This is a genomic window from Frigoribacterium sp. PhB116 (assembly GCF_004364285.1).
Classification (GTDB): domain Bacteria; phylum Actinomycetota; class Actinomycetes; order Actinomycetales; family Microbacteriaceae; genus Frigoribacterium.
The window spans coordinates 394,713-449,324 of the sequence record NZ_SOBE01000002.1 but is presented as its reverse complement, the minus strand read 5'-3'; the positions used below and the strand labels follow the sequence as shown (position 1 = coordinate 449,324).

The following is a 54,612-nucleotide window of genomic DNA, read 5'->3' as shown; positions in this document are numbered from 1 at the left end:
GAACGGGAACGTGGTCGGCATGGGCGGGTCTCCTCGAGATCGGGGCCGGGGTCACCACGACCCTGTCACGCGCGACGCCGCCGGCGCAGGCCCCCGACCGGGCCGTGGGGATCACGGGCAGGGAAGTCAGCCCTGGGGAGGGGTCCCCCGCAGCACCGTCGCTGTCTTGGCCCCGGGAGGTGCCGACCGGGTCCCGGCGACCCGGCCCGCACCTCCTCGGTGCCCTGCTAGTCGCCCTTCACGTTGACGATCTGCCGCAGCGTGTGGCGGATCGTGACGAGCTCGGCCGCGTCCGCCATCACCTGGTCGATCGGCTTGTACGCCGCGGGGATCTCGTCGAGGAACGCGTCGGTGTCGCGGTACTCGATCCCCTCCATCGCGGTGCGGAGCTCGTCGTGCGTGAACGCCTTGCGGGCCGCGCTCCGCGAGTACGCCCGGCCGGCGCCGTGCGGCGACGACTCGAGGGCGACGGGGTTCCCCTTGCCCTCGACCACGTAGGAGGCGGTGCCCATGCTGCCGGGGACCAGCCCGGCCTGCCCCGCCCTCGCCGAGATGGCGCCCTTGCGGCTGAGCCACACGTCCTTGCCGAAGTGTCGCTCGCGCTGCGTGAAGTTGTGGTGGCAGTTGATCCGCTCCTGCTCCTCCACCGGCACGCCGACCCAGTCGGCGAACTGGCGGACCACCCTGTCCATCATCTCCTCGCGGTTGAGCAGGGCGAAGCGCTGTGCCCAGCCGAGCTCGGCGATGTACCGGTCGAACTCGGCCGTGCCCTCGACGAGGTAGGCGAGGTCAGGGTCGGGCAGCGTGATCCACCAGCGCTTCATGGCCGCCTGGGCGACCTTGATGTGCGCCTGGGCGATCTTGTTGCCGACGCCCCGGCTGCCCGAGTGCAGGAACAGCCAGACGGCGTCCGTCTCGTCGAGGCTGACCTCGATGAAGTGGTTGCCGCTGCCCAGCGTGCCGAGCTGCAGCTGCCAGGTGCGGGCGTACGAGGCCGGGTCGAAGCCGGCCTCGGCCGCCAGTGCCTCGAGCTCGGCTATGCGCGGCTCGGCGGTCGCGACGACCTTCCGGTTGTAGGCGCCCGCCGAGGTCGGCACGGCCCGCTCGATCTGCTCGCGCAGCGGCTTGCGGTCGGTCGGCAGGTCGGCCGCCGTGAACTGCGTGCGCACGGCGATCATGCCGCAGCCGATGTCGACGCCGACGGCGGCCGGCATCACGGCGCCGAGCGTCGGGATCACCGACCCGACGGTGGCGCCGAGGCCCAGGTGGGCGTCGGGCATCAGCGCGAGGTGCGGGTAGATGAACGGCATCGTCGACGTCGTCCTGGCCTGCTGCTCGGTCTTCTCCTCGAGCAGGCTGGCCCAGCTGAACAGCCGGGCAGTGATCTTCTCCATGGTCCTCTCGGTCCTCTGTGGGGTGGGGTGTCGTCGTCCGGGGCGGACGGACGCACGCCGACCCTGCAGTGTCGGTGGATGCGAGAGATGCGCCCCGGCCCTCGTGGGCGCGGGGCGTCGGGTGACGCGGGCGGCCTACGAGAGGGTGTCGAGTTCGAGCAGGGTGGTCTGCTGCTGCTCGGGCAGTGCGTGCTGCGCGAGATACCAGGCAGGGCCACGGCCGTCGAGGAGGCGCGGTGCACGGCTGTCGGTCATGGTGCGGTTCGACACGGTGCGGTCCTCCCTCTCGGGGTGCTCGACGTCGACGAGGCGACGGGCGTGCCGACTGTCGGCACGAGAGGCGACAGTACAGCCCGGGCGTGTCGCTGTCTACATCCCGGGCGTGTCGCGGACCAGACGAGCGCCCCTGTCAGGCCCGGAGACGACCGGCGTGCGCTCGGGCCTTCATCCTGTTGCCGCAGGTCGCCATGGAGCACCACTTCGCGGTGCCGGGGCGACTGTGGTCGACGAGGAACAGGTTGCACTCGTCGTTCGCGCAGGCGCGGACGCGACCCGGGAACTGCTCGGCGACGTGTGACCACGCCAGGACGGCCGTGGTCGCGAGGCGGTCGTCGTCCGCCGCGGCGAGGTCCCAGACCACGCCCTCGGACGTGACGCGAGGCGTGCGCACCGCCCCCTCGACCACGCGCGCGAGCTCGTCGACCGCCTCGGGCCCTGCCCCGCGGATCACGGCCTGGAGGGCCGCGCGAGCCCGGCGGAGCTGAGCGACCTCGTCGACCGAGCCGACGCCTCCCCAGCTCCGGGCCAGTTCGCGACCCTGGTCGCCCTCGAGGTCGTCCGTCGGGTGCCCGTCCACCACCGGGGCGCTGTTGAGCACGGCCAGCAGCAGCTCTTCGTCCGTCAGCATCGGTCCTCGTCTCCTCGCACCCGTCCGGCGCGACCTGACCCATGCTACCGTCGCCTAACCGGTAAAACAATTTAAAGGGGTTACTCATGGTCGCCGTCCACCACCGCACCGTCTCCGTCGACGGGCACGACGTGTTCTACCGGGAGGCCGGGCCCGCCGACGCCCCCGTGCTGCTCCTCCTGCACGGGTACCCGTCGAGCTCCCACATGTTCCGGCACCTCATCCCGGCGCTGGCCGACCGGTACCGCGTGGTGGCACCCGACCACCTCGGCTTCGGTCGCTCGTCGGCCCCGTCGACCGACGAGTTCGACTACACCTTCGAGGCCCTCGCCGCCGTGACCGGACGGTTCCTCTCCACGCTCGGGATCGAGCGGTACACGGCCTACGTCCAGGACTACGGCGCCCCGATCGGCTGGCGTCTCGCCCTCGCAGACCCCGCGGCCGTCACGGGCGTCATCACCCAGAACGGCAACGCCTACGAGGACGGCTTTGTGCCGAGCTTCTGGGACGGGATCTGGGCCGACGGCGCCGAGCGGACCGACGAGACCCGCGACGCGCTCCGCCCCGCGCTCGGGCGGGAGGCCGTCGAGTGGCAGTACACCCACGGCGTGCCCGACCCCACGACCGTCGACCCCGACGCCTGGGAGCACGACCTCGCGCTCCTCGCCCGCCCCGGGCAGGACGACGTCCAGCTCGACCTCTTCCGCGACTACGCGACCAACCGCGCCCTGTACCCGGCGGTCCACGACTGGCTCCGCACCTCCGGCGTCCCCGTCCTGGCCATCTGGGGACGCAACGACGAGATCTTCGCCGCCGCGGGCGCGAGCGCGTTCCTCGAGGACTCCCCCGAGGCTCGGGTGGAGCTCGTCGACGGCGGGCACTTCCTCCTCGAGTCGCACCTGGACGAGGTCGCCGGCACGATCAGGGACTGGCTCGCGGACCAGGCCTGAGCGCACCGCACCTGAGCGCTCCGCACCCCCCTTCCGCCGCGGACGCGTGCAGAGAGAATGGACCATGATCAGCGACCTGAGGCTCCCCGTCGTCGTCTCGGCCCGTGGCGCCGACGTGCTCGTCCGACGAGCGGTGCCGGACGACCTCCACGCCGTCATGCGGCTGCTGGCCGACGACCCGGTCAGCGCAGGCCGAGGCGACGTCGCCGACGAGGAGGACGTGGACGCGTACGCGTCGGCGCTCGGTCGCATCGTCGATGACCCGAGCAACGACCTCGTCGTCGCCGAGGACCGGGACGGGGTGGTCGTCGGGACGCTGCAGCTGACGGTCGTCCCCGGCATGACCCGACGGGGCAGCACCCGGTTGCTCGTCGAGGCGGTCCGTGTCGCGAGCACGGAGCGCTCGTCCGGCATCGGCAGCGCGCTGATGCGATGGGTGGTCGACGGGGCCGCCGTCGAGCTCCGCACGCCCCTGGTGCAGCTGACGTCGGACGCCGCGCGCACCGATGCTCACCGCTTCTACCTGAGGCTCGGCTTCGTCGACTCGCACGTCGGCTTCAAGTACGCGGTGGCGCTGCCGGGCTCGCCGAGCCGGTAGCCGCCCGTCGACCGCAGGTTCACGCACCCGCGAGGGAGTGCCCCTGGACGGGGATGACGCGCAGGGTCATGGGGCCGCGGGGGTTCGAGGTCCGGAAGGGGCGCCGCGAGCGTCAGCGAGGGAGTGCCCCTGGACGGGGATGACGCGCAGCGTCATCGGGCCGCGGGGGTTCGAGTCCCGGAAGGGGCGCCGCGAGCGTCAGCGAGGGAGTGCCCCTGGACGGGGATGACGCGCAGGGTCATCGGGCCGCGGGGGTTCGAGTCCCGGAAGGGGCGCCGCGAGCGTCAGCGAGGGAGTGCCCCTGGAGGGACTCGAACCCCCAACCCTTTCCTTAGGACGGAACTGCTCTTCCATTGAGCTACAGAGGCTGACCGGGCGAGTCTACCGAACCCGCACCTCCTGCTGCCCGCCCCTCCTCGGGACGCCGAAGAACCGCGTTCCGTTCAAGGAACCGCGTTGCAACGCGGTTCTTTGAACGGAACGAGGTTCGCAAGGGCAACCCCGCAGCTGCGGTGCGGCTCACGCCGCCGCGAGGTACTCGTCCCACTCCGCCTGCGGCCGGTCGGTGCCGCGCACGACCCAGCCGACGCCGTGCGGCGCCTTCGGCTGCCAACGCAGGGTCCAGCCCATCTCGGTCGGAGTCCGGTCGCTCTTGACGTTGTTGCAGCGGAGGCAGCACGCGACCAGGTTCTCCCAGCTGTCGGCGCCTCCTCGTGACCGCGGCTGCACGTGGTCGATCGTCGACGCCGACCGGCCGCAGTAGGCGCAGTGGTGCGCGTCGCGGCGCAGCACCCCGCGACGCGAGACGGGCACGGTGCGCCCGTGCGGGATGCGGACGTAGCGCGTCAGCACGATCACCGACGGCCGGTCGAAGGCGAACCCGGCGCCGAGCACGGGATGGTCGGCGTCGGCCGAGACGACCGTCGCCTTCTGGGTCATCACGAGCACGAGGGCCCGACGGAACGACACGACGGCGAGGGGCTCGAAGCCGGCGTTGAGGACGAGAGTGCGCATGCTTTCCCTTTCGAAGCACCCTGGACGGCTTCCAGGGATTCGACTGCTCTCGGGGCAGCGGGGGCCAGCAGGCCGACGGGACGAGAAAAGCACCGTCACGGATGACGGTGCTCTATCGAACGGCGGTGTGTCGTATGTGCTCGTGCGACAGCGCACCCATGGTGCGGGTGGCTGTCGTACGGCTCATGTGACGCTCCTGGTCTCAGCGGAACTCCGAGATCGCCAGGTTAACCCGCGAGAGCCGCCCTGCCTAGGGGCGGGGCGGCTCTTCACTGCTCGTTCACTGCTGCCCGACCGACAGCCGAGCCGAGGAGGCGGGCGACCGTCCCCTAGACGGCGTAGCGCACGTAGTGCACCGCGCTGCTCCAGAGCGGGCGCACGCTCACGTACCCGCCGGGCTTCGGCGCATCGAGGATCATCCCGTTGCCCGCGTAGAAGCCGTCGTGCGAGCCGTCGTTGAAGACGACGACGTCGCCGGGGCGCGCCTCGGACGCCGAGATCGTCGTGCCGAGGGCGGCCTGGCTGCCGACCGAGTGCGGCAGCGAGACGCCGAACTTCGCGTAGACGTACATGACGAAGCCGGAGCAGTCGAAGCCGGCGGGCGTGGCGCCGCCGAAGACGTAGGGCGTGCCGACGTACTGCAGGGCCGCCTGGTACACGGCGGCCTGTCCGGTCGACCCGGAGGAGGCGATGGCCTCGGTGGCCATCGAGCGCGACGACCCGGAGCCGGTGCCCGCCGAGCTGGCGGACGACGAGGCCGACGAGGACGCGGCGGCTGCCGCGCTGGCCTGCGCCGCCTGCTGCTGGGCGGCGAGCGCCTGGGCGGCCGCTGCCGCGGCGGCGTCGAGCGTGGCCTGCGACGTGGCCGACCAGTCGGCGCGGGTGGCGTCGACCCCGGTCACGGCGGCGTCGACGGCGAGCGTCTGCCCGCCGGCGACCCGGGCATCGGTGACGGCGGCTGCTGCCGCTGCCTCGCTCGTGGCCGGGTCGTCCTGGTCGAGGGCGAAGGCGGGCAGCGCCACCGTGCCGAAGAGCCCCGCGGTGACGGTCATGACCGTGACGCTGACGACGCTGCGACGGACGGACAGGCGCGACCGGGTCGCGGGCACCGCGGCGGCGGTCGTCGAGGCGTGGTGCTCGGCGGCACGGCGCGCGACGAGCTCGGAGCGCAGCACACGTCGCGCGGCGGGGACGGACGACACCGAGCCGCGACGCCCGGAGGCGGCCGCCGCGGCGGCGGCCTCGGCACGGCGCACGGAAGAGCGGGTGGGGAACTCGGCGGAGTCGGCGCGCTGGGCTGCGCTGCCGCCTCCTTCGGGGGGAAGAACGGGAGTGGTCAAGAGGTCGGGTCTCCTGCGCCTCGTCACCCTAGGGAGGTGCTCCGTCCGACGTCAGATCGCCTTCTCACGGCAGGAGACGGATGCACGAGACGTCCTGCCACGGGCCCCGCGGCCGGATTCCTGGCTCGGGGACCCTGCGACGCTACGTCATCGCCGCCGGGAAATCATCCTGGAGAGGGATATTCGTCTCGAATTGGTAACGGCCATTGCGTCAGCAATCAGAAACCTATACGTCACCTGGGAACCCCCGGTACGAGGGAGGCGTCAGGCCGAGACGTAGATGTGCTGCGCGACCTCGGTCGGCAGCTCGAGGCCGTCGTCGTGCCCCTCGACCTTCACGAGCACGTAGGCGCCGGCCGACGTGACCGTCGCGACGCCACCGGGGGTCACACCCGCGTCCTGCAGCTGCTGGAGCAGCTCGGGCTCGAACTGCACGGGCTCGGCGAGGCGACGCACGGGGCGCGTGACGCCCTCGGGGTTCTCGGCGAGCACCTGCACGAGGTTGACGACACCGTCGAGGAACCGGCCGGCAGGCGAGTCGCCCAGCTCGTCGAGACCCGGGATCGGGTTGCCGTAGGGCGACTCGGTCGGGTGGTCGAGCATCTCGAGCAGACGGCGTTCGACCTGCTCGCTCATCACGTGCTCCCACCGGCAGGCCTCGTCGTGCACGTAGGCCCAGTCGAGCCCGATCACGTCGGCGAGCAGGCGCTCGGCCAGGCGGTGCTTGCGCATGACGTGGGTCGCCTTCGACCGGCCGTCGTGCGTGAGCTCGAGGTGGCGGTCGCCGGAGACGACGACGAGCCCGTCGCGCTCCATGCGCGCGATCGTCTGCGACACCGTCGGGCCGGAGTGGCCGAGTCGCTCGGAGATGCGGGCCCGCAGGGGCACGATGTTCTCTTCTTCGAGATCGAGGATCGTGCGCAGGTACATCTCAGTGGTGTCGACGAGATCGGTCAACAGGGGCCTCCCGGTGGAACGCGTGGACTACCTCGTCAGCTTACCGGCTGCGCGGGGCCGCCCGTGCCGCGTCACTAGGATCGTGCCATGGCGGACCTCTCGATTCCCACTGACCTCCTCCCCCGCGACGGGCGCTTCGGCTGCGGCCCGTCCAAGATCCGGGGCGCCCAGCTCGAGCACCTCGTCACCGCCGGCGCCACGATCCTCGGCACCTCGCACCGCCAGCCCCCCGTGAAGCAGCTCGTCGGCCGCGTCCGCGCCGACCTGGCCGACCTCTTCCGCCTGCCCGACGGCTACGAGGTCGTGCTCGGCAACGGCGGGTCGACGGCGTTCTGGGACGCCGCGGCGTTCGGGCTCGTCGAGAAGCGCGCCGAGAACCTGTCGTTCGGCGAGTTCGGCTCCAAGTTCGCGAAGGCGGTCGCCGCCCCCTGGCTCGAGGCTCCCGTCGTCCGCACCGCGGAGGGCGGCTCGCTCAGCCAGATCGAGGTCGTCGAGGGGGTCGACGTCTACGCCTGGCCGCACAACGAGACCTCGACCGGCGTCATGGCCCCGGTCACCCGCGTCGTGGGCGACCCGGGCGCCCTCACCGTCGTCGACGCCACGAGCGCCGCGGGCGGCATCGACTTCGACGCCTCGCAGGCCGACGTCTACTACTTCGCGCCGCAGAAGAACTTCGCCTCCGACGGCGGCCTCTGGTTCGCCCTCATGTCGCCCGCGGCGATCGAGCGGATCGAGCGGATCGCCGCGAGCGGTCGGTACATCCCCGAGTTCCTCAGCCTCAAGAACGCCGTCGACAACTCCCGGCTCGACCAGACGCTCAACACCCCAGCCCTCACGACGCTGCTGCTGCTCGAGGACCAGACCCGCTGGATGCTCGAGAACGGCGGCCTCTCGTGGGCCGACGCGCGCACCCGCGAGTCGTCGTCGGCGCTCTACGACTGGGCCACCGCCTCCGAGTACGCGACGCCCTTCGTCGTCGACCCGACGCACCGCTCGCAGGTGGTCGCGACGATCGACTTCGCCGAGTCGATCGACGCCGCCGCGATCGCCGCGACCCTCCGCGCGAACGGCATCGTCGACACCGAGCCGTACCGCAAGCTCGGCCGCAACCAGCTGCGGGTCGCGACCTTCACGGCCATCGAGCCCGACGACGTGCGCCAGCTGATCCGCTCGATCGAGCACGTGGTCGGCGCCCTCTAGGCACCGCCCCGCACGCAGGAGGCCCCCACACCAGCAGGTGTCGGGGCCTCCGTGCGTCAGCAGCGCCGGACGTCAGCAGGACCGAGCCGAGGAGGCGCGGGCCGCGTCGGCCAGGTCAGCGACGTCGACGAGGCAGCGGGTCCTCGTCCTCGCCGTCCCAGTCGCCGTCGCGCGAGTCGTCGTCGGCGTCCGCCTCGAGGTGCGCGGCCGGTACGACGGGCTCGTCGCCGTCGGAGTCGTCGCCGTCGGAGTCCTCGTCGTCGGAGTCGTCCTCGTCGGAGTCGTCCTCGTCGTCCAGGTCGTCGATGTCGACGCCGTCGACGTCGCCGCCGTGGACGGGCCGTGGGCCGTCGTCCTCGTCGGAGTCGTCGTCATCGTCGTCCGATTCGTCGTCGTCGTCCGAGTCGTCGTCCTCGCCCGAGTCGTCGTCGTCGTCCGAGTCCTCGTCGTCGTCGTCGTCGTCGTCGTCGTCCGACTCGTCGTCGTCCTCGGAGTCCGCGTCGCCCGCCTCCTGCGCCTTCATCTCGGCGAGGCGGTCGGCCCACGGCACCCAGTCGGGCGCGATCAGCGCGTGGTCGCCGGGCAGCAGCTCGACCTCGAGGACGGTGGGCTCGGAGCCCTCGACCTGGGCGACGCTGACCGTCCAGAACCAGCCGGGGTAGCCGGGCAGCAGGGTCGCGAAGCGGACGGACACGACGCCGTCGACCTCGTCGACCGGGGGCGCCTCGGCGCCGATCGTCTCGTCGGGGGTGATCTCGAGCAGGGCGGTGCGGGCCAGCCCGGCGAACGGCGACGTGCGGGGCCCGTCCGTCGCCGCGGCGGGCGTGGAGGTGGCGTCGGGCGTCGCGGCACCGTCGGGCGTCCCGGCGGCGTCGGGCGTCGAGCCGGCGTCAGGCATCGAGGCGGCGTCAGGCATCGAACTGGTCCGCGACGGTGCGCAGCAGGACGGCGAGCTTGGCGCCGTTCTGCGGGTAGCGGCCGTGGCGCAGGTCGCCGCCGGCCTGGTCGAGCACCTTCACGAGGTCCTCGACGATGACGGCCATGTCGTCGGCACTGCGTCGGTTGCGCTTGACGAGGCTCGGGGCGGCCTCGAGGACACGGACGGAGAGCGCCTGCGCGCCGCGCTTGCCGTCGGCGATGCCGTACTCGAGGCGGGTGCCCGCCTTGACGCCGACGGTGCCGGCGGGCAGCGCGGACGCGTGGAGGAAGACCTCTTGGCCGTCATCGCTGCTGATGAAGCCGAAGCCCTTCTCGTCGTCGTAGAACTTGACCTTGCCGGTGGGCACGATGTGACTCCTCGTGGTGTGGGGGTGCGTCCTGAGCAAGGACGCGAGGTGCGGGACCGCCCTGCCCGGCGGTCAGCCACTATCCTGTGGAGGTGGCAGACAAGAACGAGCAGAACGCACCTCAGGGCGTCCATCGTACTGAACGCGTGCTGATCGTCATGATGGTCACGATCGTCGGGCTCTCGATCGCCGCGTTCGTCGCGCGGCTCGTGGGCCAGGTCGTCGGCGTCGACGACTACTCGGGCGGGGCGTGGCCGATGGTCACGATCCTCCCCTTGATCGGGCTGCCGCTCGCGATCCTGCTCATCATCGCGTCGGTGGTGGTCGGGGTCGTCCGTCGCAGCAGGGCGAGTCGCGACACCACACGGTAGACGCAGCACCGCGCTGCTCACCACCAGGAGGCCATGCCCATGTCCAGTGCACTCGACCTCGCGGGCGTGCTCCGCTCCTCCGCGCCCGACGACCTCGTCCGGCTGCTCTCCGCCCGGCTGCTCCGCGCCTCCTCGGTGAACGACGCCTTCGACCTCGCCGACACGCTGCTCGACCCCTCGTCGGTGCGCGACGCGCTGTCGCACCTCGACCGCACCGAGCTGCTCGTGCTGCACGCCGCCCGCACGCCGGGCGACCTCGACGCCCTCGTCGCCCGCCTCGACGCGGTCTTCGACATCGGTCGGGGCGCCGTCGCCGTCGCGGTCGACCACCTCGTCGAGCTGTTCCTCGTCGTGCGCCAGGGCGACGGGCCGACCGCGAGCATCAGCACCCTCGACGGCGTCGGCGACCGGCTCGACGACGACCCGGCGCTCTCGCCCGGCCGACTGGGCGCCGAGCACCCGCCCGTCGTGCTCGAGGCCGTGGCCGACGTCGACCGCGACGCCACCGACGCCCGGTCGGCCGAGCGTCTCTACGCCGTCGTGATCGAGGTCGCCGAGATCCTCCGCGCGCTCGACCGGTCGCCGGCCCGCGAGCTGGCCAAGGGCGGGCTCGCCCTGCCCGAGGTGCGGCGCCTGGCCGAGGCCGCCCGTCTCGACGTCGACGACGTCCCGACCGTCGTGGCCATCGCCTCCCGCGCCGGCCTCGCCGCCGCCGGTCCCGAGGGCGTCGCGAGCACGCAGGAGGCGGCGGCCTGGCTCGCCTCCTCGTGGCCCGACCGCTGGGAGTCGCTGACCCGAGCGTGGCTCGCCTCGCTGCCCGCCGAGATCCTCGCGGTGCTGCACGAGCGCGTCGAGACCTCGTGGGGCGAGCCGCTGTCCGAGTACGCGCGCTGGGCCTACCCGGCCGGCGACGCGTGGATCCCCGAGCGCCTCGCGGTCTTCGCCCGGGCGGCCGAGCTGCTCGGTCTGACGAGCGGCCAGGCGCCGACCCGCGCGGCGATCTCGCTGCTGCGCGAGGGGCCGGAGGCGGCCAGGGCACGCGTGGCCGACCTGCTGCCCGACGCCATCGAGCAGGTCTACCTGCAGCACGACCTCACCGTCGTCGCGCCCGGCCCGCTGGCCCCGGGGCTGGACGCCCGTCTCCGGGTCATCGCCGATGTCGAGAGCGCCGGCCTCGCCGCCACCTACCGCATCACCGAGGGCGGCATCCAGCGCGCCCTCACCGCCGGCGAGACGGCCGACAGCCTGCGGTCGTTCCTCGAGGGCATCAGCCTCACCGGCGTCCCGCAGCCGCTCGACTACCTCCTCCAGCAGTCCGCCGAGCGGCACGGCCGGTACCGGGTCGAGCGCGTGGTGGGCAGCGCCGACCTGCCTGCCGGAGCGGTCACGGTCGTCAGCTCCGACGAGCGGGCGAGCGTCGACACGCTCGAGGTCGACCACGCCCTCGCGCCCCTGGCGCTGCAGCGGGTGGACGCCGGGCGCGTCGCCACGACGTTCGACCGCGACACCGTCTTCTGGGCCCTCAGCGACGAGCGGTACCCGGTCGTCGTGGTCGACGACGGCGGCGAGGCGACTCCCCCGGCGCGACGTCGCCTGCACCGGCCGACGCCCGTGCCGCCGCGCGACGCGGTGCGCGACATGGTCGAGCGGCTCACCGCGGGCAGCGAGGCCAGCAGCGAGACCACCGACCGCGCCTGGATCACCCGCCAGCTCGACGCCGCGGTCAAGGGCCGCCTGACCGTCACGATCGCCATCGCGATGCCCGACGGCAGCACGAGCCAGCTCGAGATGGAGCCCACGGGCGTCGGCGGCGGACGCGTGCGCGGACGCGACAAGAAGTCGGACGTCGAGCGCACGCTGCCGCTGTCGCACGTCGTCTCGGTGTCGAGCTCGGCCTGAGTCGCACCCAGGCAGGGCGCGCCTAGACTCGACCCTCATGACCGGCCCCCTGATCGTGCAGAGCGACCGCACCGTCCTGCTCGAGGTGGCGCACCCTCAGGCTGAGGACGCGCGCCACGACCTGAGCGTGTTCGCCGAGCTCGAGCGCGCCCCCGAGCACGTGCACACGTACCGCATCACGCGCCTCGGCCTCTGGAACGCGCGCGCGGCGGGCCACACCGCCGACGACATGCTCGGCACGCTCGAGAAGTACAGCAAGTTCCCCGTGCCGCAGAGCGTCACGGTCGACGTGGCCGAGACGGTGGCCCGCTACGGGCGGATCGTGATCGAGCGCGACGGCGAGACGCTCGTTCTGCGCGGCACCGACGACGCCGTGCTGCGCGAGGTCACGCGCGTCAAGAAGATCGGCGAGCTGCTCGGCATCCGCCGGAGCGACACGGTGTGGGAGCTGCTCCCCTGGGCTCGCGGCGAGATCAAGCAGCAGCTGGTCAAGCTCGGCTGGCCCGCCGAGGACCACGCCGGCTACACGCCCGGCACCCCGCACGCCATCGAGCTCGACCAGACCGACTGGCAGCTGCGCGGCTACCAGCAGCAGGCGATCGACGAGTTCTTCTCGGGCGGCTCGGGCGTGGTGGTGCTGCCCTGCGGCGCCGGCAAGACGCTCGTGGGCGCCGGGGCGATGGCCGCCGCCGGCACGACCACGCTGATCCTCGTCACGAACACGGTGAGCGCACGGCAGTGGCGCGACGAGCTGCTGAAGCGCACCTCGCTGACCGAGGACGAGATCGGCGAGTACTCGGGCTCCGTCAAGGAGGTCAAGCCGGTCACGATCGCGACCTACCAGATCCTCACCGCCCGCCGAGCAGGCAAGTACACGCACCTGTCGCTGCTGGACGCCCTCGACTGGGGCCTCGTCGTCTACGACGAGGTGCACCTCCTGCCTGCCCCCGTCTTCAAGCTGACGGCCGAGCTGCAGGCGCGCCGCCGCCTCGGCCTCACCGCCACCCTCGTGCGCGAGGACGGCCGCGAGGGCGACGTGTTCAGCCTGATCGGGCCCAAGCGCTTCGACGCTCCCTGGAAGGAGATCGAGGCGCAGGGCTACATCTCGCCCGCGAGCTGTTTCGAGGTCCGGGTCGACCTGCCGCAGCAGGACAGGCTCGAGTACGCGGCCGCCCCCGACGACGAGCGCTACCGACTCGCCGCGACGGCGCCGGCCAAGCTCGACGTGGTCAAGCACCTCGTCGAGCGGCACGAGGGAGAGCAGATCCTCGTGATCGGCCAGTACCTCGACCAGCTCGACCAGCTCGCCGAGGTCCTCGACGCCCCGACCCTGACGGGCGCGACGCCGATCGACGAGCGCGAGCGCCTGTTCCAGGCCTTCCGCTCGGGCGAGATCAAGGTGCTGGTCGTCTCGAAGGTGGCCAACTTCTCGGTCGACCTGCCGGAGGCGACGGTCGCGGTCCAGGTCAGCGGCTCGTTCGGCTCGCGGCAAGAAGAAGCGCAGCGGCTCGGGCGCCTGCTGCGGCCGAAGAAGTCGGGCCTGCCCGCGTCGTTCTACACGCTCGTCAGCCGCGACACGGTCGACCAGGACTTCGCGCAGAACCGCCAGCGGTTCCTGGCCGAGCAGGGCTACAGCTACACGATCCTCGACTCCCCGGTGCTGGCCGCGTGAGCGCGCCCGACCTCGGGCCCGGCGACGTCCCCCTCGGCGACGACGAGCTCTGGCGCGACGGCCTGCGCCGAGTGTTCCTGGCCGACCAGTCGCCGTGGGCGGCCTTCGGGCCGCTGGTCGCCTCCCTCGACCACGAGGCCGTCGAGTACCGGGGCCAGCGCTCGCGCACCGCGCCGTGGGACGACACGGTCGTCGTCGCGGTCGAGCGCACGTACGAGGTGCAGGGCGGCCTGCACGCCGGCGCGAGCCTGAGCGTCGTGACGTGGACCCGCGACCCCGAGGTCCTCGAGCGCAGCGACCTGCTCGCGGGCTCCCCCGTCGTCGACCACCTCTACGCGGGCCTCAGCGCGCTCGGCGAGCTGGACGACGCCGAGGAGGCGCGGGTCGTCACGGCCCCGGTCGAGCGGTTCCCGGGATGGGAGATCGCCCGCGCCTCCGGCTACACGGCCGTGCTCGAGCAGCGCGACGGCGTCGCCTTCACGCTCGCGGTGCCGGACGAGCTGCTCGAGCTCACGACGCGCATCGCGCTCGTGCCGAACACCGAGTGGGACGACGCGGGTCGCTGACGGCCGGCTGACGGCTCGCTGACGGCGCGCTCGCTGCTCGCACGCGGTCGGCGCACTCATGACTCACAGGAAACACCGAGGGCGCGGACAGATACTGGGGCCATGAGCGACGGCCCCAAGATTCTCATCGTCGATGACGAGCCCAACATCCGCGACCTGCTGACCACCAGCCTCCGGTTCGCCGGCTTCGCCGTGCGAGCGGTCGGCAACGGCGCGCAGGCGATCTCCGCGGTCCTCGAAGAAGAGCCCGACCTGATCATCCTCGACGTGATGCTCCCCGACATGAACGGGTTCGGCGTCACCAAGCGCCTCCGCTCGTCGGGCTACACGTCGCCGATCCTGTTCCTCACGGCGAAGGACGACACCGAGGACAAGATCACGGGCCTCACCGTCGGCGGCGACGACTACGTGACGAAGCCGTTCAGCCTCGACGAGATCGTCGCCCGGATCAAGGCGATCCTCCGCCGCACCATGAACGAGGACGAGGACGCGATCATCCGCGCCGGCGAGCTCACCATGGACCAGGACACCCACGAGGTCACCATCGGCGAGACCGCGATCGAGCTCAGCCCCACCGAGTTCAAGCTGCTCCGCTACCTCATGCTGAACCCCAACCGCGTGCTGTCGAAGGCCCAGATCCTCGACCACGTGTGGGAGTACGACTTCAACGGCGACGCCGGGATCGTCGAGAGCTACATCTCGTACCTGCGCCGCAAGCTCGACCAGTTCTCGGCAGAGCCGATCATCCAGACGAAGCGCGGCTTCGGCTACATGCTCAAGGCCGCCAAGGCCTGACGCGGAACGATCACCGGTGGCGCCCGGGAGCCTCGGCTCCCAGGCGCCACCGGTATCTTCGCTTCTCATGCACGAACGCCTGTCGCAGTGGTGGAACGAGATCTCCATCCGCACCAAGATCACCGGGATCACGGTCACCTTGGTGACCCTCGGTCTGCTCGTGGCGGGCCTCGGCACCATGACGGTGCTCAGCACGTACCTCTACGGCCAGGTCGACCTGTCGCTCAAGTCGGCGGCCGAGAGCTTCACGGGTGCCTCGCCGAGCGCGACGAACGCCCAGTCGTGCACCGTCACCTTCGGGGCGACGAGCAGCAGCTTCGTCGCGCTCTTCCGTGAGGACGGCACGCGCATCTGCGACAACGCCGACGAGCTGCAGGGCGGCACCGGGCCAGATCTCTCGGCTGTCGACCTCCCGACGGCCGGCACCACGGCCGAGCCGATGAGCGTCTACAACTCCGACCACGACCAGCAGTGGCGCATCTACGCGTTCGACAAGACCCTGACGCAGCGCGACCAGACGACCGGCGTCGTCGAGCAGATCGACGCGACGATCGTCACCGGCACCAACCTCGCCAGCACCAACGCCGTCATCGGGCGCTTCAGCGGCATCTTCCTGGGCTTCGGCGTCTCGGTCATCGTGCTCGGCGCCGCCCTCACCCGACTGCTCGTCACGTCGACCTTCACTCCCCTGCGCGACGTCGAGGCCACGGCCGCCCGCTTCGCCGACGGCGACTTCAGCCAGCGGCTCGACTCGACGACGCCCAACACCGAGGTCGGCAGGCTGAACCGCTCGCTCAACACGATGCTGAGCAGGATCGACTCGGCCTTCGACGACCGGTCACGGACCATCGACCAGATGCGGCGCTTCGTCGGCGACGCCAGCCACGAGCTCCGCACCCCGCTCGTCAGCCTGCGCGGCTACGCCGAGCTCTACCGGATGGGCGCGCTGACCAAGCCGGAGGACGTCGCCCAGGCCATGGACCGCATCGAGAAGGAGGCGATCCGGATGGGCGTCCTCGTGCAGGACCTCCTCGCGCTCGCCCGTCTCGACGAGTCGAAGCCGCTGGAGCTCGGCCCGGTCGACCTGGTCGCCATCGCCCGCGACTCGGCCCTCGACACGATGGCGTCCAACCCGGACCGCGACATCGCCGTGGTCGTGCACGACCCGGTCGTCGGCGACGCTGCGGATGAGGCACCGGTCGCCGCCGTCCCTGCCGCGCCGGACGACGCCGCAGCCGTGCCGCCCGGGTCGACGGGGGCGATCTCGTTCGCGGGTGCCACCCTCGCGCGCCTCCGTGGCCTGCGGGCCCGTGCCGTCAGGGCGGGCGATCCCGTGGACGACGGGCAGACGGGCGACCTGTCCGGCCACGGCCCGCAGGCGCCGGCCGTGGTGCTCGGCGAGGAGAACAAGCTGCGCCAGGTGATCACGAACCTGATGGGCAACGCGATGCGCTTCACGGAGCACGACAGCCCGATCGAGCTCGCCGTGCAGTCCGACCCGGGCCGCGGCGTCGCGACGATCGACATCGTCGACCACGGCGAGGGCATCCCGCCGCAGATCCGGGAGAAGATCTTCCAGCGCTTCTGGCGTGCCGACTCGTCGCGCACCCGCGACACGGGCGGCTCGGGCCTCGGCCTGGCCATCGTCTCCGGCATCGTGTCCGCGCACGGCGGCAGCGTCGACGTGTTCGACACCCCCGGAGGCGGTGCGACCTTCCGGGTCGCACTGCCGCTGTTCCCCGAGGTCGCGGGCGCGGGCGGTGCTGCTGGAGTTGCCACGACGGCCGCCCCTGCCGCCGACCAGCCGCCCACGACGCCCGCCTCCTAGTCGCTGCCGGGGTCGTACCCGAAATTTGCGCTTGATCCGTCGTCCGAACGCCGCAGAGGCCGTTCACCGAGGCCTGCGCCGCACGGATCACTCTCGCTTTGCGGTCCCACGCCTCTCAGAGCGGTGCGGCGCAGCCGCGGCCCTTCTCTGCGCACGCGCCCACCCGTGATCCGCGAGCCATCCGCCTGACCGGCGCCGCGCCTCCTGCACGGAGACCGACGCCGCACGCGGATCACTCTCAAATTTCGGGGAGTCCGCAAATGCCGACCGGCGAGCCTGCTGTACCGGGAAAGCCGGGTACCGCGGCGCCTCCGAGCACGCTGCAGTCGGGTTTTGCGGCTTCCGCGCACACGCGCACAGCCGAGTCCCCGCAGAAGCCGACCTGCACGCTCACAAGAACGGCTTCTCCCGTTGTCCGGACGCGCGAAGACACCTCTCGGTCGGCATCTGCGGAAGAGCGTCCGCACGCACGGGAACGCCGAAGGGCGGCTCCCCCGGAGGAGAGCCGCCCTTGCGGTGTGACTGGTGCGGTCGCGGACTAGAAGTCCATGCCGCCCGAGGGGTCGCCGGCCGGGGCCGGGTTGCGCTCGGGCTTGTCGGCGACGACGGCCTCGGTGGTCAGGAACAGACCAGCGATGGAGGCGGCGTTCTGCAGGGCAGAGCGGGTCACCTTGGCCGGGTCGATGATGCCGGCGGCGATCATGTCGACGTACTCGCCGGTCGCGGCATCGAGGCCGTGTCCGACGGGCAGGCTGCGGACCTTGTCGGCGACGACGCCGGGCTCCATGCCCGCGTTGAAGGCGATCTGCTTCAGCGGAGCGTCGATGGCGACACGCACGATGTTCGCGCCGGTCGCCTCGTCGCCCTCGAGGTGGAGCTCGGCGAGAGCGGTCTTGCCGGCCTGGATGAGGGCGACGCCACCACCGGCGACGATGCCCTCCTCGACGGCTGCCTTCGCGTTGCGGACGGCGTCCTCGATGCGGTGCTTGCGCTCCTTGAGCTCGACCTCCGTGGCCGCGCCGGCCTTGATGACGGCGACGCCGCCGGCGAGCTTGGCGAGGCGCTCCTGGAGCTTCTCGCGGTCGTAGTCGCTGTCGGTCGCCTCGATCTCGGAGCGGATCTGACGGACGCGGCCCGCGATCTGCTCGGGGTCGCCGGCGCCCTCGACGATGGTCGTCTCGTCCTTGGTGATGACGACCTTGCGAGCACGGCCGAGCAGGTCGAGGGTCGCGTTCTCGAGCTTGAGGCCGACCTCTTCCGCGATGACCTGGCCACCGGTGAGGATGGCGATGTCCTGCAGCTGGGCCTTGCGACGGTCGCCGAAGCCGGGGGCCTTGACGGCGACCGACTTGAAGATGCCGCGGATCTTGTTGACGACCAGGGTCGCCAGCGCCTCGCCGTCGACGTCCTCGGCGATGATGAGCAGCTGCTTGCCGCTCTGGATCACCTTGTCGACCACGGGGAGGAGGTCCTTGATGTTCGAGATCTTCGAGTTGACGATGAGCACGTAGGCGTCCTCGAAGACAGCCTCCTGGCGCTCGGGGTCGGTCACGAAGTACTGCGACAGGTAGCCCTTGTCGAAGCGCATGCCCTCGGTCAGCTCGAGCTCGGTGCCGAAGGTGTTCGACTCCTCGACGGTGACGACGCCCTCCTTGCCGACCTTGTCGATGGCCTCGGCGATGAGCGCGCCGATGGTGGGGTCGGCGGCGGAGATCGAGGCCGTGGCCGCGATCTGCTCCTTGGTCTCGATGTCCTTCGCGTCGGCGAGGAGCTGGGCCGAGACGGCGGCGGCGGCCTTCTCGATGCCGCGCTTCAGCGAGATGGGGTCGGCGCCTGCGGCGACGTTGCGGAGGCCCTCACGGACGAGCGCCTGGGCGAGCACGGTGGCGGTGGTGGTGCCGTCGCCAGCGACGTCGTCCGTCTTCTTGGCGACCTCCTTGACGAGCTCGGCACCGATCTTCTCGAACGGGTCGTCGAGCTCGATCTCCTTGGCGATGGAGACGCCGTCGTTCGTGATGGTGGGGGCGCCCCACTTCTTCTCGAGCACGACGTTGCGGCCGCGCGGGCCGAGCGTGACCTTCACCGCGTCGGCCAGGATGTTCAGGCCGCGCTCGAGGCCACGACGGGCCTCTTCGTCAAAAGCAATGATCTTAGCCATGTGTTTCCTCGTCCCTCCCGGACGTCATGAAGCAGAAGCATTGGCACTCACCAACGGCGAGTGCCAGGGACGATTCTGGCACTCTCACCTATGGAGTGCAAGTGAGCCCCGCACCTCATGACGCCCGGCAGGGGTCAGGCCAGGCGGACGCTCTCCGCCTGCGGCCCCTTGTCGCCCGTGCCGACCTCGAAGACGACCGCCTGGCCCTCCTCGAGGACCTTGTAGCCGTTCATGTCGATGGCGGAGTAGTGGACGAAGACGTCCTGTCCGCCGTCCGTCACGGTGATGAAGCCGTAGCCCTTCTCCGCGTTGAACCACTTGACGGTGCCCTGTGCCATGGTGTCGTTCCCCTTGCTGTGCTCTGGTGCGGCGCGTGCGGTGGTGCCAGTGCCGGGACCAGATGCTAGCCAGGGCACGCAGGCCCGCAGAAGGCCCGGGCGCAGGGTTAACCCGTCAGAAGTGACGAATTCACACGTTCCGCAACCAGGCGGCAACACGGCCGCAACGGGACGGCAACGAGGAGGCGCGCCTCAGGGCGCGTAGTCCGCCCCCAGCACCGCGGTCACCGACGAGTCGGGGAACGCGTCGCTCAGCTCGACCGTGGTCGCGCCGAGGTCGCGGGCCACGCCGCGGGCCACGGCCTCGTCGGCCGCGTCGGCGTAGTAGACGATCGTCGAGGGCACGGTGCCGTCGGCGTTGCCCTGGCCGGCCACGGTCCAGCCGGTCTCGGCGAGCGCCAGCGACGCGCTGCTCGCGAGCCCGCTCGTCGTCGTGCCGTTGAGCACGGTGATCGTGGTGACGTCGGGGTCGACGGACGCCGGGTCGGCGGGGGCGACGGTCTCGGCCGGCGTCGTGGGGGCGGCGGTCCCGTCCGTCGCGTCGTCGGCCGGCGTCTCCGACCCGGCCTCGGCCGTCTCGTCGGAGGTCGGAGAGACGAACTGGAAGCTGTCGTTCGCGACGCCGAGGTACACGACGCCCGCGCCGACGAGGACGCCGACCGCGAGGGCGCACCACGCGAAGACGACCCAGCCGCGACCTCGCCGTGCCACGGCTCGGTGGGCCCCGACCCTGTGCAGGTCGCCGGGCACCTCGTCGAATCGGTCGCGGGGGTGTTTCGCCATGGTGTGGTGTCGGTCTTCCGTGTGGGTCAGCGGTCGGTCGGCCCGAACGAGCGGGCGGCCCTCGCCCGCGAGCGCTCCTCGCGCAGTCGCAGGAGCCTCCCCACGAGCATGGGCGAGTAGGCAAGTGCAGCAGGTCTGTCGAGGAGGGAGCCGAGCATCTGCTGATAGCGCGCGGTCGTGAGGCCGAGCTCGCGCCGCACCGCCGCCTCCTTCTGTCCGGACGAGGAAGGGGCACGCTGCTCGAAGTCGAGCAGGGCACGGTCGCGCTCGGACAGCGCGCTCGTGCGCACGTCCCCGCTGCCGCTGCCCTCGTCGCTCACTGCCCCGCCCTCTCGGTCCCGGCCAGCTTAGGGGCGGGCGGCGGAGCAGCCGGGGAGGCGCAGGGCGGTTCGGCCGGTCCGCCCACAGCCGTCAGCCGGTCGTCCACAGGCGGGTGCCGTGGGCGTCGCCCACCGCCAGCGCACGCCCGTCGAGGGCGAGCACGGCGAAGGACTCGTCCGGGGGCACCCCGTCGGGCAGGACGACCGGCACGTCGTGCAGCAGGCCCCGCCGCTCGTACGAGATCCACCGCGCACCCAGGCCGCGCACCAGGTCGACGAACTCCTGCCGACGGCGTCCGGGCAGGTACACGAGCGTGCCGGTCGAGACGACGACGAGCGTCGCGTCCCGGGGAGCCTCGGCCGCGAGCCGCACGAGGTCGTCGACGGCGTCGCCCCGCTCGACCCGAGGAAGCGCGTCGGCGGCCACCGAGACGGCCTGCGCCAGCAGGGCGGCCCGGCCCGTCGCCCCGGGCGGGAGCAGCGCCTCGAGCCAGCCCACGTCCTCGGCGGAGAGCACGTCGAGCGGGTCGAGGTCGAGTCCCGCGCGCCAGACGACCTCGGGCAGCCGAACCTCGCCGAGGTCGCCGTGCACGACGACCTCGAGCTGGACGGGGCTGTCCGGGGCGCCCCAGCGGACGTCGCCCGCGCGGTGCCCGTAGCGGTCGGGCAGCAGGCCGAGGCCGGCCGAGGCGCCGACCTCGAGCAGGGCCACCGGCCCCTCCACCCGGGCGAGGGCGAGCGACACGGGGCTGGTGCGCCGCACGTCGTTGGTCTGCGTGAGCCGCCGGCCGAGCTCGTCGAGGAACCGGTCGGGGTGGTCGAGCAGCCAGCGCCGCAGCTCAGGCCAGGGGCCGGGGGGCGCGCCCAGCCACCTCGCGACGGCGAGCACGAGCACCGGCTGGCGCCGCGCCTCCTCGGCTCGCTCGACCAGCGCGAGCACCTCGGCGTCGGCGGCGACGCCCCGGGCCGCGGACGCCCAGGTCGGCGAGCCCTCGAGCAGGACGGCGTCCGCGTAGGCGGCGAAGCGGTCGGACAGGGTCGGCGGCGGGGTCACCGGCCGAGTCTCGCACCCCTGGGAGGCAGCCCCGAGGAGGCGGCGGCGCGGAATGGGCGTCGGCGGCGCGGTGTTCAATGGAGAGTCCCCGACGAGCAGGCCCCGACGCCTGCGAGTCCCCCCTGACGCAGAGGAGTGCACCATGGCGAACGAGCCCGTGTCGTACCAGGTCGAGAAGTCCGACGAAGAGTGGCGTCGTGAGCTCGACCCCCAGGCCTACCAGGTGCTCCGCCAGGCGGCCACCGAGCGGCCGTGGACGGGCGAGCTGCTCGACGAGAGCCGTGCCGGCGTCTACGCCTGCGCCGCCTGCGGCGCCGAGCTCTTCAAGAGCGGCACCAAGTTCGACAGCGGCTGCGGCTGGCCGAGCTTCTACGAGTCGGTCGACCCGGAGGCCGTCCAGCTGATCGAGGACGACTCGCTCGGCATGGTCCGCACCGAGGTCCGCTGCGCGACCTGCGGGTCGCACCTCGGCCACGTGTTCCCCGACGGCTTCGGCACCCCGACCGGCGACCGCTACTGCATGAACTCGATCTCGCTCGACTTCAAGGCCGAGGGCACCTCGGCCGGCGACCAGGCCCAGGCCTGATGGGCGCCGTCGCCGACGCTGCCCGCCGGCGACGGTCCCGCTCGAAGGTGACCGACGAGGCGCCCGGACACGAGCAGCTGCTCGAGCTCGTGCAGGCGGCCGCGACGGTGGCCGACCACTCGTCGTTGCGGCCGTGGCGCCTCATCGAGCTGCGCGGCGACGACCGTCTGCTGATCGGTCGAGGGCTCGCCGAGGCGAGCGGTGCCGACGGGAAGTCGGCCGAGAAGCTCGAGCAGAAGGCCCTGCGGGCGCCGCTCGTCCTCGCCGTCGTGTTGTCGCCCGTCGAGAGCCGCAAGGTTCCCGAGTGGGAACAGGAGAGCGTCGCCTCGGGCGTCGCACACCTGCTGTCGCTCGTGCTCGACGACGAGGGCTGGGGCGTGTTCTGGCGCACCGGCACCGACACCCGCCACGAGGCGGTGCACCGGGCCCACGGGCTGGCGCCGCACGAGAAGCTGCTCGGCTGGCTCTACGTCGGCGGGCGGACCGAGCGCGACGAGAAGCCCCGCAAGCTGCTCGAGCCCGGGCGCTTCGTCAGCGCACCGGGCTCGGCGACGGCCTAGGCCTCAGCAGACAGGCTGCGGCTGGCAGGCGGTGCTCACCAGGCTGTGGACTACCAGGCTGCGTCTACCAGGACTTGCGGCTCTGCCCCACGACGGTGATCGGCAGCCAGAACGAGCCGGTCATGAGCACGATGCCCGCGAAGAAGACGAAGGCGTTGGGCTCGTCCTGGCCGAACGAGTACGCGAAGAGCGCGAAGCTCGCGAGCAGCAGGATGATCGAGCCGATGGCGGTCAGGACGTTGGTCATGGGAGCTCCTCGTGGTCGGTGCCCGGGGCGACCGGGCGCGACCGCACGGGTCGCTGCAGCTCCTACTTCACCACTTGCGCCGGGTCTGCGCCAATCCTGCGTGGCGTGCAGGCCGCCAGCCGTGCCTCGGCCCGTGCTCGCTGCCCTCGTCCGTCGCCTTCGCCCGTCGCCTGTCGGACGTCGGATCGGTAAGATGGTCCCGCCCGCCGCCTTGGCGCAGTCCGGTAGCGCAGTGCTCTTGTAAAGCGAAGGTCGTCGGTTCGAATCCGACAGGCGGCTCCCCCGGCCCCGTCCCGCCCCTCGGCGAGGCGGGGCCTTCCCCGTGCCGCCTCAGCCCTCACCCTGTCACCCCGCCCCGCCCCGCAGCACCCGACGACGTGCGCTCCCGACGAGAGGACCTCTCGACCGTGCCGTCCCGCCCGCCCGCCGCCGCCTCCGGCAGCCCCTTCCCCCGGCCCCGAGACCTGCTGCGCGTGGGGCCGCACGACGGCGCCCACCTGCCCGCCCTCCGCGTGGCCGTCTCGGTCGTGCTGCCGCTCGCGGTGCTCGTCGCGATCGGGCACGCGGAGTGGGCGCCCTACGCGACCTTCGGCGCGTTCGCCTCGGCGTTCGGCCGCGGACTCGGACGCGTGCAGCGCCTCGGCATGCAGCTCGAGGCGGGTGCGCTGCTCGTCCTGGTCGTCGTGCTCGGCACGGCGCTCTCGGCGGCGGCGCTGCCCGCCGTGGCCCTGGTGCCGGTCGTGGCGCTCGTGGCGGGGGCGGCCTCCGTGGTCGCGGACGTGCGCGGCTGGAACCCGCCCGGCCCCCTCTTCCCGGTCTTCGGGCTCGGCGTCTGCGCCTTCGTGCCGGCGGAGCCGGCGAGCATCGGGGCCGCGGCGGTCGTGTCGTCCCTGAGCGTGCTGCTCGCCCTCGCGACCTCGCTCGTCGGCCTGGTCCGCCGCTCCGGCCGGCGGGCCCTCGCCGAGCCCGGCGCCCGGGGCGTCGGGCGTCCCGTCGTCGCCGTCGACCTGCGCCGCGCCTTCCTGCACGCCGGCGTCTGCCTCGTGGCCTCGCTCGCGGCCGGTCTCCTCAGCGTCGGGCTCGGGCTGCAGAACCCGTACTGGGCGATGGTCTCCGCCGTGGTGCCCGTCGTGGGGCGCGCGACGTCGGGCCAGTTGCTGCGAGCCGGCCACCGCCTCCTCGGCACGGTCGTGGGGCTGGGCCTCGCGGCCCTGCTGCTGGTCCTGCAGCCGAGCGCCGTCGCGCTCGTCGTCGCCTTCGGGGTGCTCCAGTTCGCCACCGAGCTCGTCGTCGCGCGGAACTACGGCCTGGCCCTGGTGTTCATCACGCCGATGGCACTCGGCATGCCCGCGATCGGGGGCGGGCCCGTCGACGTGGGGGCCTTGATCGCGGCCCGCGGCGCCGACACGGCCATCGGTGTGGGCATCGTCGTGCTGGTGCTCCTCGCGACGCACCGGCTCCGCAGCACGCCGGCGTCGGACGGGACGTCGGCCAGGCCCGTCTAGGAGGCGTCAGCCTGGGCGCGCGCCCGACGGTCGCCCCGGGACCACCAGACGAGGTCCGCGACGCCCTGCGCGATGAGCAGCACGGCGACGACGGACACGATCAGCGTGATCGTCTCGACCGGCCCGCCGGAGGTGAGGGTCAGCAGCTGCACGACGAGCCCGAGCACGCCGAGGACGATCTCGAAGACAGGAGGCAGGACGGTGCCGGTCTTCGTCAGCGTGAACCAGGGGCGGCGGAGTTCGCTCATGGTCCGAGTCTAGGGAGGACGTATCCTCGACCGGGGCGCCCCCGGACGGCGAGACGCACGCCGCCGCGCGGCACGACACAGGAGGCCATCGTGAGGACCAGGCAGGTGCGCGTCGACCCCGACGTCCCGAACTGGCTGCTGACGAAGGACGGCGGCCTCGTGCGGCCGGTCGTGACCGTCCTCTCCGCCGGGCTGCTCGCGGCCAGCATCCTCACGAGCCTGCTCGTCGGGGGCGGCAGCCTCACCGTCGTCGCCGTGCTGCTGCTCGTCGCCGCCGTCGCGGTGACCGCCTGGGCCGTCGTCGACGTCGTCTGGTGGACCCTCGGAGGTCGTCGCCGCATCGTCCGGCTGCCGCGCGACCCGGACAGCTGACACCTCTCCGACCCTCGAGACATGCTCGCGAGGGCATGTTCGTGCCCCGCGATCCTGGCAACCGCACAGAGAACTGCGCCGTAAACTCGACCGATGCACCCGACCGGTGCTCACGATCTCCCGGCTGCCGACGACCACCGTTCGTCGCCCGAGCCGGTGCACACGCCCGAGACAATTCGACAGGGAGTCCCGTTGACAGGACACGCCACGACAGGCGCGGCGCCCACCGACGCCGCCTTCTTCGGAGCCGACGACGCGACCCTCGAGGCCGACGCTGCCGAGCGCGAGGCAGGTGCCGCCTCCGCGGCCGCACGGGACGACGGCACCGCGGTCCCCGCCGTGGGGGCCGGCAACGCCACCACGCGCCACCGCAACGTCGCGCTGCTCAGCGTCGCGAGCACCATGGCGACCCGCGTGACCACCTCCGCCAGCATCGACGAGAAGCTCCGCCCGGTGCTCAAGCGCCTCAAGCTGCCCACGGGCCTGCTGCAGCGCGTCGCCGGCGTCGAGGAGCGCCGCAACTGGGCCGAGGGCCAGAGCTTCGACGAGGCCGCGATCGACGCCGGCAAGCGGGCGCTGGCCGAGGCCGGCGTCCGGCCCGACCAGGTGGGCCTGCTCATCAACACCTCCGTGACGAGGCCGCACCTCGAGCCCTCGGTGGCCGTCCGGCTGCACCACGGTCTCGGGCTGCCCTCGTCCGCCACGAACTTCGACATCGCGAACGCGTGCCTGGGCTTCGTCAACGGCATGACGCTCGCCGCGCAGCTGATCGACGCCGGCCAGATCGACTACGCCGTGATCATCGACGGCGAGGACGCCGACGACGTCCAGGTCAACACCATCGACCGCCTCCTGACCAAGGGCTACGAGCGCGACGACTTCATGAGCGAGTTCGCGAGCCTGACGCTCGGCTCGGGCGCCGCGGCGGCCGTGATCGGCCGTGCCGACCGCCACCCCGAGGGGCACCGCATCCTCGGCGGCGTCACCCGTGCGGCGACCGAGAACTACGACCTCTGCGTCGGCAGCGTCGACGGCATGTTCACCGACGCGAAGGCCCTCCTCAAGCGCGGCATGGAGCTCGTCGTCTCGGCCTGGAAGGAGGCGGCCCGCGACTGGAACTGGCAGCGCATGGACCGCTACATCATGCACCAGGTCAGCGACGTGCACACCGGTGCCTTCGTCAAGGCCGCGGGCATCGACCGCAAGCGCGTCCCGCTCACCTACCCCACCCTCGGCAACGTCGGCCCGGCCTCGATCCCGATCACCCTCGTCGAGGAGTCGCGCACCCTCTCCAAGGGCGACCGCGTGCTGCTGATGGGCGTCGGCTCGGGCATCAACACCGCGATGATGGAGCTCGCCTGGTGAGTCGCCTGCCCTCGGCCGCGCGGGCGACGTCGCCCGCGACGCTCCCCCCGGCCGGGCTCGACGGCCTCGACCCGTCGTGGTCGCGACTGGTGACCGTGCCTGCAGGAGGCGCCGAGCGCGTCGAGCGCACGTGGCACCTCCTCGACAACGCGGCCTCCCTCGAGGAACTCGGGGCGGATCCCGTCGGCACCGTGCTCTGCGTGCACGGCAACCCGACCTGGTCGTATCTCTGGCGTCGTCTCGTGGCGCAGGCGACCGAGGCCGCCGCGGCCGGCCGGCCCGCGTGGCGGGTCGTCGCCGTCGACCAGCTCGACATGGGCTTCTCGGAGCGGACCGGCGTCGAGCGGGGGCTGCCTCAGCGGATCGCCGACCTCGCCGCGCTGACCGCCGAGCTCGGCCTCGACGGCCCCGTCGTCACGCTCGGACACGACTGGGGCGGCGTCGTCTCGATGGGCTGGGCGGTCGACCACCCCGGCCAGCTCGCAGCCGTGACGATGCTCAACACGGCGATCCACCAGCCGGCCGACGAGCCGATCCCGGCGCCCCTCCGCCTGACGCTCGCCCGCGGCGTCCTCGGGCGCGCGACCGTCGCGACGACCGGGTTCATCGACGTGACGCTCGGGCTCGCCCACCCGCGGCTCACGGACACCGTCCGTGCCGGTTACCGCGCGCCCTACCTGTCGGCTGCGCGCCGTGGCGGCGTCGGCGGGTTCGTGGCCGACATCCCCACGGGCCAGCAGCACCCGAGCCGCGCCGAGCTCGACCGGATCGCCGCCGCCCTGCGCGACCTCACGGTGCCGAGCCTGATGCTCTGGGGACCGCGCGACCCGATCTTCGGCGATCGCTACCTCGACGACCTCGCCGACCGCCTCCCGCACGCCGACGTGCACCGCTTCGAGGGCGCGGGGCACATGATCGCCGAGGACGTCGACTACGCGGCTGCCGTGCTGACCTGGCTGGGCGACCGGTTCCCCGAGGGGCCGACCCGCGCCTCCTCGGCCGGTGACGGCCGTGCCGCCTCGACCGGCGACGGTGCAGTGGCGACGACCCCCGCGCCCATGGCCACCGACCCGCGAGGCACGGCGGCGACGACCGCCGAGGAGGCGCCCGGCACCGCCCAGGACCGCCCGCTCTGGTCGCACCTCGACTCCCTGGCCGACAGCCCCGAGGCCGCCCTGCTCGAGATGGTGCCGCACGGGGCCGCGCGCGGCTCCGGCCCCCGCCGGGTCAGCTGGCGGCTGCTCAGCCGACGCGTGCACGAGATCGCGCTCGGCCTCCGCAAGCACGGCGTGCGACCGGGCGACCGGGTGTCGCTGCTCGTGCAGCCCGGGGCCGAGCTCACCGCCGTGCTCTACGCCTGCGTGCGGATCGGGGCCGTGGTCGTCGTCGCCGACGCCGGGCTCGGCGTCCGCGGGCTCACCCGTGCCGTGCGCGGCGCCTGGCCCGACCACGTCATCGGCCAGCTGCCCGGCCTGACCGCTGCACGCGCCCTCGGCTGGCCGGGACGCGTCGTCTCGACCCAGCGCCTCTCGCCCGTCCTGGCCCGCTCGCTCGGCGTCGAGACCTCACTGCCCGAGATCGCCGCCCTCGGTCGTCGTGCCCACGCCGCGATGGCCGAGCTGCCCGAGCCGCCCGCGGCCGAGGCACCCGCCGCGATCCTCTTCACGTCCGGCTCGACGGGGCCCGCCAAGGGCGTCGTCTACCGGCACGGCCAGCTGACCGCGCTGCGCGACGCACTCGCCGACCGGTACGGCGTCGGACCCGGCACCGGCCTCGTCGCCGGCTTCGCCCCCTTCGCCCTGCTCGGCCCCGCGCTCGGCGCGACGAGCGTGACGCCCGACATGGACGTCACCTCGCCCCGCACGCTGACCGCCCGTGCCGTCGCGGCGGCGGCCGAGGCGGTCGACGCGACGGTCGTGTTCCTCTCCCCCGCCGCGCTGACCAACGTGGTCGCCACCGCGGACCAGCTCGACGACGCCGGTCGCCGGGCACTCGCCGGGGTGTCGACGTTCCTGTCGGCCGGCGCCCCCGTCTCGACGACGCTGCTCGCCGCCGCGGGCGACCTCATGCCGCGAGCCGTGCCGCACACCCCCTACGGCATGACCGAGGGCCTCCTGATGACCGACGTCACGCTCGACGAGGTCCGCGAGGCCGCGAGCGACCCGTCGGCGAACGGGGTCTGCGTCGGACGGCCTGCGCCGACCGTCCAGGTGCGCGTCGCTCCGCTCGACGAGGCGGGGCGCGCCTCCGACGCGTTCTCCGACGCCGTCGGCGTCACGGGCGAGATCGTCGTGTCGGCGCCGCACCTCAAGCACGGGTACGACCGGCTGTGGCTGACCGACCGGGCCAGCGTGCGCGGCGTGGGCGACACGACCGGCGTGGGCGGTGCTGCCGTCGGGACCGACGCCTCCTCGGCCGGGTCGTCCGGTCGGTGGCACCGCACCGGCGACGTCGGACACCTCGACGAGCAGGGCCGGCTCTGGGTCGAGGGGCGCCTGCCGCACGTCGTGACGACCGCCTCCGGCCCCCTGACCCCGGTCGCCGCCGAGCTGGCCGTCGAGTCGCTCGCCGGCGTGGCGAGGGCGGCCGTCGTCGGCGTCGGACCGGCAGGCACGCAGCAGGTCGTCGTCGTCTGCGAGGGATCCCCCGCCGTCCGGCGTCCCGGGCTCGCAGCCGCCGACCTCGCCGCCGACGTGCGGGCGGCCGTGCTCGACGCCGTCGGCCACCGCGTCGCCGCCGTGCTCGTCGTGCCGGTGCTGCCGACCGACGTGCGCCACAACAGCAAGATCGACCGCGCGCGCCTCGCGACGTGGGCGGCGTCCGTGCTGTCGGGCGGACGGATGCGCCGCCCGTGAGGGTGCTGGTCACGGGCGCGAGCGGCCTGCTCGGCGGTGCGGTCGCCCGGGCCGTCGCGGCGGCCGGGCACGAGGTCACGACGTTCCAGCGTCGACCGTCGGGCGTCGCCGGGGTGCGCGACGTCGCTGGCTCGATGACCGACGCCGCGGCCGTCGCGGCGGCGGTCGACGGGCAGGAGGCGGTGGTCCACCTGGCCGCCAAGGTCTCGCTGGCCGGCGACCCCGCCGACTTCGAGGCCGTCAACGTCGGGGGCACGAGCTCCCTGCTCGACGCGATGCGCGCCTCCGGCGTGGCCCGCCTCGTCTTCGTCTCGTCGCCCTCGGTGGCCCACGGAGGCGCGTCGATCGTCGGCGAGGACGCCGCGCCGGCGTCCCCCTCGCGGGCACGCGGCGACTACGCCGGGACGAAGGCCGCCGCCGAGCTGCTCGCCCTCGCCGCCGCGACGAACGACCTGCGTGTCGTCGCCGTGCGCCCGCACCTGGTCTGGGGCCCCGGCGACACGCAGCTCGTCGAGCGCATCGTCGAGCGGGCCCGACAGGGGCGGCTGCCGCTGCTCGACCACGGGGCCGCCCTGATCGACTCGACCTACGTCGACAACGCCGCCTCGGGCATCGCCGCCGCGCTCGAGCGGGTCGACGCCCTCTCGGGCGGCGCCTACGTGATCACCAACGGGGAGCCGCGCACGGTCGCCGACCTGATGGCGGGGATCTGCGCCGCGGGCGGCGCGCCGGTGCCGCGCCTCCGCGTGCCCGCCGGGCTCGCCCGGGTCGCGGGCTCGCTCGTCGAGCGCGTCTGGGCCGTGCGGCCCGGCGCCGACGAGCCGCCCATGACGAGGTTCCTCGCGGAGCAGCTCTCGACGGCGCACTGGTTCGATCAGCGACGCACGCAGCACGACCTCCGGTGGACGCCCGGGGTCTCGGTCGACGAGGGCCTCCGCCGCCTGGCCGCCTGGTACGACGCGGGCAGCCCCGCCGACTGACGACCAGCGAGATCGAGGTGACGCTCCGCAGGGGTCTTGCGACACGAGACGCCCTCGGAGCGTCACCTCGATCCCGACCGGGCTAGATGACCGCGTCGCTCCAGGCGTCGGGGTTGCCGAAGCGGTGCGCCGTGATCGACACGGCCTGCTCGCGCAGGAACGGCAGCAGCTCGAGACGTCCGGTCGGCGTGACCGGTGCGGCGAAGACCGCGACGGCCGGGTCGCCGCCGAGCGCGTCAGAGAGGGCCGAGGAGGCGGCGCCCCCGTCGGCAGCACCCGTCACGAGGCGCACGCGCTCGGTCCGCAGCCCGCCCGCCCGGACGCGGTCGTGCCAGGCGTCGTCGCTCTCGACCCGGATCGCTCCGACGCCGAGGCCGAGCGCTGAGACGAACGACTCCGGCAGGGCCGTGGCGACCGACGCCGTGAAAGGCGACCCCGAGCGGAGGCCGGCGAGCAGCACGCGCACCACGTCGGCGAGGGAGGCGCCCTCGGCAGCGCGCACCGTCACCGCGAGCGGGCGGTAGCGCAGCAGGTCGCGCTCGAGCCCGAGCTGGCTGACGTCGCGGGCGACGCCGAACTCGGAGGCCCAGACGTGTTCGTCGGTGGCGACGGCCGCCGCGACCAGGTCGGCGTCGGCTCCGAGCGACGGGGTCGCGGCGCGGAGGGCGGCGGCGACGGGCTTCGCGGGCCGCGCCTCCTTCGAGGCAGCACCGGCGAGCGTCGTCGGCGTCCACGACCCGAGGTGCACGAGGTAGTTCGGGCCACCGGCCTTGGCTCCGGCGCCGACCGACGACTTCTTCCAGCCGCCGAACGGCTGGCGTCGGACGACCGCGCCGGTGATGCCGCGGTTGACGTAGAGGTTGCCGGCCTCGACGCCGTCGAGCCAGGTCGACAGCTCGGCAGGGTCGAGGGTGTGCAGCCCGGCAGTGAGGCCGTAGTCGGTGGCGTTCTGCAGCGCGATCGCCTCGTCGAGGGTCGCGGCCGTCATGACGCCGAGCACCGGGCCGAAGTACTCGGTCAGGTGGAACTCGCTGCCCGCGGCCACCCCGGCGCGCACGCCGGGCGACCAGAGACGGCCGCTGTCGTCGAGCCGACGGGGCGCGACGAGCCAGGACTCCCCCGCGCCCAGGGTCGTCAGGGCGCGCTCGAGCTTGCCCGACGCAGGCTCGATGATCGGGCCCATCTGGGTCGTGGGCTCGGACGGGTAGCCGACGCGCATGGTCGAGGCCGCGTCGACCAGCTGGCGACGGAACCGCTCGGAGGTGCCGACCGAGCCGACGAGGATCACGAGGCTCGCGGCCGAGCACTTCTGCCCGGCGTGGCCGAACGCCGACTTGATCACGTCGGCGGCCGCGAGGTCGAGGTCGGCGCTCGGCGTGACGATGATGGCGTTCTTGCCGCTCGTCTCGGCGAGCAGCGGCAGGTCGGTGCGCCAGCTCGTGAACAGCGCGGCCGTCTCGAAGGCACCGGTGAGGATCACGCGGTCGACGGAAGGATGCGAGACGAGGTGGCGGCCGAGGTCGCCCTCGTCCACGTCGACGAGCCGCAGCACGTCGCGGGGCACGCCCGCCTCCCACAGCGCCTCGACCATGACGGCGCCGCAGCGCTTCGCCTGGCCGGCCGGCTTCACGACGACGCTGCTGCCCGCGGCGAGCGCCGCGAGCGTCGAGCCGGCGGGGATCGCGACGGGGAAGTTCCACGGCGGGGTCACGAGCGTCAGGCGCTCGGGCACGAAGTCGGCGCCGTCGACGACGTCCAGCTCCTCGGCGAGGTGGGCGTACCAGTTGGCGAAGTCGATCGCCTCGCTGACCTCGACGTCGCCCTCGGCGACGGTCTTGCCGGTCTCGCTCGCGGCGACCTCCATCAGGTCGGCCCGTCGGGCGGCCAGCGTGACGGCGGCGGCACGGAGGACCTCGGCCCGGCCCGCGCCTCCTCGTGCCGCCCAGGCGGGCTGTGCCGCGACCGCGCCGGCGACGATCTCGTCGAGCACGGAGGAGTCGGTCACCCGCGCCTGCTCGATGAGGTCGACGCCGAGCACCGAGTCGGTCGAGCGACGCTGGATCTCACGGCCCCACGCGCGGTTGTCGGCCTTGGCGGGGTCGGTGTCGGGCTCGTTGTCGAAGCCGCTGCCGGCCTCGCGCGGCCGGAGCGCCTGCGCGTCGTCGAGCCGGCTCTGCACGCGGTGCGGAGCGGGCGCCTCGACGTCGACGTCGGTGAGCGAGGCGAGGAACCGGCCCTTCTCGCGCTCGAACATCGCCTCGTTCGACGCGAGCTCGAAGACGGCCGACATGAAGTTGTCGCTCGAGGCGTTCTCCTCGAGGCGGCGGATCAGGTAGCTGATGGCGACGTCGAACTCGCGCGGGTGCACGACCGGCGTGTAGAGCAGCAGCCCGCCGACGTCGGCCTTGACGAGCTCGGCCTGGCCCTCGGCCATGCCGAGCAGCATCTCGAACTCGACGCGGCCGCCGACGCCGCGCGCCTCGGCGAGGAGGTGAGCGAAGGCGATGTCGAAGAGGTTGTGGCCCGCGACGCCGATCTTGACCGCTCGCGTGCGCTCGGTCGTCAGGGCCCAGGCGAGCACGCGCTTGTAGTTCGTGTCGCTGGCCTGCTTCGTGTCGTAGGTGGCGAGCGGCCACTCGTGCACGACGGCGTCGACGGTCTCCATGGCGAGGTTCGCGCCCTTGACCACGCGGACCTTGATCGACGCCCCGCCCGCGTCGACCCGTCGGGTCGCCCACTCGGTCAGACCCTGCAGGGCGCCGAGGGCGTCGGGCAGGTACGTCTGCAGCACGATGCCGGCCTCGAGGCCCTGCAGCTGCGGCTGGTCGAGGAGGCGAGTGAAGACCGCGATCGTCAGGTCGAGGTCGCGGTACTCCTCCATGTCGAGGTTGATGAACTTGGGCTCGCGCGAGCGGGCGGCGAGCTCATAGAGGGGCGTGAGCTTCTCGACGACCCGCTCGACGGTCTCGTCGAAAGCCCACATCGAGAGCTGGCTGACGATCGACGACACCTTGATCGAGACGTAGTCGACGTCGTCGCGCTCGAGCAGGGCTCGGGTGCCCGCGAGGCGGTGCTCGGCCTCGGCGTCGCCGAGCACGGCCTCGCCGAGCAGGTTGAGGTTGAGGCGCGTGCCCTCGGCCTTGATGCTGCTGATCGCCGCGCCGAGCTTCGCCGGGCGGGCGTCGGCGATGAGGTGGCCGACCATGCCGCGCAGCACGCGCCGGGCGACGGGCACGACGACGCCGGGCAGCACGGGGGCGACGACGCCGCCGACCCTGACGGCGCCGCGCATGTACCAGGGCAGGAAGGCGGGCACCTGCGAGGCGAGGCGCGACAGGTTGCGGGCGGCGACGCTGAGGTCCTCCGGGCGGACGACGCGGTCGACGAAGCCGATGGTGAAGGCGAGGCCCGACTCGTCCTTGAGCACCTGCGCGAGCAGGTGGGCCGAGTCGGTGCTGGGCGCCGACGACGCCTCGTGCGCCCAGCGGCGGGCCAGGGCGACGGCGTCGTCGCCGATCGACTCCGGGAGGGCTGCAGCTGCCGGCCGGGCCGGCTGGTCGATGGTGGTCATGCGGTCACGATAAGTCCGGAACTTGCCAGTCGGCAAGGTTTGACACACGACCGTAACGTGGCGGCCTGCCCCTGCCTCCTGCACAGGCGACCGACGCCTCCTCGGCAGGGTCCGCGACCGACCCGTCCTCTGGTGGGAGAGCCCTGCGGCTGGTACTTTCGCCTCGTCGCCGAACCAGGGGGTCCGGCGACGTCACCCCACGTCGGAGGCGCGCAGATGGCGATGATCGAGGCCTCGGGCCTGACGAAGACCTACCGCTCGAAGTCGGGCCCGGTGCACGCGCTGACCGGCTTCGACCTCACCGTGCCCGAGGGCACCGTCAAGGCGCTGCTCGGGCCCAACGGCGCCGGCAAGACGACCGTGGTCAAGATGCTGACGACGCTCGAGGTGCCCGACTCGGGCACGGCGCACATCGCCGGGATCGACGTCGTCGCCGACCCGCAGGCCACCCGCCGCACCATCGGGGTCTCGGGCCAGTACGCAGCCGTCGACGAGAACCTCACCGGCTTCGAGAACCTCGACATGATCGGCCGGCTCTACCACCTCGGCGCGAAGGTGTCGCGCGAGCGGGCCCGCGAGCTGATCGACGTGTTCGACCTCTCGGCCGCCGGCGATCGCCCGGTCAAGGGCTTCTCGGGCGGCATGCGCCGACGGATCGACCTCGCGGGCGCCCTCGTGACGAACCCGCGCGTCCTGTTCCTCGACGAGCCGACGACCGGGCTCGACCCCCGCAGCCGCCTCGCCCTGTGGGACATCATCACCTCCCTCGTCGCCGGCGGCACCACGGTGCTGCTGACGACCCAGTACCTGGAGGAGGCGGACCGGCTGGCCGACGACATCGCCGTCATCGACGGCGGGCGCGTCATCGCCGAGGGCACCGCCGACCACCTCAAGGCGCAGGTGGGCGGGCACCGCCTCGTCGTCGCGCTCGTCGACGAGGCCCGTGCGGACCAGGCGCTCGAGGTGCTGCGACGGCACGGCGACGCGGAGCCGACGCTCGGCAGCGACGGCCGTCAGGTCGAGGTCGCCGTCACCGACGGCCCGACCGCGCTGCAGCGCACCCTGGCCGACCTCGGCGCCGCGGGCATCGAGCTGCACGACGCCGGCATGCGTCGCCCCACGCTCGACGACGTGTTCCTGCAGCTCACCGGGCGCAAGGCCGTCGACGAGGACGACGACCCCGACACGGCCTCGATCGCGACGGGGAAGACGAGCAGGACGAGCAAGAAGGAGGCGCGGCGATGACCACGACGACGAGCGCGCTCGCGCAGACCCTCACGCCCGTGGGCCCCACGGGGCTCGGCACCTGGGCCTCCGACGGGTGGACCGTGACGAAGCGCAACCTGATCAAGGTCAAGCGCTCGCCCGACATGCTGATCTTCGCGGTGCTGCAGCCGATCATGTTCGTGCTGCTGTTCAGCCAGGTCTACGGCGGCGCGATCGCCGTGCAGGGCACGGACTACACGCAGTTCCTGATGGCGGGCATCTTCGCCCAGACCGTCGTCTTCGGCTCGACCTTCTCGGGCGCCGCCATGGCGCAAGATCTGAAGGAGGGCATCATCGACCGGTTCCGCACCCTGCCGATGAGCCCATCGGCGGTGCTGATCGGCCGGACGAACAGCGACCTGGCGCTCAACTCGATCTCGATGGTGATCATGATGCTCACCGGCCTCGCGGTCGGCTGGCGGGTGAACACGCCGCCGCTGATGTTCCTCGGGGGCATCGCGCTGCTGCTGCTCTTCAGCTACTCGTTCAGCTGGGTGATGGCGCTGCTCGGCATGAGCGTCAAGACGCCGGAGACGATCAACAACGCGTCGTTCATGATCCTGTTCCCCCTGACGTTCATCTCGAACGCCTTCGTGCCGAGCGACACGCTGCCGACGGTGCTGCGCGTCTTCGCCGAGTGGAACCCGGTGTCGTCGCTGGTCCAGGCCGCCCGCACGTCGTTCGGCAATCTCGGCGACACCCCCGTGCCCGACATCTGGACGCTGCAGCACCCGTACGTCACCGTGCTCGTCGGCCTCGCGGTCATGCTCGTGGTGTTCGTGCCGCTGAGCATCCGCAAGTTCCAGCGGATCAGCTCGAAGTAGGGCACTGGCGGATCAGCTCGGGGCTGCGGCGACCTGCTCGCGCACGGCGTCGTCGAGCTCCTCGGTCGGCACGGTCACGACCGTGCCGATGACGAGCCGCATCAGGTCGGCCACCTGCACCTCGTCGCGTCGGTACAGCCACTGCAGCTGCAGCCCGTCCTGCACGGCCAGCACGACGCGGGCTGCCGACTCGGCCGTGAACCCGTCCCGCAGCCAGCCGCGCGCCTCCGCGACCGCGAGGTAGGCCGAGGTCGAGCCGATGATGCGGTCGTAGTGGTCGGCGTAGTAGTCGTGGGCCGGGTGGTCGCTCGACGTCGCCTCGGCCGACGCCGTGATGAAGAGCGAGATGACAGCGGGCACGTCGACGTTGTACTCGGCCAGCGCGACCAGCTCGGCCAGGCGCATCCCGCCCTCGTCGTCGAAGTGCTGCCGGAGGCGCTCGTCGCGTCGACGGAGGACGGCCATGAGGAGCTCGTCCTTGGTCGCGAAGTAGTGCATCAGCGACTGGTGCGACACCCCGCAGCTGCGGGCGATCTCGCGCAGGGAGGCACCGTGGAACCCGACCTTGCCGAAGACGGGCAGCGCCGCCTCGAGGATCGCCTCGCGCTTGGCGACGCCCTTGCGGTAGCGGCCGGGCGGGGCGGCGGGCTCGTCGAGTGCGGACATCGGGGCCAGCCTAGGGCGGGCTGCGGACGATCGCACCGCCTCGGGTGCCCCCATGAGCCGAGCGTAGGCTCACCGCGTGAGGTGGTCGCTGCTGCGCATCCCGGCGTTCCGCGCCCTGTGGGTCGGACGCCTGCTGTCGTGGGTGGTCGGCGGCCTGGCCCCCCTCGCCCTGGTCTTCGCGGCCGTCGACCTCGGCGCGGACGCGACGCAGCTGGGCCTCGTCGTGGCGGCCCGTGCGGTGCCGAACGTCGTGCTCGTCCTCGTGGGCGGCGCCCTCGCGGACCGGCTGCCGCGGCGCCTGGTGTCCACCGCCTCCTCGGTGGTCTCGGCCGCCTCCCTCGTCGCTGCGGGGGTGCTCCTGCTGACGGGGAACGAGACCTTCGTGACGCTGGCCGTGGCGGCTGCCCTGACGGGCGCGGCCGCGGCGTTCTTCGGCCCGGCCTCGAGCGCGATGCTCCGCGACGTTCTCGTCGAGCCTCTCGTGCGCGACGGCACCGTGCTCGCGCGGATCAGCATGAACGTCGGCCTGATCGTCGGCACGGCCCTGGGCGGCGCGCTCGTGGGCGTCGCAGGGACGGGCAGCGCGCTGCTCGTCGGCGCCGGGCTGTCGGTGGCGGCCGCGTTGGCGTTCGCGCGCGTGCCGCGGTCGGTGACCGGCGCCTCCGGCTCGGGGTCGCTGCTGCACGACCTGGGCTCGGGCATCGGCTTCGTCGCGCGGTCGCCGTGGCTCCGGGCGACGATGGCGCTGGCGTTCGTGCACCAGCTCAGCTTCGCCGGCGGGGTGCAGGTGATCGGGCCGCTCGTGGCGGACGAGTCGTTCGGCCGGGTGCTGTGGGGCTTCGCCGGGGCGGTGCAGACCCTCGGCCTCGTCGTCGGGGCCGTCTGGGCGGGCCGGCTGCGCGGGCGGCTGCGGCTCGCGGTCGCCTGCCTGGCGACGGCTGCGCTGGTGCTGCCCCTGGTGCTGCTCGCCGGCGCCCACGTCGACCAGCCCGAGGTGCTGGACGCGCCGTACGTCGACCCGCTGCACTGGGCGTTCTGGCTCTGCCTCGGCCTCTTCGTGTCGAGCGTCGGCCTCGAGCTGTTCACAGTGCCGCTCGACGTGGCGATCCAGACCCTCGTGCCGCGCGCCTACCTCGGCCGGGTCTTCGGGGCGCTGACGCTCGCGACGCTGGCCGGGATCCCCGTCGGGGAACTCGTGGTCGGGCCCCTCGCCGACCGGTTCGGCACGCCGGGGGCCCTGTTCACGCTGGCCGGCCTGATCGCCGTCGTGGCCGTGGCGGTGGCCGTCAGCCCGCGGGTGCGCCGCATCGACGCACCCGCGGTCCTGTCAGCGGACGAGCGGGTCGATCAGGAGCCGTTCGATCAGCGGTAGTCGCCGCGCGCGATCGCCTCGGCGTACTTGCGCACGTCCGGGCCGGGCTCGTAGTCGATGAAGCGGCCCTTGAGGCGCTCGTTCAGCGCGGCGAAGGCGGGCTCCCAGTCGTCGCCCTCGTGCTCGGCCGCGACCTCGCGGACGGCGTCCTGCAGCACGCGGTCGGCGTCGGTGAGCATCTTGTCGCGGGCTTCCTGGTTCCAGGTCACGTCGGTCAGATCTGCCATGGTGCTGTCCCCTACTTCTTCTTCGAGAGGGCCGACTCCTTGTGAGCCGCCTCCGCGTCGGTCTTGTCGCTCTTCACGATGAAGTACGGCTCGTCGCCCGAGGCCTTGAAGGTCTGGCCGTCGAACTGGAACTCCTTCACGCGCTTGTCCACCACGGTGCCGTGGGTCTCGCCCTGCGGCGTGTTCCACGTCACGTGGTCGCCCTTGCTGAACGTCATCGTGCCTCCTCAGGCTGTCGGATGCGCTGGACGGTACCCGCGCCTCCTCGGGCCTTCCCGGGCGGGGCACAGGCAGGGCGCTCCGCCCGCTGCGTGCCCGACCGCGTCAGCCGCGAAGCGCGTCGAGCGCCGCGGCCACGCGACGCTCGCGGGTCGCGTCCGTCTTCGCGTCGGCGATCGGCAGCGTCAGGGCCGCCTGCCTGCTGGGCGACAGGGCGTCGAAGGAGGCGCGGAGGGCGTCGTCCCCGGCCCACGCCTCGGCGAGCGCGGCGGGCACCTCGACGACCCGGGGCTCCGTGTCGAGAGCCAGCGTCACCTCCACCTGCTGGCCTCCGACCAGCCCGGATGCCCGACGGTGCTCGGCGCTGAGCGACACGAGGGACCGGCCGCCCATGCTGCCGACCGTGTTGCGGTAGCTGTACGGCTCGGTGGGGGCGTCGCCGACGCCGTGCACCGTCACGACGACGGCCGGGCGCTTCCCGGCGCCGAGCCCTGTGAGCTCCTCGGGCGGCACCACGAGCCCGGTGACGCCCGGGCGGGCCTCGAGGACGACGGTGGGGAAGGTGACGTCAGGCACGGAGTCGGTCATGGGCAGAGGGTAGGGCCCCCGCGCATCTGCGGGGAAGGGGCACAGACGAGGAAGGCGGCGCCTGCGGGACCGCGGCCGCGCCTCCTCGTCCCGGCCCGCGCCTCATCGTCAGACGGAGATGCCGCCGTCGGTCGTTATCAGCTGGCCGGTGACCCAGCGGCCCTCGGGCGACATCAGGAACCGGACGGTGCGCGAGACGTCTTCGGGGGTGCCGAGGCGGCCCGTCGGCTGCATCGCGGTCAGCGTGCGGCGGGTGTCGTCGTCCATCCAGCCGGTGTCGACCGGTCCTGGGTTGACGGCGTTCGACGAGATGCCGAGGTGGGCCAGCTCGCGGGCCGCGGCGATCACGATGCGGTCGAGGGCGCCCTTGCTCGCGCCGTAGGGCAGGTTGTGCACGGTGTGGTCGCTCGTGAGCGCCACGACGCGGGCCCCGTCGGGCAGCTCGTCGAGGGGAGGCAGCTGCTCGGCGAGCGCCTTGATGCTCAGCCAGGCGGCGCGGGTGTTGACGGCGAAGTGCCGGTCGAAGGCCTCGACGGAGGTGTCGAGGATCGACGAGTCGACGCTCTGCGAGTGCGACAGGACGAGGCCGGAGACGGGCCCGAGGTCGGCGTTCACCTGCGCGAGGAGACGGGCGGGGGTCGCCGCGTCGGAGAGGTCGGCCTGGTAGACGCGGGCCCTCCGGCCGAGGCCCTCGACCTCGGCGACCAGCTCGGAGAGGTCGCCCGGGCGGGCGCCCCAGCTCATGGAGTCGTCGTACGGGTCCCAGGTCGCGAGGGCGAGGTCCCAGCCGTCGGCGGCGAGGTCGCGGGCGACGGCCCGCCCGATGCTCTCGCGTCGTCCGGCGCCGGTCAGGAGGCAGGTCTTCATCGACATGGTGCCAGCGTAGGGGGCTCGCCGCCTCGCGCGACGTCCACGTTCTCCTTCGCCCTCGCGCTCGCCCGGCTCGTCGAGCGAAGTCAGCGGGCGAGCTCGTCGCACGAGGTCACGGAGCGAGGTCGTCGAGCAGGGCGGCGAGCCGGTCGAGGTCACGCTCGACGGCCGCGACGTCGGCCGCGAAGTCGGCGTCGGAGGTGCCAGGCCGCCTGAAGAGGGTGAAGACCACTTCGCTGCCCTGGTCGTTCGCCAGCACGCGCAGCGGGTTGTGCACGACGGTGCCGTCGGGCAGCGTGACGTCGTGGTCGAGCACGCCGAGCTCGACGGGCCCGGTGAACGCCACCTCGACGACGCCCATCGGCGAGTCGGCGAGCCACCGCCCGCCCTCGTGCCGGACGCCGCTGCTGAGGCCGGCCGCCCACGAGGGCAGCTGAGCCGGGTCGCCCGCGACCCGCGACACGGCAGCCACGTCGTGCTCGATCGGACGGGAGACGTGCACGGCGGGCCAGGTCATGCGGGGACGGTACCAGCGCGCCGGCCGCACCGCCACGACGCTCGAGTTGCCCCTTCGCGGGCTTCTGGGCCCCGTCAGGCCCCGCGAAGTGGCAAGCCACTCGCCCCTGCGGCGGAGACGAGCGCGTTGAGCTCGTCGACCAGCCGGGCCGTCCGGTCGACTCCGAGCCTGAGCACGAGGGACTCCGAGAACCAGTGCGCCCAGACGTCCTCGACGTCACGCACGGTCACGGCCCCCTCTGCGACGAGCACACGGGCCAGGTCGAGAGCCTCCGGCTCGTACTCGTCTGCCGGAGGCCCCTCCGGCGTGCCGGGCTCGAGACCGTACGGGTCGACCGCGGTGAGGACGGCCAGGACCGCCGCGACGGTCTGCCGGTGGCGGCGGACGCCTTCTCTCATGTCGTCGACGTCCTCCCCTAGTGCCCGCGCCGCGCCTGCCAGCGGTTGACGAAGAAGACCACGATGCCGACGGCGGCCAGCACGAGGCCCATGACCAGCCACACGGTGTCGTCGCCGGGGCTGCGACCGAGCGCCGCCCGGACGACGAGGACCAATCCGACCACGACCGCCACCCAGGGCAGGACGTCGCGCAGGGGGTTGACCTTCAGGCGTCGGAACCGCCTCGGGACCGGCTTCTCGCCGTCGGTGCTCTCGCTCATGTGCGCCAGCATGCCAGGCCGGTCGGGCTGGTGGAGCAGCCCTCGTGGTTCGTGGCCGCGCCTCCTCGTCGTTCAGGAAGCGGCGGCGCTCCGGTCCTGATCCGTGCACGGATCAGGAGATCGAGTCCCCCTCTCGCGAGGATCAGGACTCGTCTTCCTGAATGAGGAGAGGAGCAGGAGGCGCGGTGCGGGAGCGCAGGAGGCGCGGGTCAGCGGCCGCGGCGCGGGCGGCTGCGGCCGGTGCCCCGCTGTGGCCCGCCGCGACCGCCGGGCGACGTCTTCTTCTGGCCGGGCCCCGAGCCGCGTGCGCCGGCCGCGCCCTTGCCGCCCGTGCCGCCGCCCTTGCCGGGACCCTTGGCCTTGGCGGCGGGCGCCTCCTGCGCGTCGTCGTCGCGCCTCCTCGACCGGCTGCTGTTGCGGGTGCGTCCACGGACGACCCCGATGAAGTCGTCGATGTCGTTGTCGAGCTCGCCGATCGGCCAGACGAGCGCGATCGTCGTCGTCGGCACGTCGGAGAGGAACCGGTGCGTCACGCCCGAGCGTCCGTGCAGCCGGGCCAGCGACTGCGGCATCACGGCGACGCCGGAGCCGGTCGCCACCACCTCGATCGCCTGCGCCTCGTCGAGGGCCGGGTCGAGGTCGTGCCGCACCTCGCCGGAGAGGTCGGCCAGCGAGAGCTCGTCGTCCTTGCCCGCGGCGGCCAGCGGGTGCTCCTTGCCGAAGCAGACGACGGCGCGCTCCTCGTAGAGCGCGATGGACGAGAAGTCGTCGCCGACCGCCAGCGGCAGCCGGGCCAGCACCATGTCGACGCGGTCGTCGCCGCGGAGCACGTCGAGCACGTCTCCGGTCGCGTCGCCCGTCACCTCGACGACGTCGAGGGGCAGGTCCGCGCGCCGCTCCTCCCACAGCCGCGACCACTTCGAGAGGGTCACGCCGGGCACGAAGCCGATGCGGAAGGAGGCGCGGCTCGGCTCGGTCGTCATCGCGCCAGGCTACCGGGCGGCCTGCGTCCCCCTGCCCGTGGCCCGTGCCCCCGCCCGCGGCGGGTGCCCGCGTCGCCCGTCCACGGGCGTGGGCGGCGCCCCCGGCTCCGGTCCGCCCGGGCGGTACCCTTGCGGGATGACCTCGGAGACCCCCAGCGGCAAGAGCCCGCAGACCCTCAAGCCCTTCACGGCCGCGAAGAAGCTCGGGGTGCACCTGCCGGCGACCCCCGAGTCGTTCCAGGCCAGCCCCGTCACCCGCGAGGAGTTCGCCGAGCTGACCGCGAACCCGCCCGAGTGGCTCGCCGAGCTGCGTCGCACCGGCCCGCACCCGCGCCCCGTCGTCGCGCAGAAGCTCGGCGTCACGATCTCCGGCCTCGCCCGTGCCGGCGTCGACGACGCGCTCACCACCGACCAGATCCACGCCCTCCTCGAGGAGATGCCGCAGTGGCTGGTCACCGAGCGCGCCAACCTCGCCGAGGTGCGTGACGAAGAGCTGCGCGTCAAGGAGCGCGACGCCGGCCGTGCCGTGCTGCGCGCCGAGCGCGAGGCCGCCGAGCAGGCCGAGCAGGAGCGCCGCGGCCTCTAGCGGCCCGCGCGCCCCGGCCAGGCCACGGCCCCGGCCCCGACCCCGGTCCCGGTCCGGGTCCGGCTCCGTGTCCTGGCCCCGACCCCGGTCCGGGCCGCACCGTCCGCTCCGGTCCCCGGTCTCGCCGGGGCAGTAACGTCTGCTCCATGTCCTTCAACGACGACACCCGCATCGACAGCAGCAAGGTCAAGCGCGCGGGCCGCGGCCGCACGACCGGCATCGCCGCAGGCGGGGTCGGCATCGTCGGCGTCATCGTCGTCGCGCTGATCAGCCAGTTCACCGGCGTCGACCTCTCCGGTCTCGTCGGCGGTGCACAGGTCGGCCCGGCACAGCAGATCGAGGGCGAGTCGCTCGAGGGCTGCTCCACGGGCGCCGACGCGAACGCGAGCATCGACTGCCGCATGGCGGGGGCCGCCGACTCTCTCGACACCTACTGGGCCTCGGCCGCCCCCGAGGTGGGCATCCAGGGCTACGCGAGCCCCGAGTTCTTCCTGTTCACCGCCTCCGTCGACACCGGCTGCGGCGGCGCGACCAGCGCGACCGGGCCCTTCTACTGCCCGCCCGACCGCGCGCTGTACGTCGACACCGACTTCTTCGACCAACTGCGCGAGCAGTTCGGCGCCTCGGCCGGGCCCCTCGCCCAGATGTACGTCGTCGGGCACGAGTGGGGCCACCACGTCCAGCAGCTCAGCGGCGCCTTCGACCGCGCCGACCGCACCCAGACGGGCCCCGGCTCCGACACGATCCGCCTCGAGGTGCAGGCCGACTGCTACGCCGGCGCCTGGGTGGGCTCCGCGACGACGATCCAGAACGAGTACGGCGAGACGTTCCTCGAGCCCGTGACGCGCGAGCAGGTCGCCGACGCGCTCGACGCCGCCGCCGCGGTCGGCGACGACCGGATCCAGGAGGCGTCGGGCGGCCGGGTGGACCCCGACACCTGGACCCACGGCTCGGCCGAGCAGCGCACGAGGTGGTTCGAGGCCGGTCGCGCCGGGGGCCCGACGGCCTGCGACACCTTCAGCGTGCCGACGAGCGAGCTCTAGCCGCACCGAGCGTCGCTCGGCGTCGCCGGTGCCGGTGCCGCCCCGGGCCGTCCCGCGAGCGCACGGCAGAACTCCCAGCCCGTTCCCGACCCGCCGCGCCTCTGCAGGAGCAGACTCGGCTCACGTCGCGAGGAGGCACGCCATGGTCAAGACAGGCAGAGCAGTGGAGTACGACCGGTACGGGGAGATCGACGAGCTGCACTTCGTCCCGCAGCAGCTGCCGGTCCCGGCCGACGACGAGGTCGTCGTCGAGGTCGTGTGCGCCGGGCTCAACCACATCGAGAACTTCACCCGCGCGGGCGACTTCCAGGACCGCCTCCCGCAGACGTTCCCGGCCCACCAGGGCTCGTGCTTCGCGGGCATCGTCAAGAAGCGCGGCTCCGCGGTGCGCGACCTCGCGGTCGGCGCCGAGGTGATCGGCCACGCCGTCGGCGGCGGCGCCCACGCCACGTGGATCACCGTCCCGGCGACCGCGGTCGTCCGCAAGCCCAGCAGCGTCTCGTGGGAGGTCGCGGGCGGGCTCTACCTCGCCGGCGCCACCGCCTACGACATCGTCCGCTCGTTGCACCTCGGCGAGGGCGACGTCGTCGTCATCACGGCTGCGGCGGGCGGCGTCGGCCACATCGAGTGCCAGCTCGCGCTCGCCGCCGGAGCCAAGGTGATCGGCACCTGCAGCCCCGGGAACCACGACTACCTGCGCCAGATCGGCGTCACGCCCGTCGACTACGGCGAGGGCCTCCAGGAGCGCATCGAGAAGGCCGCGGGCCGCCCGGTCACGGCGTTCATCGACAACTTCGGCGGCGACAACCCGGCGCTCAGCACCGAGCTCGGCGTGCCCGAGTCGCGCTTCAGCTCGAGCGAGCACCGCCTCGACGTCGAGATCCGGTTCATCACCGCCGAGCGCGGCGACATCGAGCCGTCGATGATCCTGGCGGCGCTCGCGAAGCTGATCGCCGACAACAAGGTGCGGGTGCTGATCTCGGGCTTCTACCCGTTCGACAACATCGCGCAGGCCTACGAGGACCTCGCCGAGCACCACTCCCGCGGCAAGGTCGTCGTCGGCATGCAGCCCGTCGAGACCGGCGCCCGCTCGCACTGGTACCTGTCGGCGAAGGCCCGCACGCTCGCCGAGCAGCGCGGCTAGGGCCGGCGCAGCAGTGCGCCGGGCGCGCGCACCGTCGCTGCCGCGACCCGCATCGCGTCCGTGAGAGCCGCCTCCCAGTCGACGCTGCCCGGGTCTCCCGACCGGGCCAGCGACGACGCCACCACGGAGGCGAAGGTCGCATCGCCCGCGCCCATCGTGTCGACGACGTCGCCGTCCAGCGACGCGATGGCCTGCCGCAACGGCGCGTGCCCGGCGAGCGTCAGGCTGGCCCCGTCGGAGCCGCGCGTCGCGAGCACTCCCCCGGCGCCCGACGCGAGCAGCGCCTCCTGCCACTCGTCGAGCGTGCCGCCGGCGACCAGCGCCGCGTCGTCCTCGCCGATCTTGACCAGCAAGGAGGAGGCGGCGGCGGCGGCGAAGCCGGTCGCGAAGGCCTCGGGGTCGCGCAGGAACCCGGGGCGCGGGTTCGGGTCGACGACGAGCCGCCGCGGCTCCGCGCCAACGGCGGCGAGCAGCCGCTCGGTCAGCCGGGCGTCGTCGAACGGGTACGAGCTGACGGCCACGAGCGGCGCGGCCGCGATCGCGGCGAGCTGGGCCTCGCCGAAGTCGAGGCCGCGGGCGACGGCCGCGTCGCTGAAGGCGTAGGTCGGCTCGCCGTCGACGCGCTCGCTCACCGCGCGGCCGGTGCCGAGCGGGTTGGTCGTGGCGACGAGCTCGACGCCGTGCTCGGCCAGGTACGAACGGATCGACGCCCCGTCGGCGTCGTCGCCGATCGAGGCGAGCAGCGTGGTGGCGACGCCGAGCCGGGCGAGCCCGACGGCGACGTTGAGGCCGGCCCCGCCGACGTGGTCGTCCGATCCGGAGGGGGTGCGCAGCTCGTCGATGAGGGCGTCGCCGATGACGACGACGCGGCGTGCAGACTGGTCCATGTCGACACCCTACGGGCGGCTCGGGCGGGCACGGGCCGTCGCCGCACCGGGCGGGCGCGCGCCGTCGCCGCACCGGGCTCCCGTCGTGCCGGCCCCGCCCCTCGCTCACCCGGGCCGGGCGCCGCACTACGCTGGCGCGGTGACTGACTACGCTCTGGCCGTCGACGTCGGCGGCACCAAGGTCGAGGCCGCGCTCGTCGCGGCCGACGGCGTCCTCTCTCCCGGCAGCCGCGACCGCCGCCCCACCGGCCACGACTCGACGAGCGACCAGCTGGCCGACGCCGTCCGCGACGTCGTCCGCCACGCGCTCGCGGCACTCGGCGACGACGACGTCCTCGTCGGCGCCGGCATCGGCAGCGCGGGCCCGGTCGACCTCGTCGAGGGCACCGTGTCGCCGATCAACCTGCCGTCCTGGCGCGGCTTCCCGCTGCGCGCGCTCGTCGTCGAGCTGCTGGCGGAGGCCGGCGAAGGGTCCGACCCCAGCACCGGCACCGAGACCAGCACCGGCGCCGACACCGCCGACCTCCCCGTGACCCTGCGTCTCGACGGCGTGAGCCTCGCCCTCGCCGAGCACTGGGTCGGCGCCACCCAGGGCGTCGACAACGCCGTCGCCATCACCGTCTCGACGGGCGTCGGAGGCGGGCTCATCGTGAACGGCCGCCTCCTCTCGGGCGGCACCGGCAACGCCGGCCACATCGGCCAGATCCAGATCGCCGACCGCCCCGCGGGCGAGAACGCCTGGGCGGCCACCCTCGAGGTCATCGCTTCGGGCCCCAACGTCGTGCGCTGGGCGCAGCAGCAGGGCTGGCAGGGCGAGCGAGGCGAGGACCTCGCTGCCGGCTACGTCGCCGGCGACGAGATCGCCGTCGCGGCCGTGCGTCGTTCGGCGAACGCCGTCGGGGAGGCCATCTCGTCCGTGACGACGCTGCTCGACCTCGACGTCGCCGCGATCGGCGGGGGCTTCTCGCGCGTGAGCGACGACTACCTCGACCTGGTCAGGGCCACCGTCGAGGAGGCGCCCGTCAACGGCTACGCCCGTCGCGTCCGCGTCGTCCGCTCCGGCCTCAGCGACGAGAGCCCGCTCGTCGGGGCCGCCGCCCTCGTCTGGCAGGCCGACCTGCTCGGCTGAGCCCGCGCCTCCTGCGGGTCCGTCCGGGAGTCGGCGGGCCGCCGTCGCCCGCGGTGGGCCGGCGCCCGCCCGCCGCCGGGGGCACGGACCCGCCGCATCACACAGGAACCCGCCGCACCCCACGGCGCCCCCCTCGTCGCCGCGGTGAGAACGGTTCCCGTCAGGAGCCGGTGTCGGCGGCCGTGCCTAGGCTGGAGGCATCCCCACGACGACGTCGGGATCCCGCGCGCCCGCACCCGGGTGCGCACGACCCGCCACCACACGGAGGTATCTCCATGCCCACCACCGTCCCCGTCATCCAGACCCCCTCGGCCGGCGCGCCCTTCGAGCGCTCGACCATCCAGCTGCGCGACGTCGGCCCGAACGACGTCCAGATCGACATCGCCTTCGCCGGCGTCTGCCACAGCGACATCCACCAGGCCCGCGAAGAGTGGGGCAAGGCCATCTTCCCGATGGTCCCCGGCCACGAGATCGCCGGCGTCGTCACCCAGGTCGGCTCCGACGTGAGCAAGCACCAGGTCGGCGACCGCGTCGGCATCGGCTGCTTCGTCGACAGCTGCCGCGAGTGCGAGAACTGCCTCGCGGGCGAGCAGCAGTTCTGCGTCAAGGGCAACGTGCCCACCTACAACGGCCGCCAGTACTCGGGCGAAGAGACCTACGGCGGCTACGCCAAGCAGATCGTCGCCGACGAGAACTACGTGCTGTCGATCCCCGAGGGCATCGCGCTCGACGAGGCCGCGCCGCTGCTCTGCGCCGGCATCACGACCTACTCGCCCCTGAAGCACTGGGGCGCCGGCCCCGGCAAGAAGGTCGCCGTCGTCGGCATGGGCGGCCTCGGCCACATGGCCGTCAAGATCGCGCACGCCATGGGCGCCGAGGTCACCGTCATCAGCCAGACGCTCTCCAAGCAGGAGGACGGCCTGAAGCTCGGCGCCGACCACTACTACGCGTCGAGCGACCCGGCCACGTTCACGGAGCTGCGCAGCTCGTTCGACCTGATCATCAACACGATCTCGGCCGACATGGACATCGACGCCTACGCCCGCACCCTCCGCCTCAACGGCACGATGGTGTTCGTCGGCCTGCCCGAGAACCCGCAGTCGTTCGGCGCCGGCTCGCTCATCGGCGGCCGTCGCAGCCTCGCCGGCTCGAACATCGGCGGCATCCCCGAGACGCAGGAGATGCTCGACTTCTGCGCCGAGCACCACATCGGCGCCGAGATCGAGACGATCAGCGCCGACGACATCGACGACGCCTACGAGCGCGTCGTCGGCAGCAAGGTCCGCTACCGCTTCGTGATCGACACGGCCACGATCTAGCGCCTGCACGACGAAGGCCCCCTCCCGCACCGGGAGGGGGCCTTCGTCGTCTGTGGCGCATGGATGCGTGGGTCGGCTCCCCGACGGACCACCCCGAACCAACGTGAAAGGGACAAGACGACGCGGGGCCCCGCGTCGTCTTGTCCCTTTCGCGTCGGTGAGCGCCGATCCGGCCAGCCGGCCAGGTCGACGACGCAGCCCCGAGGAGGCGCGGGTCGCCTACCGCGGGTCGGCGGGCGTGTTGAAGCGGTGCAGCCAGCCGGCGAACTCGGCGAGCTCGTCGTCGGTCCAGCCCTCCACGTGGCTGCGGAACACGGCGCGGTTCTCGTGCCGCACCTCCAGCATCCGCGCCTCGGCGCGGTCGGTGCTGCCGAGCGTCATCACGCGGCCGTCGGCGGCGTCGGGGACGACGTCGACGAACCCCGCCTCGCGCAGCAGGGCGACCTGCCGGCTGACGGCGCTCTTGTCGAGCGCCATCGCCTTGACGATGTCGCCGGCGGTGCAGGGCTGGTGCTTCATCACGTAGCGGAGCACGTAGAACGCGGTGGGCGGCACGTCCGGGTCGAATCGGGACGCCGCCGCGGCGATGGTGCGCTTGGCCTCGACCATCATCGAGCCGATCTCGTCGACGACGCTCGCCATCAGGCCCTCGCGGCCGTCGTCGTCCGGGCCGGGAAGGCGCGGTGCGGCGGCGCCGGCCGGGCGCGGTGCGTCGATCACCGCGCCCGGGGGCGTGCCGTCATCGGTCGGCTGCGACATCTTTCTCCTCGACCAGGGACGAGAACACCGGGCTCTCGGCCAGTTCGTCGTCCGACACGGGGTGGCCTGCCACCTCGGCGGCGCCGGTGGCGATGATCGTGTCGATGGTACCGGTGCCCGTCGTGGCGTGGGAGTGGTGGCGTCGCGCGGCCGCAGTCGGAGCCGGGCGCGTGTCCGTCGTCGTGTCCGCCGGGTCGATCACGGGCTCGTCGTCGCCCTGGTCGACGGGCGACGTGGGAGCGGGCGTCGAGGCGCCGTCGGTCGCGGTGGCGGGCGCACTCGACACGGACGGGGCGAGCCCTGCCGTGGCCGCGACGCCCTTCTCGACCGCCGAGGCGCCGTCAGGCGCGGCAGCAGCCACATCGGCACCGGCACCGGCAGCACCGGAACCAGCCGTCGCACCAGCACCAGCGCCGTCACCCGACGCGGCAGCCCGCTGGATGCCGGTCTTCGTGCCGAGCTCGACGTTCGGCAGCAGGCAGACGAACACGATGGTGATGACGGCGAGGGGTGCCGCGATGAGGAACACGTCGGCGACGCCCTGGCCGTAGGCCGACTCGATGATGGTGCGGATCGGGCCGGGAACGGTGCTGAGGTCGGGGATGCTCGTCGAGCCGCCGCTGCCGAGGGCGCTGGGGTCGACGCCCGCGTCGGTGAGGCCGTCCGTGATGTAGCCGGAGACCTTGGTGCCGAGCACGGCGCCCATCACCGAGACGCCGATGGTGCCGCCGAGGCTGCGGAAGAACGCGACGCTCGAGGAGGCGGCGCCCACGACGCTGACGTCGACCGAGTTCTGCACGACGAGCACGAGGTTCTGCATCACCATGCCGATGCCGAGGCCCATCATCGCCATGAAGACGGAGACGATCGCGAAGTTCGTGTCGTACTCGATGGTCGACATGAGGAACAGGCCGGCCGCCAGCAGGACCGAGCCGACGATCATGTAGGGCTTCCACTTGCCGTACTTCGAGATGAGCGCACCGGCGACCATCGACGAGATTAGCAGGCCGAGCACCATCGGCAGGGTCAGGATGCCCGCCATGGTGGGCGACTGGCCACGGGCCAGCTGCATGTACTGGCCGAGGAAGACGCTGGTGCCGAACATCGCGACGCCCACGCTGAGCGAGGCGACGACCGCGAAGGTGAAGGTGCGGTTCTTGAAGAGCGTCAGGGGGATGATCGGCTCCTTCGAGCGGAACTCCACGACGACGGCCAGCGCGAGCAGCACGGCCGCGCCGACGCCCATCAGCCAGCTGGTGGTCGAGTTCCAGTCGAACTGCTTGCCGCCGAGCGACACCCAGACGAGCAGCAGCGAGACGCCGCCGGCGATGAGCCCGGCACCCCAGTAGTCGACGACGACGGCCTTCTTGGGCTTCGGGGGCAGGTGCAGGGTGCGCTGGATGACGATGAGCGCAGCGACGCCGACGGGCACGCCGACGAAGAAGTTCCAGCGCCAGCCGATCGAATCGGTCAGGACGCCGCCGAGCAGCGGGCCGCCGATGGTGCCGACGCTCATCACGGCGCCGAGGTAGCCCATGTACCGGCCGCGCTCACGCGGGCTGATGATGTCGCTCATGACGACCTGCACCAGGGCGGTGAGGCCGCCGGCGCCGAGGCCCTGGAACACGCGGAACGTGATCAGCGTCGCGGTGTTCTGCGAGAACCCGGCCGCGACCGACGCGAGCACGAAGAGCACGAGCGCCACCTGCAGCAGCACCTTGCGGTTCGTCAGGTCGGAGAACTTGCCCCACAGCGGCGTGCTCACGGTGGTCGCGAGCAGCGTCGCCGTGATGACCCAGGTGTACGAGGTCTGGCTGCCGTTCAGGTCGCTGACGATGCGCGGCAGCGAGGTCGACACGACGGTCGACGAGAGGATCGCCACGAGCATGCCCATCAGCAAGCCCGACAGGGCCGTGAGGACTTCACGGTGGCTCATGCCGGGCGCCTCGCCCGGTTCGTGCGGCGCGGCGGGCTTTGTGCCCGCGCCCGCGGCGGCGGTGGTGGTGGTCTGCGACAAGGTCGGCTCCGTGGTGACTCTGAGATGTGGGGGCCCGGACGTCGTCGGCCAGGTAGTTGTAGAACCACAACCATACGCCTCAGTTGACGATCCGCAACCATTTCCGTGCAGATCGCGCACTTTTCTTTCCGGGCGGCCACACGAAGGAGGCGCGGTGCCCGACGAACGGACACCGCGCCTCCTGCGCGCACCAGCGGCGAGCTAGCGGACTTCTTCCGGTCTCTTCTGCCGGAACATCTCGGCCGGCTGGTCCGGGCCCTTCCAGACGCCGACGATGCCCCAGGCGACGGCCGTCAGCGGCACGGCGATCACGGCGCCGACGATGCCGCCGAGCACGGTGCCCGCGGTCAGCGCGACGAGGATGACGAGGCCGTGCAGCTGCAGCGTGTGCCCCATCAGCACGGGCTGCAGCAGGTTGCCCTCGAGCTGGTTGACGAGCACGACGACGGCGATGACCCAGATGGCGTCGATCGGGCCGTTGGCGACCAGCGCGACGAGGGCGGCGAGGATGCCGGCGGCGGTGGCGCCGACCAGCGGGATGAACGCGGTGAGGAACACGACCACGGCCAGCGGCAGCGCGAGGGGCACGCCGATGATCCAGAGGCCGACGCCGATGCCGATCGCGTCGACGGCGGCGACGGTGGCCGTGCCGCGCACGTACCCGCCCAGGGTCGACACCGTCTTGTCGCCGATGCGGCGGGCGCGGGCGTACTGCTGGCCGCGGAACGGACGGAGCATGAACTCCCAGATGGCCGGCCCGTCTTTGAGGAAGAAGAACAGCACCACGATCATCAGCACGAGGCCCGTGGCGAAGCTGCCCACCGCGCTCGCGCCGGCGAGGGCGCCCGAGCCGAAGGAGGCGCTCGTCAGGAAGTCGACGACCGTGTCGCGGACGTTCTCGACCTGCTCGTCGGTGATCGAGAACGGCAGCGTCGTGATGAAGTCCTGCAGCTGGCCGATGCCCTTCTGCGCGGACGAGACGAGCGACGAGGCCTGGTTCTCGACGGCCCAGACGACGAGCCAGCCGACGAGGCCGAGCACACCGAGGATGCCGACGAGGGCGATCAGCGTGGCGAGCAGCGAGGGCACCCGGTGGTGCCGCAGCCACGACACCACCGGGTGCATGGCCGACGCGAAGATGAGGGCGAGCAGCACCGGGATGGTGACGAGGCTCAGGGTCCTGAACGAGTAGATCAGGCCGGCGGCGACCACCACGACCACGATGATCTGGATCGAGCGCGTGGCGAGGCGGCCGAACGGGTCGCCCCACTGGTTGGCCTGGGTGGCGACTGCCTGCGCGGCGTCGGCCGTCGCGTCGCCCTCGCGGCTGCGGAATATGGCCACGTGGTGTCCTCTTCGTCTCGGTGCGCCGGTCTCGGCGGCACGGGTCGTCGACCCCGGCGGTCGACCGCACCCATCGAACCGCGTCAGCGTGCCCGAGGGCCGGATCTCGCCCGGCGCGCCCCGCCCGGTCCGCCGCCCGCCAGCCCCGCGCGCAGCGAGAACGGGTCGCGGCGCCACCAGCGGACGAACGGGACCCCGTCCCGCCCGTGCACCGAGAACGACCGGACGGCACGCGTGCTGCGGAGCCACTGCCGGCCGCCGCGCGCGAACGGACGGGCCGAGATCGCGGTCACGACGTCGCGGCGCCACACGATGCGCCCCGGCTGCCCGAGCACGAGGTCGCCCAGGTGCACCGCGAGGTCCATGTCGTCGTGCAGTCCGACGTCGCGCCGGTGCACCTCGTCGCGCACCGCCTCCCAGGCCGAGCGCCGCATCATCATCGTCGAGCCGAAGAGCGGCCAGTGCGCGAGGCCGGCCCCGACGAGCACGTGGTACGCCCCGACGTAGCCGAGCGAGAGGATCCGCTGCAGGCCCACGGGGGCGTCGTAGAAGCGGGCGCCGGTGCTCACCGCGACGGCCTCGGGGTGCTCGTCGAAGGTGCGCGACAGCTCTGCGACCCAGGTGCGCGGCAGCACGCTGTCCGCGTCGCAGCGCCCCACGAGGTCGCCGAGCGCACCGTCGTAGCCGGTCGAGGCCGCGGCGGCGATGCCGACGACGGGCTGGTGCAGCACGCGGGCGCCCGCGGCCAGCGCGACCGCGACGCTGTCGTCCGAGCTGCCGTTGTCGACGACGACGACCTCGTCGGGCAGCACGGTCTGGCGGGCCAGCGACCGCAGGCAGACCTCGAGGTGACGTGCGTCGTCACGGACCGGGATCACGACGGAGACACGCACGGCCCCATCCTGCCCGCCTACCCTGGGCGCCATGAGCACCTCCGTCGTCGTCGTGTCCGACACCCACGTCCCGCAGAAGGCGAAGGCCGTGCCCGCGGCCGTGTGGAGCGCGGTCGAGAGGGCGGACGTCGTCGTCCACGCGGGCGACTGGACCGGCGTGCCGCTGCTCGACGAGCTCGAGGCGAGGGCACGCCTCCTCGTCGCCGTCTGGGGCAACAACGACGGCGACGACCTGCGCGGCCGCCTGCCCGAGGTGGCCCGGACGACGATCGACGGGGTCCGCCTCGCCGTCGTCCACGAGACAGGACAGAAGGAGGGGCGCGAGACCCGGATGGACCGTGCCTTCCCCGAGACCGACCTGCTCCTCTTCGGCCACAGCCACATCCCGTGGGACACGACCACCCCGGCCGGCCTGCGGCTGCTGAACCCCGGCTCGCCGACCGACCGTCGGCGCCAGCCGCGGGCCACCTACCTCACGCTCACGCTCGACGCCGGCGCGGTGCGCGACGTCGTGCTGCACGAGCTGCCGCTGCGCACCGACGCGCTCGACGGGGTGCTGCCGCACCCCCGGATGACGACCTAGCCGGCGGGGGTCTCGGCCGGCGCCTCCTCGGCGGGTGCCTCGGTCGACGTGGGCGTGGGCGTGGGCGTCGCGGTCGCGGCGTCCGCGTAGCTGTTGCCGGCGGCGGTCACGACGAAGTTGCGGAACTCGTCGTTGGTGAACGGCTGGCTGAACTCGTACTGCTGGCCGTTGACGAGAACGGTGGGGGTGCCGCGGAACGACTGGACGTTGCTGTTGGGCAGGGGGCCGTCGAGCGCGCGCTCGGTGGCCGCGCCCACCCACGACGCGAACTCCTGGTCGTCGATGCACCGGGTGATCTGCGACGCCGACGTGACCCCGTCGACGCCGGTCGCGATCTCGGCCAGGCGGGCGTCGTCGAGACCCCGCGTGCCCTCTTCTGGCTGGTTCTCGAACATCGCCGTGTTGAAGTCGAAGAACGAGTTCGGCGAGTAGTTCGCGACGCACGCCGCCGCGTTGGCGGCACGGTTCGAGTACTTCGTGCCGAGGGAGCTGTTGGTGAGGATCGCCACCGGGTGGTACTCGACCGTGGCCGCGCCCGACGAGACGAGGCCGGCGATGTACTCGTTGTTCGCCTGCTCGAAGCCGCCGCAGATCGGGCACAGGTAGTCGAGGTAGATCACGATGTCGACGGTGTCGGACGACGCGGTCGTCTCGGTGGCCGTGGGCTCGTCGTCGGCGCCGAGGGCCGGGGTCGTCTCGGCCACGAAGTCCTGGCCGATGCGGATGCCGTCGCTGGCCATGTTGGCGGGGCCGGGGCCTGCGGGACGGATGCTGTTGGTGATCACGACGACGACGGCCACGACGATGGCGAGCACGACGACGACGAGGCCGCCCTGCAGCAGCCAGCGGCTCGTCTTCTGGCGCCGCTTCTGCTTCTTGCGGGCGAGCTGGGCGCGCTCACGGGCGGCTGCGCGGCGCTGGTTCTTGGTCGCGTTCTTGCTCAGCGGCTCGGAGCCTGAGGGGCCGATGTCAGTCATGGAACGGTTCTCCGATGCGCGA

The 54,612-nt window shown here is 72.8% G+C and carries 57 protein-coding genes and 2 tRNA genes (1 of these 59 cut by a window edge); 26 read left to right on the top strand and 33 right to left on the bottom strand.

Annotated elements, in window-relative coordinates; all coding sequences use genetic code 11:
• The 4 genes from EDF20_RS08600 to EDF20_RS08590 all read right to left on the bottom strand — a co-directional run.
• A protein-coding gene (locus tag EDF20_RS08600) for a hypothetical protein (RefSeq protein ID WP_133738377.1) crosses the window boundary here: on the bottom strand, window positions 1–21 show its 5' portion. The gene continues 909 nt to the left of window position 1, outside the view; only the first 21 of its 930 coding nucleotides appear in the window; its start codon is at window positions 19–21; its stop codon lies off the left edge, out of view.
• Between the two features lie 206 nt (window positions 22–227).
• Window positions 228–1,394, bottom strand: coding sequence for an RtcB family protein (locus tag EDF20_RS08595; protein ID WP_133738376.1), 1,167 nt, complete (start codon window positions 1,392–1,394; stop codon window positions 228–230).
• 135 nt (window positions 1,395–1,529) lie between these two features.
• A complete protein-coding gene (locus tag EDF20_RS16140) occupies window positions 1,530–1,664 on the bottom strand; it encodes a hypothetical protein (protein ID WP_255416189.1) in 135 nt (44 codons plus the stop codon).
• Window positions 1,665–1,803: 139 nt separating this feature from the next.
• Entirely contained in the window at window positions 1,804–2,301 is a 498-nt protein-coding gene (locus tag EDF20_RS08590) for a CGNR zinc finger domain-containing protein (protein WP_133738375.1), read from the bottom strand.
• Between the two features lie 86 nt (window positions 2,302–2,387).
• Here EDF20_RS08590 and EDF20_RS08585 point away from each other — a divergent pair, with 86 nt between their 5' ends.
• Complete coding sequence (locus tag EDF20_RS08585) at window positions 2,388–3,251, top strand: alpha/beta hydrolase (protein WP_133738374.1); 864 nt, start codon at window positions 2,388–2,390, stop codon at window positions 3,249–3,251.
• Window positions 3,252–3,315: 64 nt separating this feature from the next.
• Window positions 3,316–3,849: a GNAT family N-acetyltransferase gene (locus EDF20_RS08580; protein WP_133738373.1), complete on the top strand. Its 534-nt coding sequence runs from the start codon at window positions 3,316–3,318 to the stop codon at window positions 3,847–3,849.
• A 296-nt stretch (window positions 3,850–4,145) separates the two neighbouring features.
• On the opposite strand, the gene EDF20_RS08575 is transcribed toward EDF20_RS08580, so the two are convergent.
• From EDF20_RS08575 to EDF20_RS08560, 4 genes are all read right to left on the bottom strand, one after another.
• A tRNA-Arg gene (locus EDF20_RS08575) sits at window positions 4,146–4,217 on the bottom strand.
• 151 nt (window positions 4,218–4,368) lie between these two features.
• Window positions 4,369–4,863 (bottom strand): HNH endonuclease, encoded by a 495-nt coding sequence (locus EDF20_RS08570; RefSeq protein WP_133738372.1) that lies wholly within the window; start codon window positions 4,861–4,863, stop codon window positions 4,369–4,371.
• Window positions 4,864–5,192: 329 nt separating this feature from the next.
• On the bottom strand, window positions 5,193–6,203 hold the full coding sequence (locus EDF20_RS08565; RefSeq protein WP_133738371.1) for a C40 family peptidase: 1,011 nt from the start codon (window positions 6,201–6,203) through the stop codon (window positions 5,193–5,195).
• Between the two features lie 264 nt (window positions 6,204–6,467).
• Window positions 6,468–7,160, bottom strand: a complete 693-nt coding sequence (locus tag EDF20_RS08560) for a metal-dependent transcriptional regulator (protein ID WP_123547908.1) — start codon at window positions 7,158–7,160, stop codon at window positions 6,468–6,470.
• 87 nt (window positions 7,161–7,247) lie between these two features.
• On the opposite strand from EDF20_RS08560, the gene serC reads away from it, so the two are divergent.
• On the top strand, window positions 7,248–8,360 hold the full coding sequence (gene serC, locus EDF20_RS08555) for a phosphoserine transaminase (RefSeq protein ID WP_123547907.1): 1,113 nt from the start codon (window positions 7,248–7,250) through the stop codon (window positions 8,358–8,360).
• Window positions 8,361–8,475: 115 nt separating this feature from the next.
• Here the strand turns inward: serC and EDF20_RS08550 are convergent, their stop codons facing one another.
• Both EDF20_RS08550 and EDF20_RS08545 read right to left on the bottom strand, forming a co-directional pair.
• Entirely contained in the window at window positions 8,476–9,276 is an 801-nt protein-coding gene (locus EDF20_RS08550; RefSeq protein ID WP_243833422.1) for a DUF3027 domain-containing protein, read from the bottom strand.
• Window positions 9,269–9,646, bottom strand: coding sequence for a cold shock domain-containing protein (locus tag EDF20_RS08545; protein WP_133738370.1), 378 nt, complete (start codon window positions 9,644–9,646; stop codon window positions 9,269–9,271). Before EDF20_RS08545 ends, EDF20_RS08550 begins: the two co-directional genes overlap by 8 nt.
• A gap of 92 nt (window positions 9,647–9,738) precedes the next feature.
• Between EDF20_RS08545 and EDF20_RS08540 the strand changes: the two genes are divergently transcribed.
• From EDF20_RS08540 to EDF20_RS08515, 6 genes are all read left to right on the top strand, one after another.
• On the top strand, window positions 9,739–10,017 hold the full coding sequence (locus EDF20_RS08540) for a hypothetical protein (protein WP_133738369.1): 279 nt from the start codon (window positions 9,739–9,741) through the stop codon (window positions 10,015–10,017).
• A gap of 39 nt (window positions 10,018–10,056) precedes the next feature.
• Window positions 10,057–11,916 (top strand): helicase-associated domain-containing protein, encoded by a 1,860-nt coding sequence (locus tag EDF20_RS08535; protein ID WP_133738368.1) that lies wholly within the window; start codon window positions 10,057–10,059, stop codon window positions 11,914–11,916.
• Between the two features lie 37 nt (window positions 11,917–11,953).
• Window positions 11,954–13,588: a DNA repair helicase XPB gene (locus tag EDF20_RS08530; RefSeq protein ID WP_123547902.1), complete on the top strand. Its 1,635-nt coding sequence runs from the start codon at window positions 11,954–11,956 to the stop codon at window positions 13,586–13,588.
• Complete coding sequence (locus tag EDF20_RS08525) at window positions 13,585–14,154, top strand: hypothetical protein (protein ID WP_133738367.1); 570 nt, start codon at window positions 13,585–13,587, stop codon at window positions 14,152–14,154. Before EDF20_RS08530 ends, EDF20_RS08525 begins: the two co-directional genes overlap by 4 nt.
• A gap of 102 nt (window positions 14,155–14,256) precedes the next feature.
• Window positions 14,257–14,949, top strand: coding sequence for a response regulator transcription factor (locus EDF20_RS08520; RefSeq protein ID WP_123355366.1), 693 nt, complete (start codon window positions 14,257–14,259; stop codon window positions 14,947–14,949).
• Between the two features lie 67 nt (window positions 14,950–15,016).
• On the top strand, window positions 15,017–16,777 hold the full coding sequence (locus EDF20_RS08515) for a HAMP domain-containing sensor histidine kinase (protein ID WP_133738366.1): 1,761 nt from the start codon (window positions 15,017–15,019) through the stop codon (window positions 16,775–16,777).
• Between the two features lie 538 nt (window positions 16,778–17,315).
• Here EDF20_RS08515 and groL read toward each other — a convergent pair.
• The 5 genes from groL to EDF20_RS08490 all read right to left on the bottom strand — a co-directional run bounded on the left by groL (window position 17,316) and on the right by EDF20_RS08490 (window position 21,430).
• Window positions 17,316–18,935, bottom strand: a complete 1,620-nt coding sequence (gene groL, locus EDF20_RS08510) for a chaperonin GroEL (protein ID WP_133738365.1) — start codon at window positions 18,933–18,935, stop codon at window positions 17,316–17,318.
• 134 nt (window positions 18,936–19,069) lie between these two features.
• On the bottom strand, window positions 19,070–19,273 hold the full coding sequence (locus EDF20_RS08505; RefSeq protein ID WP_123547899.1) for a cold-shock protein: 204 nt from the start codon (window positions 19,271–19,273) through the stop codon (window positions 19,070–19,072).
• 192 nt (window positions 19,274–19,465) lie between these two features.
• Window positions 19,466–20,056, bottom strand: a complete 591-nt coding sequence (locus tag EDF20_RS08500; RefSeq protein ID WP_123547898.1) for a LytR C-terminal domain-containing protein — start codon at window positions 20,054–20,056, stop codon at window positions 19,466–19,468.
• A 26-nt stretch (window positions 20,057–20,082) separates the two neighbouring features.
• The gene (locus EDF20_RS08495) at window positions 20,083–20,376 is read right to left on the bottom strand and encodes a DUF3263 domain-containing protein (protein WP_123547897.1); all 294 of its coding nucleotides are present in this window, start codon (window positions 20,374–20,376) and stop codon (window positions 20,083–20,085) included.
• A 91-nt stretch (window positions 20,377–20,467) separates the two neighbouring features.
• Entirely contained in the window at window positions 20,468–21,430 is a 963-nt protein-coding gene (locus EDF20_RS08490) for a DUF2332 domain-containing protein (RefSeq protein WP_208292612.1), read from the bottom strand.
• 157 nt (window positions 21,431–21,587) lie between these two features.
• On the opposite strand from EDF20_RS08490, the gene msrB reads away from it, so the two are divergent.
• Together msrB and EDF20_RS08480 are read left to right on the top strand one after the other, a co-directional pair.
• Window positions 21,588–22,016 carry a peptide-methionine (R)-S-oxide reductase MsrB gene (gene msrB / locus EDF20_RS08485; protein ID WP_123548307.1) on the top strand — a complete coding sequence of 143 codons (429 nt, stop codon included), beginning with the start codon at window positions 21,588–21,590 and terminating at the stop codon, window positions 22,014–22,016.
• Window positions 22,016–22,576, top strand: coding sequence for a nitroreductase family protein (locus EDF20_RS08480; RefSeq protein ID WP_123547895.1), 561 nt, complete (start codon window positions 22,016–22,018; stop codon window positions 22,574–22,576). The genes msrB and EDF20_RS08480 overlap by 1 nt, the downstream gene beginning before the upstream one ends.
• Window positions 22,577–22,640: 64 nt before the next feature.
• Here EDF20_RS08480 and EDF20_RS08475 read toward each other — a convergent pair whose 3' ends face one another.
• Window positions 22,641–22,823, bottom strand: a complete 183-nt coding sequence (locus EDF20_RS08475; RefSeq protein WP_123547894.1) for a hypothetical protein — start codon at window positions 22,821–22,823, stop codon at window positions 22,641–22,643.
• Between the two features lie 205 nt (window positions 22,824–23,028).
• Here EDF20_RS08475 and EDF20_RS08470 point away from each other — a divergent pair.
• Window positions 23,029–23,102, top strand: a tRNA-Thr gene (locus tag EDF20_RS08470).
• Window positions 23,103–23,200: 98 nt separating this feature from the next.
• Window positions 23,201–24,328 carry an FUSC family protein gene (locus tag EDF20_RS08465; RefSeq protein WP_208292611.1) on the top strand — a complete coding sequence of 376 codons (1,128 nt, stop codon included), beginning with the start codon at window positions 23,201–23,203 and terminating at the stop codon, window positions 24,326–24,328.
• On the opposite strand, the gene EDF20_RS08460 is transcribed toward EDF20_RS08465, so the two are convergent.
• Entirely contained in the window at window positions 24,325–24,576 is a 252-nt protein-coding gene (locus tag EDF20_RS08460; RefSeq protein ID WP_123547892.1) for a hypothetical protein, read from the bottom strand. The two genes, EDF20_RS08465 and EDF20_RS08460, sit on opposite strands and share 4 nt — an antisense overlap.
• 90 nt (window positions 24,577–24,666) lie before the next feature.
• Here EDF20_RS08460 and EDF20_RS08455 point away from each other — a divergent pair, with 90 nt between their 5' ends.
• The 4 genes from EDF20_RS08455 to EDF20_RS08440 all read left to right on the top strand — a co-directional run bounded on the left by EDF20_RS08455 (window position 24,667) and on the right by EDF20_RS08440 (window position 30,148).
• Window positions 24,667–24,948 (top strand): hypothetical protein, encoded by a 282-nt coding sequence (locus EDF20_RS08455; protein WP_133738362.1) that lies wholly within the window; start codon window positions 24,667–24,669, stop codon window positions 24,946–24,948.
• Window positions 24,949–25,350: 402 nt separating this feature from the next.
• Window positions 25,351–26,313 (top strand): 3-oxoacyl-ACP synthase III, encoded by a 963-nt coding sequence (locus EDF20_RS08450; RefSeq protein ID WP_194614453.1) that lies wholly within the window; start codon window positions 25,351–25,353, stop codon window positions 26,311–26,313.
• A gap of 5 nt (window positions 26,314–26,318) precedes the next feature.
• The gene (locus EDF20_RS08445; protein WP_133738717.1) at window positions 26,319–29,168 is read left to right on the top strand and encodes an alpha/beta fold hydrolase; all 2,850 of its coding nucleotides are present in this window, start codon (window positions 26,319–26,321) and stop codon (window positions 29,166–29,168) included.
• Entirely contained in the window at window positions 29,165–30,148 is a 984-nt protein-coding gene (locus tag EDF20_RS08440; RefSeq protein WP_133738361.1) for an NAD-dependent epimerase/dehydratase family protein, read from the top strand. Before EDF20_RS08445 ends, EDF20_RS08440 begins: the two co-directional genes overlap by 4 nt.
• Before the next feature lie 82 nt (window positions 30,149–30,230).
• Here the strand turns inward: EDF20_RS08440 and EDF20_RS08435 are convergent, their stop codons facing one another.
• Entirely contained in the window at window positions 30,231–33,719 is a 3,489-nt protein-coding gene (locus EDF20_RS08435) for a bifunctional proline dehydrogenase/L-glutamate gamma-semialdehyde dehydrogenase (RefSeq protein WP_133738360.1), read from the bottom strand.
• Between the two features lie 216 nt (window positions 33,720–33,935).
• Between EDF20_RS08435 and EDF20_RS08430 the strand changes: the two genes are divergently transcribed.
• Both EDF20_RS08430 and EDF20_RS08425 read left to right on the top strand, forming a co-directional pair.
• Complete coding sequence (locus EDF20_RS08430) at window positions 33,936–34,964, top strand: ATP-binding cassette domain-containing protein (protein ID WP_133738359.1); 1,029 nt, start codon at window positions 33,936–33,938, stop codon at window positions 34,962–34,964.
• The gene (locus tag EDF20_RS08425; RefSeq protein ID WP_123547887.1) at window positions 34,961–35,809 is read left to right on the top strand and encodes an ABC transporter permease; all 849 of its coding nucleotides are present in this window, start codon (window positions 34,961–34,963) and stop codon (window positions 35,807–35,809) included. Before EDF20_RS08430 ends, EDF20_RS08425 begins: the two co-directional genes overlap by 4 nt.
• A 12-nt stretch (window positions 35,810–35,821) precedes the next feature.
• On the opposite strand, the gene EDF20_RS08420 is transcribed toward EDF20_RS08425, so the two are convergent.
• Window positions 35,822–36,475 (bottom strand): TetR/AcrR family transcriptional regulator, encoded by a 654-nt coding sequence (locus tag EDF20_RS08420; RefSeq protein ID WP_166644784.1) that lies wholly within the window; start codon window positions 36,473–36,475, stop codon window positions 35,822–35,824.
• A 76-nt stretch (window positions 36,476–36,551) separates the two neighbouring features.
• On the opposite strand from EDF20_RS08420, the gene EDF20_RS08415 reads away from it, so the two are divergent.
• The gene (locus EDF20_RS08415; protein WP_133738357.1) at window positions 36,552–37,847 is read left to right on the top strand and encodes an MFS transporter; all 1,296 of its coding nucleotides are present in this window, start codon (window positions 36,552–36,554) and stop codon (window positions 37,845–37,847) included.
• Here the strand turns inward: EDF20_RS08415 and EDF20_RS08410 are convergent.
• The 8 genes from EDF20_RS08410 to EDF20_RS08375 all read right to left on the bottom strand — a co-directional run bounded on the left by EDF20_RS08410 (window position 37,838) and on the right by EDF20_RS08375 (window position 41,909).
• Window positions 37,838–38,074: a hypothetical protein gene (locus EDF20_RS08410; protein ID WP_123547884.1), complete on the bottom strand. Its 237-nt coding sequence runs from the start codon at window positions 38,072–38,074 to the stop codon at window positions 37,838–37,840. The two genes, EDF20_RS08415 and EDF20_RS08410, sit on opposite strands and share 10 nt — an antisense overlap.
• 11 nt (window positions 38,075–38,085) lie before the next feature.
• A complete protein-coding gene (locus tag EDF20_RS08405; protein ID WP_123547883.1) occupies window positions 38,086–38,292 on the bottom strand; it encodes a DUF2945 domain-containing protein in 207 nt (68 codons plus the stop codon).
• Window positions 38,293–38,398: 106 nt separating this feature from the next.
• The gene (locus EDF20_RS08400; RefSeq protein ID WP_243833421.1) at window positions 38,399–38,881 is read right to left on the bottom strand and encodes a YdeI/OmpD-associated family protein; all 483 of its coding nucleotides are present in this window, start codon (window positions 38,879–38,881) and stop codon (window positions 38,399–38,401) included.
• Between the two features lie 108 nt (window positions 38,882–38,989).
• A complete protein-coding gene (locus EDF20_RS08395) occupies window positions 38,990–39,754 on the bottom strand; it encodes an SDR family oxidoreductase (RefSeq protein ID WP_208292610.1) in 765 nt (254 codons plus the stop codon).
• Between the two features lie 109 nt (window positions 39,755–39,863).
• Window positions 39,864–40,268 carry an SRPBCC family protein gene (locus EDF20_RS08390; protein WP_133738356.1) on the bottom strand — a complete coding sequence of 135 codons (405 nt, stop codon included), beginning with the start codon at window positions 40,266–40,268 and terminating at the stop codon, window positions 39,864–39,866.
• Between the two features lie 74 nt (window positions 40,269–40,342).
• Entirely contained in the window at window positions 40,343–40,666 is a 324-nt protein-coding gene (locus tag EDF20_RS08385) for a hypothetical protein (RefSeq protein WP_133738355.1), read from the bottom strand.
• Between the two features lie 17 nt (window positions 40,667–40,683).
• Window positions 40,684–40,926, bottom strand: coding sequence for a hypothetical protein (locus EDF20_RS08380; RefSeq protein ID WP_133738354.1), 243 nt, complete (start codon window positions 40,924–40,926; stop codon window positions 40,684–40,686).
• 209 nt (window positions 40,927–41,135) lie between these two features.
• The gene (locus EDF20_RS08375) at window positions 41,136–41,909 is read right to left on the bottom strand and encodes a LysR family transcriptional regulator substrate-binding protein (protein WP_133738353.1); all 774 of its coding nucleotides are present in this window, start codon (window positions 41,907–41,909) and stop codon (window positions 41,136–41,138) included.
• Window positions 41,910–42,045: 136 nt separating this feature from the next.
• Here EDF20_RS08375 and EDF20_RS08370 point away from each other — a divergent pair, with 136 nt between their 5' ends.
• The 3 genes from EDF20_RS08370 to EDF20_RS08355 all read left to right on the top strand — a co-directional run bounded on the left by EDF20_RS08370 (window position 42,046) and on the right by EDF20_RS08355 (window position 44,682).
• Window positions 42,046–42,495 (top strand): DUF5997 family protein, encoded by a 450-nt coding sequence (locus EDF20_RS08370; RefSeq protein WP_123547879.1) that lies wholly within the window; start codon window positions 42,046–42,048, stop codon window positions 42,493–42,495.
• A 146-nt stretch (window positions 42,496–42,641) separates the two neighbouring features.
• Window positions 42,642–43,538, top strand: a complete 897-nt coding sequence (locus tag EDF20_RS08360; RefSeq protein ID WP_133738352.1) for a neutral zinc metallopeptidase — start codon at window positions 42,642–42,644, stop codon at window positions 43,536–43,538.
• A 142-nt stretch (window positions 43,539–43,680) separates the two neighbouring features.
• Entirely contained in the window at window positions 43,681–44,682 is a 1,002-nt protein-coding gene (locus EDF20_RS08355) for an NADP-dependent oxidoreductase (protein ID WP_133738351.1), read from the top strand.
• On the opposite strand, the gene EDF20_RS08350 is transcribed toward EDF20_RS08355, so the two are convergent.
• Complete coding sequence (locus tag EDF20_RS08350; protein WP_133738350.1) at window positions 44,679–45,569, bottom strand: PfkB family carbohydrate kinase; 891 nt, start codon at window positions 45,567–45,569, stop codon at window positions 44,679–44,681. The two genes, EDF20_RS08355 and EDF20_RS08350, sit on opposite strands and share 4 nt — an antisense overlap.
• A 139-nt stretch (window positions 45,570–45,708) precedes the next feature.
• Between EDF20_RS08350 and EDF20_RS08345 the strand changes: the two genes are divergently transcribed.
• Both EDF20_RS08345 and EDF20_RS08340 read left to right on the top strand, forming a co-directional pair.
• Window positions 45,709–46,698 (top strand): ROK family protein, encoded by a 990-nt coding sequence (locus EDF20_RS08345; protein WP_133738349.1) that lies wholly within the window; start codon window positions 45,709–45,711, stop codon window positions 46,696–46,698.
• Window positions 46,699–46,973: 275 nt separating this feature from the next.
• On the top strand, window positions 46,974–48,017 hold the full coding sequence (locus EDF20_RS08340; protein WP_133738348.1) for an NAD(P)-dependent alcohol dehydrogenase: 1,044 nt from the start codon (window positions 46,974–46,976) through the stop codon (window positions 48,015–48,017).
• A gap of 219 nt (window positions 48,018–48,236) precedes the next feature.
• Here EDF20_RS08340 and EDF20_RS08335 read toward each other — a convergent pair whose 3' ends face one another.
• The 4 genes from EDF20_RS08335 to EDF20_RS08320 all read right to left on the bottom strand — a co-directional run bounded on the left by EDF20_RS08335 (window position 48,237) and on the right by EDF20_RS08320 (window position 53,030).
• Window positions 48,237–48,776, bottom strand: coding sequence for a helix-turn-helix domain-containing protein (locus EDF20_RS08335; protein WP_133738347.1), 540 nt, complete (start codon window positions 48,774–48,776; stop codon window positions 48,237–48,239).
• Window positions 48,757–50,712, bottom strand: coding sequence for an MDR family MFS transporter (locus EDF20_RS08330; RefSeq protein ID WP_208292625.1), 1,956 nt, complete (start codon window positions 50,710–50,712; stop codon window positions 48,757–48,759). The genes EDF20_RS08335 and EDF20_RS08330 overlap by 20 nt, the downstream gene beginning before the upstream one ends.
• Window positions 50,713–50,994: 282 nt before the next feature.
• Window positions 50,995–52,137 (bottom strand): AI-2E family transporter, encoded by a 1,143-nt coding sequence (locus tag EDF20_RS08325; protein WP_123547872.1) that lies wholly within the window; start codon window positions 52,135–52,137, stop codon window positions 50,995–50,997.
• A gap of 83 nt (window positions 52,138–52,220) precedes the next feature.
• Window positions 52,221–53,030 (bottom strand): glycosyltransferase family 2 protein, encoded by an 810-nt coding sequence (locus EDF20_RS08320; protein WP_243833420.1) that lies wholly within the window; start codon window positions 53,028–53,030, stop codon window positions 52,221–52,223.
• 31 nt (window positions 53,031–53,061) lie between these two features.
• Between EDF20_RS08320 and EDF20_RS08315 the strand changes: the two genes are divergently transcribed.
• Window positions 53,062–53,613 (top strand): metallophosphoesterase, encoded by a 552-nt coding sequence (locus EDF20_RS08315; protein ID WP_123547870.1) that lies wholly within the window; start codon window positions 53,062–53,064, stop codon window positions 53,611–53,613.
• On the opposite strand, the gene EDF20_RS08310 is transcribed toward EDF20_RS08315, so the two are convergent.
• Entirely contained in the window at window positions 53,610–54,590 is a 981-nt protein-coding gene (locus EDF20_RS08310; RefSeq protein ID WP_133738345.1) for a thioredoxin domain-containing protein, read from the bottom strand. The genes EDF20_RS08315 and EDF20_RS08310 overlap by 4 nt on opposite strands.
• Window positions 54,591–54,612: the final 22 nt, after the last annotated feature.

Bases quoted from the DNA above. Each gene is read 5' to 3' on its own strand.
- EDF20_RS08595 (WP_133738376.1), bottom strand. From the start codon at position 1,394: ATGGAGAAGATCACTGCCCGGCTGTTCAGCTGGGCCAGCCTGCTCGAG.
- EDF20_RS08590 (WP_133738375.1), bottom strand. From the start codon at position 2,301: ATGCTGACGGACGAAGAGCTGCTGCTGGCCGTGCTCAACAGCGCCCCG.
- EDF20_RS08585 (WP_133738374.1), top strand. From the start codon at position 2,388: ATGGTCGCCGTCCACCACCGCACCGTCTCCGTCGACGGGCACGACGTG.
- EDF20_RS08580 (WP_133738373.1), top strand. From the start codon at position 3,316: ATGATCAGCGACCTGAGGCTCCCCGTCGTCGTCTCGGCCCGTGGCGCC.
- EDF20_RS08570 (WP_133738372.1), bottom strand. From the start codon at position 4,863: ATGCGCACTCTCGTCCTCAACGCCGGCTTCGAGCCCCTCGCCGTCGTG.
- serC (WP_123547907.1), top strand. From the start codon at position 7,248: ATGGCGGACCTCTCGATTCCCACTGACCTCCTCCCCCGCGACGGGCGC.
- EDF20_RS08550 (WP_243833422.1), bottom strand. From the start codon at position 9,276: ATGCCTGACGCCGCCTCGATGCCTGACGCCGGCTCGACGCCCGACGCC.
- EDF20_RS08535 (WP_133738368.1), top strand. From the start codon at position 10,057: ATGTCCAGTGCACTCGACCTCGCGGGCGTGCTCCGCTCCTCCGCGCCC.
- EDF20_RS08530 (WP_123547902.1), top strand. From the start codon at position 11,954: ATGACCGGCCCCCTGATCGTGCAGAGCGACCGCACCGTCCTGCTCGAG.
- EDF20_RS08520 (WP_123355366.1), top strand. From the start codon at position 14,257: ATGAGCGACGGCCCCAAGATTCTCATCGTCGATGACGAGCCCAACATC.
- EDF20_RS08515 (WP_133738366.1), top strand. From the start codon at position 15,017: ATGCACGAACGCCTGTCGCAGTGGTGGAACGAGATCTCCATCCGCACC.
- groL (WP_133738365.1), bottom strand. From the start codon at position 18,935: ATGGCTAAGATCATTGCTTTTGACGAAGAGGCCCGTCGTGGCCTCGAG.
- EDF20_RS08505 (WP_123547899.1), bottom strand. From the start codon at position 19,273: ATGGCACAGGGCACCGTCAAGTGGTTCAACGCGGAGAAGGGCTACGGC.
- EDF20_RS08500 (WP_123547898.1), bottom strand. From the start codon at position 20,056: ATGGCGAAACACCCCCGCGACCGATTCGACGAGGTGCCCGGCGACCTG.
- EDF20_RS08480 (WP_123547895.1), top strand. From the start codon at position 22,016: ATGGGCGCCGTCGCCGACGCTGCCCGCCGGCGACGGTCCCGCTCGAAG.
- EDF20_RS08475 (WP_123547894.1), bottom strand. From the start codon at position 22,823: ATGACCAACGTCCTGACCGCCATCGGCTCGATCATCCTGCTGCTCGCG.
- EDF20_RS08460 (WP_123547892.1), bottom strand. From the start codon at position 24,576: ATGAGCGAACTCCGCCGCCCCTGGTTCACGCTGACGAAGACCGGCACC.
- EDF20_RS08450 (WP_194614453.1), top strand. From the start codon at position 25,351: ATGGCGACCCGCGTGACCACCTCCGCCAGCATCGACGAGAAGCTCCGC.
- EDF20_RS08435 (WP_133738360.1), bottom strand. From the start codon at position 33,719: ATGACCACCATCGACCAGCCGGCCCGGCCGGCAGCTGCAGCCCTCCCG.
- EDF20_RS08430 (WP_133738359.1), top strand. From the start codon at position 33,936: ATGGCGATGATCGAGGCCTCGGGCCTGACGAAGACCTACCGCTCGAAG.
- EDF20_RS08425 (WP_123547887.1), top strand. From the start codon at position 34,961: ATGACCACGACGACGAGCGCGCTCGCGCAGACCCTCACGCCCGTGGGC.
- EDF20_RS08420 (WP_166644784.1), bottom strand. From the start codon at position 36,475: ATGTCCGCACTCGACGAGCCCGCCGCCCCGCCCGGCCGCTACCGCAAG.
- EDF20_RS08410 (WP_123547884.1), bottom strand. From the start codon at position 38,074: ATGGCAGATCTGACCGACGTGACCTGGAACCAGGAAGCCCGCGACAAG.
- EDF20_RS08405 (WP_123547883.1), bottom strand. From the start codon at position 38,292: ATGACGTTCAGCAAGGGCGACCACGTGACGTGGAACACGCCGCAGGGC.
- EDF20_RS08400 (WP_243833421.1), bottom strand. From the start codon at position 38,881: ATGACCGACTCCGTGCCTGACGTCACCTTCCCCACCGTCGTCCTCGAG.
- EDF20_RS08395 (WP_208292610.1), bottom strand. From the start codon at position 39,754: ATGTCGATGAAGACCTGCCTCCTGACCGGCGCCGGACGACGCGAGAGC.
- EDF20_RS08390 (WP_133738356.1), bottom strand. From the start codon at position 40,268: ATGACCTGGCCCGCCGTGCACGTCTCCCGTCCGATCGAGCACGACGTG.
- EDF20_RS08385 (WP_133738355.1), bottom strand. From the start codon at position 40,666: ATGAGAGAAGGCGTCCGCCGCCACCGGCAGACCGTCGCGGCGGTCCTG.
- EDF20_RS08380 (WP_133738354.1), bottom strand. From the start codon at position 40,926: ATGAGCGAGAGCACCGACGGCGAGAAGCCGGTCCCGAGGCGGTTCCGA.
- EDF20_RS08375 (WP_133738353.1), bottom strand. From the start codon at position 41,909: ATGACGACCGAGCCGAGCCGCGCCTCCTTCCGCATCGGCTTCGTGCCC.
- EDF20_RS08370 (WP_123547879.1), top strand. From the start codon at position 42,046: ATGACCTCGGAGACCCCCAGCGGCAAGAGCCCGCAGACCCTCAAGCCC.
- EDF20_RS08360 (WP_133738352.1), top strand. From the start codon at position 42,642: ATGTCCTTCAACGACGACACCCGCATCGACAGCAGCAAGGTCAAGCGC.
- EDF20_RS08355 (WP_133738351.1), top strand. From the start codon at position 43,681: ATGGTCAAGACAGGCAGAGCAGTGGAGTACGACCGGTACGGGGAGATC.
- EDF20_RS08350 (WP_133738350.1), bottom strand. From the start codon at position 45,569: ATGGACCAGTCTGCACGCCGCGTCGTCGTCATCGGCGACGCCCTCATC.
- EDF20_RS08340 (WP_133738348.1), top strand. From the start codon at position 46,974: ATGCCCACCACCGTCCCCGTCATCCAGACCCCCTCGGCCGGCGCGCCC.
- EDF20_RS08335 (WP_133738347.1), bottom strand. From the start codon at position 48,776: ATGTCGCAGCCGACCGATGACGGCACGCCCCCGGGCGCGGTGATCGAC.
- EDF20_RS08330 (WP_208292625.1), bottom strand. From the start codon at position 50,712: ATGAGCCACCGTGAAGTCCTCACGGCCCTGTCGGGCTTGCTGATGGGC.
- EDF20_RS08315 (WP_123547870.1), top strand. From the start codon at position 53,062: ATGAGCACCTCCGTCGTCGTCGTGTCCGACACCCACGTCCCGCAGAAG.
- EDF20_RS08310 (WP_133738345.1), bottom strand. From the start codon at position 54,590: ATGACTGACATCGGCCCCTCAGGCTCCGAGCCGCTGAGCAAGAACGCG.